Here is a 57,071-nt window from a genome sequence, read left to right on the forward strand (position 1 = left end):
CTCACCCGACCAACCTCACTCAAGCCAGTCGACAGGCCTTGACTCACAAATCCCCATATGAGGGTGGGCAAAGGCGCGCTCTTCGCGCGCCGTGCCCACCATCGATGTCCGAGCTTGGAGAGGCGCGGTGGGCACACTTCGCTTTGCCCACCCTACGAGATATCGTGCCCCGGACGCAGCGCAACGCTCCTTCAGCGGTGCGCTGCAGAGCCCGGGGCCATCTCCACCGACTTGATCGCAGCATTCTGGGTCCCGGCTCGCGCTTTGCGCGTCCGGGACACGAGAAATCACACCGCCCGCACTCTCACCCGCAACCCGTCCCGCGGCTTCGGGATCGGCCACATCTGCCAGTCCGGCTTGTAGCCGGGCTCCAGCGACACCTCGATGTTCTGCAGGAAGTGCCGCGCGAAGCATTTTGCCTGCATGTAGGCGAAGTGCAGGCCGAGGCACATATGGGCGCCGCCGCCGAACGGGACCCAGGCGAAGCGGTGGCGATTGCGCTGCGCCTCCTCGGTGAAGCGCAAGGGATCGAAACGATCCGGCTCCGGCCAGATGTCCTTCATGTGATGGGTATAGAGCGGATTGACGCCGACCGCGGTGCCGGCGGGAATCGTAAAACCCTTGAAGGTGAAGTCGCGCATGGCGCGGCGCGGCATCGAAGGCACCGGCGGCTTGATCCGCAGCGCTTCCTTGAACGCCATCTCGGACAGCGGCATCTTTTCGAGATCGTCGAAGCTGCTCGGCGCGCCCGGCGCGAGCCCGAGCGCGAGGACTTCCGCGCGCAGCCTGTCCTGCCAGTCCGGATTGGCGGCAAGCTCGCCGATGAAGGAGGTCAGCGACGATGTCAGCGTGTCGTGCGCCGCCATCATCAGGAAGCTCATGTGGTCGATGATGTCCTGCTCGGACAGCAGCGCGCCATCCTCATGGGTGGCGCGGCACAGTTGCGAGAACAGGTCATCGCCGCCATGATTGCCGCGGCGAAGCGGGATCTGTTCGCGGAAATAGGCGACGATGCGTTTGCGCCCCCTGACGCCGGCGGCCATCTGGGTGCCGGGCAGGGGACGGCGGATCGGGGCGACCGCGGCGGCGACCATGTCGACGAAGGCGCGGTTGATCTCGTCGACCTCCGGCCCGATATCGGCGCCGAGGAAGGACGCCGCAGCGAGATCCAGCGTGAGCTGCTTCATCGCGGGGTAGAGCTGCATCTCGCCGGGCTTGGCCTTCCACTGCGCGACTCGCGCGGAGATGCCGCGGTCGAGATCAGCGAGATAGGATTTCATCGGCCCGGACTTGAACGCGACCGACAGCGCCTTGCGGTGCAGCCGGTGCTCGTCGAAATCCAGCAGCATCAATCCGCGCGGAAACAACAGGCCGAGCACCTTGTTCCAGCCGTGGGTCGAGGAGAACAGCTTTTGCTGGTCGAACATCACCAGCTCGTTGGCCTCGGGCCCGAGCAGCACGACATTGGTCTCGCCGAACACATGGGTGCGGTAGACCGGGCCGTATTTGGCGCCGTTCGCCTCGATATGGCCCTTGGGATCGGCCAGCACCTGGAAGGTCTTGCCGATGATCGGCCATCCCTCGTCGCCGGGAATGTGCGTCAGCGCGTTGCGTTTGGGCGCGGTGAAGTCGGGCGCCGGTGCGGCAACATTCTGCATCGACATGACGATTGCTCCGGTTGGCAGGCTCCGCGAACATAGCACGATCTGGCCGCGATGAGCTGCGGTCGTCTTGCGCACAAAATCGTCACACTCACCGCCGTCGTCCCGGGGTCGCACCACACGCGCCCCGGGTCGACGGGCTGAGCAGTCCTACCGCTTCGCCGCTTCCTTCTGCAGATCCGGGGCGTTGACGGCGGGGATGGCGACGCGGCCGGGGCCGGTCATCTTCAGCGCCTCGGCGGCCTTTTCGTTCTCCATGATCTTGGCCATCACGGCCTGGCCCGCGCGTTCGAAGATGGCGCGGTTCTCGATCACGAATTTTTGCGACCTGCGCAGGCCGTCGATATAGCCGTTGATCTCGGGCACGACGTAGCGCGCCACCATGTCCCAGCTGCGGCGCGTGGCTTCCGGATTGGCCCAGTCGTGCACGAAGCCGATGATGGCGCCGACGCCGCCGGAGACCTGCATCACGTTCTTGATGGTTTTGACGAGATCGTCGGGCGTGCCGATGGTGGACGCCGCGCCCTCGACGAAGGCGGTCTTGTCCACGGCCTCGTCGGGCGAGGAGAACGCGGTCAGGCCCGGCCGCTGCAGCGTGCCGACATTATATTCGTTGTGCCAGCGCATCAGCCCGGCGCCGGCTTCCTTGCGCGCCTGCTCGCGGGTCTCGGCGATGTGGAAGGTCAGCAGCACGCGCCAGTCGGCACGGTCGACCTTCGTGCCGTGCTTCTTCGCGGCGTCCTCGGCGAACTGCCATTGCTGCTGCAGCGACATCAGCCCCTGCGTCGTCATCGAGCCCAGCGAGATGATGCCGATGCCGTATTTGCCGGCCAGCGTCATGCCGGAGGGCGAGATCTGCGAGGCCACGACGAACGGCATTTCCTCCTGCAGCGGCAGGATCTGCAGCGCGGCGTCGTTCATGGTGAACCAGTCGCTCCTGGCGGTGACGCGCTCACCGTTGAAGAGCCGGCGGATGACGCCGATGGCCTCGTCCTGGCGGTCGCGCTGCGTCATCGGGTCGATGCCGAGCGTGTGTGCGTCGGAAGCGAGCGCGCCCGGACCGGAGCCGAAGATGGCGCGGCCGCCGGTCATGTGGTCGAGCTGCACCATGCGCTGGGCAACGTTGTAGGGATGGTGATAGGGCAGCGACACCACGCCGGTGCCGAGCTTGATCCGCTTGGTGCGCTCGCCGGCCGCAGCCAGGAACATCTCGGGCGAGGCGATCATCTCCCAGCCCGAGGAATGATGCTCGCCGCACCAGAACTCGTCGTAGCCGAGCGCGTCGAGCTGCTCGACCAGGTCGAGATCGCGCCGGAATTGGAGCATCGGATGCTCCCCGATCGGGTGATGCGGGGCAAGGAAGGCTCCGAACTTCAGGCGCGCCATGGCGTTCTCTCCGGCTTTGATTTTCTATTTGTTGAGACGGCGAAGCTACGTGCCGGAGGCCGCGAACGCAATCGCGCGGTGTCCCGCGCGGCGGAATGCAGGCATGCGCTGAGTTGCTCCTCCTCCCTCTCCCCGTTCTTACGGGGAGAGGGTTGGGGTGAGGGGCTGCTTCAGCAAATTCGGTGGCAGTGCGACCCGCGGCAACTCCCCCTCACCCGGAATTCAAACGGCGTTTGAATTCCGGCCTCCCCTCGCAAACGGGGAGAGGCGAAACAGCCGCGCCTCGAACGAAGCACGCGAATCCTACCTCTGAGGTAATCGTGACACCGCGCGAGATCTGAAATCATCGGCACGATAATCCAGGGCCGCGCGCCGATGCATCAGATCGTCACACAACAGATTGATTCGACCCGCCGCTGGTGGGTGCTGGCCATCGTGGTGGCCGCCCAGTTCATGTTCGGCGTCGATGCCTTCATCGTGAACGTCGCCATTCCCACCATTGCGGTCGAGCTGAAGGCATCCCCCGCGCAGATCGAATCCGTGATCGCGATCTACCTGATCGCTTATGCCACGCTTGTCGTCACCGGTGGCCGGCTCGGCGATATCCACGGCACCAAGACTATCTTCCTGGCCGGCGTGCTCGGCTTCACGGCGACCTCGCTGTGGTGCGGGCTCGCGCAGTCCGGGGTGGAGCTGATCATCGCCCGGCTGGCGCAGGGCGCGACCGCGGCGCTGATGGTGCCCCAGGTGCTGGCGACGCTGCATCTGCTCTTTACGGACGAGACGCGCAGCCGAGCCTTCGCGATCTACGGCATCGTGCTCGGACTGGCCGGCGCCGCGGGCTTCCTGCTCGGCGGTCTGCTGGTGACGATCGACCTTGCTGGCACCGGCTGGCGTTCGGTGTTCTTCGTCAACGTGCCCTGCGGCCTCGTCATTACAGCTGCCGCCTGGCGCATCATGCCGTCGGTGCCGCGGCGATCAGGGACGAGGCTCGACATCAAGGGCAGCTTGGTCCTGTTCGCGGGATTGCTCTGCCTGATCGGCCCGCTGCTGTTTGGTCACGATGTCGGCTGGGCACCCTGGCTGTGGGCCGTGATGGCGGTCGGTGGCGTCGTCCTCGTAGCGTTCCTGAAGCTCGAGCACGCAGTCGCTCGTGCCGGCGGCATGCCTTTGATCGACCTCACGCTGCTGGCGGATGCCGCTTTCCTGCGCGGGCTTGGCGCCGCCTTCTTCTTCTTCCTTGCCAATCTTTCCTTCTACCTCGTCATGACGCTGTTCATGCAGCGCGGCCTGAAGATCCCGCCGCTCTCAGCCGGCATGGCCTTCGTCCCGCTTGCGCTCGCTTTCGTCGTGGCCTCGCGCCACAGCGGCGCGCGGGCGCGTCATCGCGGCACCAAGGTGTTGATCGACGGCTGCGCGCTGCAGATCGCAGGCCTCGCCGCGCTCGCGCTTGTTGCAGCCTTTAACGATGCACCATCGCCGCTTCTGCTCGCGTTCGTCATGATCATCTTCGGCTACGGTCAGGGATTGGTGATGGCGCCGCTCTCCGGCGCGGTGCTCTCGACCGTCAAGCCTGTCGCCGCAGGCTCTGCGTCCGGCATCTACGGCACGACGGCGCAGATCGGAAATGCGGCCGGAGTGGCCGCAATCGGCGCGGTGTTCTTCGCGGTCAATGCCCTGCAATCAGCGCGCGCAGGATTTCTGGTCTCGCTTGCGCTGTTTGTGACATTAATCATGATCTGTGCCGCATTTCTGTCGTGGATGCGTCGCGCATCTGCGTGAAGTCGAGGCATTGCGGTTAATTCGTGCGGATTTCGGCGAGATTTCCCGTGATTTTCGTGGATGGACGGCGCACGGTCTTTTTATTTTGCAATGCAGCAACTATCTGGTTTGGCTGAACGTTGAAAGCCGCCCACCAGGAAATTGCCGTGTCGTTAGCCAAAAATGTTGATCTGTTGAGACGTCTGCCGAGGCTGGACGGTCTGCGCTTTGCCGAACTCGGCCGCAGCGCGGATGCGTCCAGTCCATTGCAAGAGGTCACCGGCTTCGGCGACAACCCGGGGGCCCTGCGCATGTTCACGTTCGTGCCGGCGCAGTTGCAGAAGCCGCGCGCGCTGGTTGTCGTGCTGCATGGCTGCGGGCAGACGGCAGCGGGCTACGATCTCGGCGCGGGCTGGTCGACGCTCGCCAAGCACTATGGCTTCGCGCTGCTGATGCCCGAGCAGCAGCGGATCAACAACGGCAACACCTGCTTCAACTGGTTCAACCCGGAAGATACGGCGCGGGACAGTGGCGAGGCGCATTCGATCCGCGAGATGATCGCGCACATGGCCGAGGCGCATCGCATCGATCCCAGGCGCGTCTTCATCACCGGCCTGTCTGCCGGCGGCGGCATGACGTCGGTGATGCTCGCGACCTATCCGGAAGTCTTCGCGGCCGGCGCGGTCATCGCCGGATTGCCTTACGGTATCGCCTCGAATTTGCGCGAGGCACTAGACGGCATGTTTCATTCCCCGGTGCGTCCCGCAAGCGAGCTCGGCGATCTCGTGCGCAATGCCTCGGATTACCGCGGCCCCTGGCCGAAGGTCTCGGTGTGGCATGGCAGCGCCGACCGCACCGTCAATCCCGGCAATGCCAACGAGATCGTCAAGCAGTGGCTCGATCTGCACGATCTGCCGGAGGCGCCGATGGCGGAGACCAATGTCGACGGCTATCCGCGCCAGGCCTGGTGGGGCAAGGACGGCGAGACGCTGGTCGAGTCCTACGCCATCACCGACATGGCGCACGGCACGCCGCTTGGGCTGGCCGACAACGACCAGCGCTATGGCGTCGAAGGCGCATTCCTGATCGAGGCCGGCATTTCCTCGTCCTATCACATCGCAAAGTTCTTCGGCCTCACCGGCTGGATTGCAGATGCCGCAAAGGCGGAGGCCAAGCCTACAAGCAAGTCTACAAGCAAGCCTGTAGCGCAGCCGGCACTGACGCCCGCGCCGCATCTCGCCCGCTCGATCCGCACGGCGGTCGCCGAACAGCCGGCCGAGCCGACGCGCGAGGAGGCTCGCAGCTTCGATCTCGGCCAGATCATCACGCGCGCACTGACCGCCGCGGGATTGATGAAGTAGTTCAGGCCGTCTGACCGATCCACTCGATCGGCGTCACCGTCACCTCGCCGCCAGCGACCTTCCGCGTCATCTCCTGATAGGCTTTGAAGAAGTCGCGCGATTGCAGCGCTTTTTGCGCGGCATCGTCAGCGACGCTGGCGAGATGGAAATAGCTGCCGTCGTCGCGATTCTTCAAGACGCGATAGCCGATCCGGCCCGCCAGCTCGGGATCGCCGTCGATCGCCTTGATGAAGCGGCCGACCTCTTCGTGCCAGGCGTCCGTCGTGCCGTTCCTGAATTCATATCTGATCATGAAGTGCTTCATGTGACGCTCCCTGTTCGTCGTGTGCGTCATCATCTGCGGCTTGCAAGCGATCCTGCAAGTATGGACAAAATTGATAGTATGGACTTTTTCGACGTTGCTCCTATCCTCGCGTGAGGCGTGGCTAACGCGTGGAGGAGACGACATGGCGAAGGCGAACCCGGCGCGCACCTGTCCGGTCGCGGCGTTTCAGAAGATGATCAGCGGCAAGTACAAGCTGCGCATCGTCTGGGACCTCAAGGACGGCCCGCGCCGCTATGGCGAGATCCGCAGCGGCCTTTTGCGCGGCACGGAGGGCAGCGCCGAGATCACCCCGCGCGTGCTCAGCCGCGAATTGAAGGCCCTGACCGCGAGCGGCCTGATCGACCGCAAGGATTTCGGCGAAGTGCCGCCGAAGGTCGAGTATCGCCTGACCCGCAAGGGCAAGAGCTTCGTGCCCGTCGTCGCGGCGATCCGCGACTGGGGGGATCGTCACCTCAGTGAGACGGTGGCGCTTGTGGACGCGGCAGAATAAAAGCTCACATCTCGCCGGTGATGAACGGATTGGTCATCCGTTCCTGGCCGATGCTGGAGCCGGCGCCATGGCCGCAGATGAAGCCGACGTCATCGCCGAGCGGCAGCAGTTTCGTCAGGATCGAGTTGATCAGCGTCGCGTGACTGCCACCGGGCAAATCGGTGCGCCCGACCGAGCCGGCGAACAGGACGTCGCCGACATGGGCGAAGCGCAGCTCCTTGTTGAAGAACACCACGCTGCCGGGCGAGTGGCCCGGGCAGTGAAAAATATCGAACTGCAAGCTGCCGATCGACACGCTATCGCCTTCGGCGAGCCAGCGGTCCGGCGCGAAATTGCGCACGCCGGTCATGCCGAAGCGCGCGCCGCTTTCGACCACATTGTCGAGCAGGAACTTGTCCGCTTCATGCGGCCCCTCGATCGGCACCTTCAGTGCATCGCGCAGATCGGCGGCACCGCCGACATGATCGATATGGCCGTGGGTCAGCCAGATCTTCTCCACGGTGACGCCGGTCTGCTTGATCGCGTCCAGGATCTTCGGCACGTCGCCGCCGGGATCGATCACCACGGCCTTCTTGCTGGGCTCGTCCCAGATGATGGTGCAGTTCTGCTCGAACAGCGTCACGGGAACGATGATCGCGCCGGCCTTGGATTGCGAAGAGTCTTGGGTGTCATTTTGCTCGGTCATGGCGCCACAATGCCGATTTTTGCCATGCCGCCAAGCAAAAGATTCGGCCAAAGACCTGGAGTGGAGCCTGGAACAATCACGCCCGCCGTCACACGGCCGTCCCAATTGGCTCGCCAATTTGAACCGGGGCGCTGCTGTCGCGTTCTTCCGCCCGAGGCGCAGATTTATGGATGGGTTCTCCAGCATGGCTCAGAGCGACAGCAACTGGTGGCGCGACGGCATCTTCTATCAGGTCTACCCGCGCTCCTTTCAGGATTCGAACAATGACGGCGTCGGCGATCTCGCCGGCATTCTGCGGCGGCTGCCTTACGTCAAATCGCTCGGCGTCGATGCGATCTGGCTGTCGCCGATCTTTCCCTCGCCGATGGAAGATTTCGGCTACGACATCTCCGACTATACCGGCATCGAGCCGCTGTTCGGCACGATGGAAGATTTCGATGCGCTGATCGCGGCCGCCCACGACAACGGCCTGAAGCTGATCCTCGACCTCGTGCCGAACCACACCTCGGACCAGCATCCCTGGTTCGTCGAGAGCCGCGCCTCGCGCGACAATCCCAAGCGCGACTGGTACATCTGGCGCGATCCGGCACCCGACGGCGGGGTGCCGAACAACTGGCTGTCCGAGTTCGGCGGCAGCGCGTGGCAGTTCGACGAGACCACGGGGCAGTATTATTACCACGCCTTCCTCGCCCAGCAGCCGGACCTGAACTGGCGCAATCCGGACGTCCGCGCCGCGATCTACGACGTGATGCGGTTCTGGCTCGACAAGGGCGTCGACGGCTTTCGCGTCGACGTGATCTGGCACCTGATCAAGGATGCCGAATTCCGCGACAACCCGCCCAATCCGCATTACGTCGAGGGCCGGCAGCCGAACGAAAGGATCATGACGCAATACTCCACCGACCAGCCGGAGGTGCATGACGTGATCGCCGAGATGCGGCGCGTCACCGATGAATTCGAAGCCCGCGTGCTGATCGGCGAGATCTATCTGCCGCTGCACCGTCTCATGGCCTATTACGGCAACGACCTCACCGGCGCGCAGATGCCGTTCAATTTCGCGCTGCTCTTGACCTTCTGGAGCGCACGCTCGATCGAGAAGATCATCGAGGATTACGAGAAGGCGCTGCCGCGCGGGGCTTGGCCGAACTGGGTGCTCGGCAATCACGACCGCCCGCGGGTCGCAAGCCGCGTCGGGCCGGAGCAGGCCCGCGTCGCCGCCATGCTGCTGCTGACGCTGCGCGGCACGCCGACGCTCTATTACGGCGACGAGATCGGCATGCATCAGGTAGCCATCGCGCCGGAGGATATCCGCGATCCCTTCGAGAAGAACGTGCCCGGCATCGGCGTCGGCCGCGACGGCTGCCGCACGCCGATGCAGTGGGATGCGACCGAATTCGCCGGCTTCTCGGCGGCGCGGCCGTGGCTGCCGCTGCCGCTGCATTATGTGCGCGACAATGTCGTCAATCTCGAAGCCGATGCGCGCTCGATCCTCAGCCTCTACAAACGCCTGATCACCCTGCGGAAGAGCAATCGGCCGTTGGTCGCGGGCGATTATCATCCGATCGCGGCGCAAGGCGATCTCCTGATCTATCGCCGCGAAGCCGAGGGGCAGACGGTGATCGTGGCGCTCAATCTCGGCCCCGATCCGGTCGCGGTGACGACGAGTGCGATACGTTTCGGCAGCAGCATACTGCTGTCGACGTTCCTGGATCGCGAGGACGAGCGCATTGAAGGCGTGCTGGATTTGCGTGGCAATGAGGGGGTAATCGTCGCTCCGCCCTAGCTGTCGGACAAGCGCAGCGCAGATCCGGGACCCATCACCACAGGGAGTTGTTTTGCGAAGACTCGGAGTGATCAGCGCGCCCCACACTTCTCCCTGTGATTATGGGTCCCCGCTTTCGCGGGGACGACAGCGTAGGGTACGGCTGCGGTGGAGTATAGCGATGCGTAGATGCTCTTACCCCGGATGCTTCTTCCCTCTCACCGTAGTCCCGTCGATATCGCTCCGCTTCAGCAGATAATCCAGCCCGCCGACGCGGTACCAGCGATAGCCATACGGCTCCAGCACGATTCGGTGCTGGCCGCGCTTGTCGGCGTGGCTGTGGTCCTCCGCGAGCAGATTGATCAGGTGCGCGCCGGCCTCGTCCGGCAGCCCGACCGAGAACGCGATCTCGCGCGGCTTCTCGTCGAGATTATGCACGAACAGCACCGAATTGTTGCGCCAGTCGTAGCGCATGATGAACACGGCGGGATCGCGCACCGGAATGATCGCGAAGTCGCCCCAGCCGATTTCAGGCACTTCCTTGCGCATGCGGACGATGCGCTCGGTCCAGTTCAGCATCGAGTTGGGATCGCGCCGCTGCTTGGCGACGTTGACGTGCGGGTAACCGTAAGGCCCCTTGTCGATCACCGGGCAGGCCGGCTTGTTGCTCTTGGTGAAGCCACCATGCGGTTCGGTCGACCATTGCATCGGCGTGCGCGCGCAATTGCGTTCCGGCAATGAGAGGTCGTCGCCCATCGCGATCTCGTCGCCATAGCGGATCACGGGCGTTCCCGGCAGCGTGCACATCAAGCTGTAGGCGAGCTCGAGCCGCCGGCGGTCGCCGCCGAGCATCGGCGCGAGGCGCCGCCTGATGCCGCGGTCGTACAGCTGCATATCCTTGTCGGGGCCGAAATTCCTGAACACGGTGTCGCGCTGCGCCTTGGTCAGCCGTCCCAGATCGAGCTCGTCGTGATTGCGCAGGAACAGGCCCCATTGCGCGGTCGCCGGCCGCGGCTTGGTTGCCTTCAACGCTTTCGCCAGCGGCCGCGAATCTGCGGAGGCCAGCGCATAGAACAGGTGCTGGTTGACGTGGAAGTTGAACATCATGTGCATGCGGTCGGCGTCGCGGCCGAAATATTCCATGTCCGTCTTCGGCAGCACGTTGGCTTCGGCGAGGATGATGGCGTCGCCCTGCCGCCATTGCAGGAATTCGCGGAACGCGCGCAGCATGTCGTACTGCTCGACCGGCTTCTTCACCTTCGCACCCTTGGTCGCGATCACGAAGGGCACGGCGTCCATGCGGAAGCCGGAGACGCCGAGCTGGATCCAGAACCCCATGATCTTCAGGATCTCGGCCTGCACATGCGGGTTCGACGTGTTGAGGTCGGGCTGGAAATCGTAGAAGCGGTGGAAGTAATACGCGCCCGCTTCCTTGTCGCGCGTCCATGTCGATTTCTGCACGCCGGGAAACACCATGCCCTTGTTGGCACCGGCCGGCTTCTTGTCGGACCACACATACCAGTCGCGGTATGGCGAGGTCTTGTCGCGCCGCGCCTCCTTGAACCAGTGATGCTGATCCGAGGTGTGGTTGACGACGAGGTCGATGATGATCCGGATGCCGCGCTGCTTGCAGCCATGGGCGAACTCGACGAAATCGCCGAGCGTGCCGTAGCGGGCATCGACGCTGTAATAATCGGCGATGTCGTAGCCGTCGTCGCGGCCCGGTGAGGTCTGGAACGGCATCAGCCAGATCGTGGTGATGCCGAGGCCGTGCAGATAGTCGAGCCGGCGGAGCAGGCCCTTGAAGTCGCCGACGCCGTCGCCGTTGGCGTCCATATAGGAGCCGACGGAGAGGCAGTAGATCACGCCGTTCTTGTACCAGAGATCGTCGATCATTCGCGCAGCCTCGGTGGTTCCGCCGAGGTGCGGCGGCTGCGTGATAAGTGCGTGGGGGAGGGGAGGTTCCGTTCGTTCGCTGTCATCATAGCTCGCGCTCCGCGCGCCCCGGAATGACGAATGGAGAGAGTGTCCGCCCCAAACGGAATCGGCTATCTTCCCTCCATGGACAATCCCGCCCGCAACATCGCCCTGGTGCCGCCGCCCGATCGTCGCCAGTCGGAAACGGCGCTCGCGGTCGCGCGTGGCACCGCGCGGCTGCTGAGTTCGCTCGGCTTTACCTGTATCAGCGAATTGCCGCTGCCCTCGGGCCGGCGCGCCGACCTCGTGGCGCTGAACGAGCGCGGCGAGATCTGGATCGTCGAGATCAAATCGTCGGTGGAGGATCTGCGGGCCGACCAGAAATGGCACGAGTACCGCGCCCATTGCGACCGGCTGTTCTTCGCCTTCACGCAAGATCTGCCGTGCGAGATCTTTCCGGAAGGCACTGGCCTGATCATCGCGGATGCCTATGGCGCGTACCTGCATTGCGAAGCGCCCGAGCACAAGCTGCCGGCGCCGACACGCAAGCAGATGACGGTGCGGTTTGGGATGGCGGCGGCCTTGCGCATCAACCGCCTGGTCGATCCGCAGGGGCACGCGGAATTTTGGGAGTAGGACGGTCTCGTGTCCCGGACGCGCTGCAGCGTTCTTACGCTGCTGCGCAGAGCCGGGACCCAGGAGGCTGCGGCAATCGCTGCAACATGGGCCCCGGCTCTGCAGCGCAACGTCGAAGAGACGCTGCGCTGCGTCCGGGGCACGTGCTGCCGTAGGGTGGGCAAAGCGAAAGCGTGCCCACCAAACTTATCGGTGAAATTCGGAAAGAAACGTGGGCACGGCGCGTCGCGCCTTTGCCCACCCTACGAGACTATCAACGCGGCGCGCGCTTGGCCAAAATGCGCTGCAAGGTTCTGCGGTGCATGTTGAGCCGCCGTGCCGTTTCCGAGACGTTGCGGTTGCACATCTCGTAGATGCGCTGGATGTGCTCCCAGCGGACGCGGTCGGCCGACATCGGGTTGGTCGGCAGCTCGGATTTCTCCGCGCTGGTCGACAGCAGCGCCGCGACGACGTCGTCGGCATCCGCCGGCTTGGAGAGATAATCGATCGCGCCCATCTTCACCGCGGTGACGGCGGTGGCGATGTTGCCGTAGCCGGTCAGCACGATCGCACGCGCATCCGGGCGCTTCTTCTTCAGCGCCGAGACCACGTCGAGGCCGTTGCCGTCGCCGAGCCGCAAATCCACCACGGCGAATGCCGGCGCTGCCTTGCCGATCTGCGCAAGACCATCCGAGACGGTGTCGCATGACGTCACCGCAAAGCCGCGCGTTTCCATGGCGCGCGACAACCGCTCCAGGAACGGCTTGTCGTCCTCCACGATGAGCAGCGAGCGGTCGGTCTGTTCGTTCAGTTCGGCGATGGCGTTCAAGGTTTTGTCCTCTCTCCAACGCGACTACATATGGCCTCGCAATCGGGCGGTGCCAAGGCCGCCGATAGTCGATCGGCCCTGTTGTGCGACGCAAGGTCGCGGCCTATCCTATTGTTTCTTCGAGGCTCTCGATAGCCTCAAAACGCTGTCGCGGCCATGTGATCTGCACCACCGCGCCGTGTTCCGGAAAGATCCGGTTGGTAAACAAGACCTTGGCGCCGGTGCGTTCCAGCAAGGTGCGCGCGATGAACACGCCCAATCCGAGACCGCGTCGCTCGCCGCCGCCGTCATCCGTATTTCGGCGCCGCGAGAGATAAGGCTCGCCGATCCGGTTCAGGATGTCGGGCGGAATGCCGGGGCCGTCGTCGGAGATTAGAAGCTCGATCGTGTCCTTGTTCCACCACGCGTTCACCTCGACGGTGGTATGGGCGAAATCGACCGCGTTCTCGACGATGTTGCCGACGCCGTAGAGGATCGCCGGATTGCGCGAGCCGACCGGCTCGGACACGGCGGCGACCGCGATCCGCACCTTGATCTCGACACCGAAATCGCGGTGTGGGGCGACCACCTCCTCGATCAGCTCCGACAGCTTCATGCGGTCGAACGGCGCACCGGTGGAGGAGAGCTGGGTGATCTTGCTCAATATGTCGCGGCAGCGCTGGGTCTGCTCGCGCAGCGTCTTCAGGTCGGCGGCAAAGCTGGCGTCCTTCACCGTCTTTTCCAGCTCGCGCGAGATCAGGAAGATCGTCGCGAGCGGCGTGCCGAGCTCGTGCGCGGCCGCAGCGGCGAGGCCGTCGAGCTGGGTCAGATGCTGCTCGCGTGTCAGCACCAGCTCGGTCGCGGCCAGCGCATCCGCAAGCTTGCGCGCCTCCTCGGTCACCTGGAACGAATAGAGGCTGGTGACGCCGATCGCGAGCACGATCGAGAGCCAGACGCCGACGAGGTAGATCGGCGGCAGCACCAGGGGATCATCGGAATCCCAGGGCAGCGGCAAATGGAAGAAGAACAACACCGAGGCGCAGGCTACCGCGAGCACGCCGAGGCCGAACGTGAAGCGCGCCGGCAGCGCCGTGGCCGAGATCAGCACCGGCGCCAAGAATAGGAACGAGAACGGGTTCTGCAGTCCGCCGGTGAAGTACAACAGACCGGCTAGTTCCACGATGTTCAGCGCGAGCAGTCCGGCCGCCTGCATCGGCTCCAGGCGCTGCATCGGATTGGCCGCGGTCTGGAGCGCCAGATTGAGTGCCGCCGACAAGGCGATGATGCTGACGCAGGGGACGATCTCGACGTTGAATTCCAACCCCTGCGCCACGATGAAGATCGCGGCGAGCTGGCCCAGCACCGCCAGCCAGCGCAGCCGCAGGATCGTGTCCAGGCGGATATGCCGCTGCGCGTGGCGAAACTCGGAAGCAGCAATTTCAGTCATATCGGCCAATGGGATGCCTTCCAGATCACAAACGCTGGGCTCGCGGAACCACCGGATTACAAGCCTTGCGCTATCCGCTGCAATAGCAGAAGAACGACCAGCATGACCGAGAATGACAAGGCTTCAAGTCGGCCGACTGTCGCGGAGCGCAGCTCGTCCGCGGCGATCGCGGTCGAGCACCTCGTCAAGATCTACAAGCAGACCCGCGCGGTCGACGACATCTCCTTTTCGCTGCCGCGTGGCACCATCACCGGGCTTCTGGGCGGCAACGGCGCCGGCAAGACAACGACCATCGCGATGATCATGGGCCTGGTGCTGCCGACCTCCGGCCGCGTGCAGGTGCTCGGTCACAGGATGCCCGAGGAGAGCGCTTCCGTGCTGGGGCGGATGAATTTCGAGAGCCCCTATGTCGACATGCCGATGCGGCTCACGGTGCGGCAGAATCTCACCGTGTTCGGCAAGCTCTATGCGGTGAAGAACCTCGCCGGCCGCATCGCCGAGCTCGCGGACGATCTCGATCTCACCGAATTCATCGACCGCGCCAACGGCAAGCTGTCCGCCGGGCAGAAGACCCGGGTCGCGCTCGCCAAAGCGCTCATCAACCGGCCCGAGCTGCTGCTGCTGGACGAGCCGACCGCCTCGCTCGATCCGGATACCGCCGACTGGGTGCGGGCGCATCTGGAGCGTTATCGCAAGGACAACAACGCCACCATCCTCCTGGCTTCGCACAACATGCTCGAGGTCGAGCGGCTCTGCGATCGTGTCATCATCATGAAGCGCGGCCGCATCGAGGACGACGACACGCCCGAGGCGATCATGGCGCGCTACAACCGCACCACGCTGGAGGAGGTGTTTCTGGACGTCGCGCGCGGCCGGGTGAACGGTGCGAAGGAGGCGGCAAGGTGAGGAGGCTCTCTCGTCCCGATCGCACCCTGTATAGATTACCGTCATTCCGGGCTCGCGACTATGTCGCGCCCCGGGATGACAGCTACGCGGTGCTGCCATGACCGACCTCACCCTCCACCACGGCATCTCCATCCACCGCATCGGTGCGATGATCCTGCGCTACTGGTACCTCCTGCTGTCGTCCTGGCCGCGGCTGCTCGAACTGCTGTACTGGCCGGCGCTGCAGGTCATCACCTGGGGCTTCATCCAGTATTACATCGCCGAGAATTCCAATTTCTTCGCGCGCGCCGGCGGCACGCTGATCGGCGCCGTCATCCTCTGGGACATCCTGTTCCGCGGGCAGCTCGGCTTCTCCATCTCGTTCCTGGAGGAGATGTGGGCGCGCAACATCGGCAACCTCATGATGAGTCCCTTGAGGCCGATCGAGTTTCTGCTGTCGCTGATGGTCATGAGCCTGATCCGGCTTGCGATCGGGATCATTCCGATGACCTTGCTCGCGCTGTTCATGTTTCACTTCAATGTCTATGCCCTGGGCCTGCCGCTGATCGCATTCTTCTGCAATCTGATCTTCACGAGCTGGTCGGTCGGCATCTTCGTGTCGGGTCTCGTGCTGCGAAACGGGCTCGGCGCCGAGAGCATCGTCTGGACCCTGATGTTCGCGATCCTGCCGCTTGCCTGCGTCTACTATCCCGTCAGCGTGTTGCCGGCCTGGCTGCAATACGTCGCTTGGGCGTTGCCGCCGACCTATGCCTTCGAGGGGATGCGCGCGCTGCTGATCGAAAACACCTTACGCGCCGACCTGATGCTGGAGGCGCTGGCCATCAACGCCGTCTTTCTGGTTGCATCTTTTGCATCATTCCTTGCCCTTTTGCGCAGCGCCAAACGGCACGGCTCGCTGCTGTCGGGCGGTGAATAACGTCACTTTCCCGTGGATTCAGGCTGGTTTAGCCGCTTCGGCTCCGTAGATGTACGGAACCATGCATTGACGCAATATTGCGCATTCGGCAGTATGCTGCGATGCGAAGAGGGATATAGCGATGCCTATTGGTGAGTTCGGCGGCGCACCGCCCCTGGCTGCAGAAGGCAGTCCGGTCCTGACGACGCCGATGTACTGGATGTACGAGATGGCGCACGCCTCTCTCAATCCGGCACGTGCGGTCACTGACGCGACCAAGCTGCTGTTCCAGAATCCTCTCAACCCCTGGGCGCGCACCGAGGTCGGCAAGTCGGTTGCCGCGGCCTGCGAATTGTTCGAGCGCACCACGCGCCGCTACGGCAAGCCGGAATGGGGCCTCGACGACACCGAGGTCAACGGCATCCGCGTCCCCGTCGAGGTCCGCTCGGTCTGGGAAAAGCCGTTCTGCCGGCTGCTCTACTTCGATCGCAAGTTCGCTCGTCCCCTGCGCAGCCCGCAGCCGCGCGTGCTGATCGTGGCGCCGATGTCCGGCCACTACGCGACGCTGCTGCGCGGCACGGTCGAGGCCTTCCTGCCCGCGCATGAGGTCTACATCACTGATTGGGCCGACGCCCGCATGGTGCCGCTCAGCGATGGCCGCTTCGATCTCGACGATTACATCGACTACGTCATTGAGATGCTGCACGTCCTCGGCGGCAACACCCATGTCATGGCGGTGTGCCAGCCCTCCGTGCCCGTCGTCGCCGCCGTCTCGATCATGGAAGCGCGGCGCGATCCCTTCGTGCCGACCTCTATGACGCTGATGGGCGGCCCGATCGACACCCGTCGCAACCCGACGGCGGTGAACAATCTCGCCCAGGAGCGCGGTATCGACTGGTTCCGCAACCACGTCATCACCAAGGTGCCGTTCCCGCACCCCGGCATGATGCGCGACGTCTATCCGGGATTCCTGCAGCTCAACGGCTTCATCAGCATGAATCTCGACCGGCACATGGACGCCCACAAGCAGCTCTTTGCCCATCTGGTGAAGGGCGACGGCGACCTCGTCGACAAGCATCGCGAGTTCTATGACGAATATCTCGCGGTGATGGACCTCTCCGCCGAGTATTACCTGCAGACGGTCGACACCGTTTTCGTGAAACACTCGCTGCCGAAGGGTGAGATGACCCATCGCGGAACACGCGTGGACCCCTCCAAGGTCACGCGCGTGGCGTTGATGACGGTCGAAGGCGAGAACGACGACATCTCGGGTCTCGGTCAGACTGAAGCAACGCACGCATTGTGCAGCTCGATCCCCGATCATCGCCGCGTTCATTACGTCCAGAAGGGCGTCGGACATTACGGCGTGTTCAACGGCTCGCGCTTCAAGTCGGAAATCGTTCCGCGAATCCATGACTTCATGGTCTCAGCTGCGAATCCCAGCTCATTGCAGGCTCTCGCGGCCGAATAACCTTCGTTTTCGGCTTTCCCGTCGAAAATTCAGGCCCCGCCGGAGGCTTCGGCGGGGTCTGGTTCTGTTCAGATTCGCGGTATTTAGGTAGCTTTATAGGAGTGAGTCCTCCCTCACCCCTTGGGGGTGCCGCATGCGTCCAGCGGGGGCGAAAAAAGCCGGTTCCAACCCCAGTCTGTAGGGTCTCCCGGACGTCAGACCGCTGTATATTGGGCAAATGATTTGTTTTTGCGCCGAGCGCTTTCCCTGGCGGCGGTTATGGCAGAATCCGGGCGCCCTCCTGCCCCCCGGACTGACAGACATGGCCACTCGCGCTCTCCTCTATCGGCGGCCCCACGAACCGAAGACCCTCGTCATCACCCACGGATCGCAGTTTTTTGCCATCCGATTGCGCCGGCACCGCCGCGCGCGCCGCTACACGCTGAGAATTCACCCCAGCGATCGCGAAGCCATCCTCACCATGCCGCCCCGCGGCACGCTGGCCGAAGCAAAAGACTTCGCGCAGCGCCACGGTGCGTGGATCGCGGCGCGCCTCGGTCGCTTGCCGAAGGCCGCGCCGTTCCAGTCGGGCACGGTGATACCGCTGCGCGGCACGTCGCATCGCATCGTTCATCGCGCCGGCGCGCGCGGCACGGTGTGGACCGAGACGCGCGATAGCGGCGAACGCATCCTCTGCGTGGCCGGCGGGCTCGAGCATGTCGATCGCCGCGTCAGCGATTTCCTCAAGCGCGAGGCGCGCCGCGACCTGCAGCGTTCGGCGGAGGCTTACGCCTCCGAGCTCGGGGTCAGGGTCAAGCGCCTCTCGATCCGCGATCAGTCCAGCCGCTGGGGTTCCTGCACCTCGGCCGGCTCGCTGTCGTTCTCCTGGCGCCTGATCCTCGCACCGCCCTTCGTGCTCGACTACCTCGCCGCGCACGAGGTCGCTCACCTCGTCGAGATGAACCACTCGGCGCGGTTCTGGCGCGTGTGCGGAAAAGTCTGCCCGTCGATGGAGCGCGCCAAGAAGTGGCTCGATACCTACGGCAACGATCTGCACCGGTATGGGGTCGAGGATTAATCCTCCCCGCCAGCCAGGCAAACGCTGTCGTCGCCCGGCCTGCCGTCTTCGCTAATGCTTCGCCGGCCGAGCACCACTGTGGGCCCGGTGTAGCCTTGCGGAGACGGGACCGGGCGACCCAGTACGCCGCGGCAGCCGTTATGAATCTCGATGTCTCTGGAATACTGGATTCCCCGCCTTCGCGGGGAATGACAGTTGAGAATGAGGCGGCTTCAGGCTGCGCTCACGCGCTGACATCCGCACTCGTCCCCGCTTGCGCGTGTGAGGCCAGATACGACGATTGCCGCTGCGCGCTGGCCTTCTGGCCCTCCGCCAGCATCGCCTGGAAGGCTGCGTCGAGTTGCTCGCGGCTGTAGCTCGTGGAGCTGCTTTCACGCGGTGTCCATTGCGATTGCGTGATCGCGGTGGGAGCCTTTTCGACGGTGCCGCCGAGCAGCCTCGCGTAATTGTCGGCCCGCCACTGCGCCAGAGCCGGTCCACTCAGGCCGGGAGGATCCTCGAGCTTGCCGATCTTCGCGGCCGCCGCGTTGGTCATCGTCGAGGAGCCGCCATTATAGAGCGTGGCCACCACCTTGCCGCCGACTTTCACCTGCGCGTATGTGTTTTCAGGCGCATCGTCCGAAACGGCCGGTTGAGTTGCGCTCGCACCGTGGGTCATCAGCCAGTTTGTCGCCATCAGGTCGCGCAGAACCGGATCATCCGCCACCGATATCGGCTTCGCTCCTTGCAGCGGCTTCACCTGGGAGACGTCAACGCGGAAGCCGTTGGTCGCCGCGTCTGTCGCCTCTGACACGATCGGCTGGAGACCGGATGCCGCATTTGAAGCGGACGTCGACGCGGGCCGCAGATGCGGCAGCGCCACGCTGGATAGATTTGAAATCATGGAACGCTCCCAGACACTCGCTCAACTTATGAGAGCAAATCCCGGGCCGCTGACGGGAGCTTGAAGGGATTGGAGTTTTTGCTTTCGGCGAGCTGCGGTCCGCGGAGAATCTTGCCGCGATAGGCAGGACTTGCCGAAGCGGTGGAGCTGATTTCCGGGCGCGTGCTTCAGGCGTCTGTGCTGCCCACGCAAGCCGTTGATTTCGTTATCTTCAGCTACTGTGCATGGGGTTGTTTTCGCAGTTTTTGTTTTGAGGTCATGGAGACCTCAGCCCGAGCCTATCGGTTCCCACCGAACAGCCGGTCCATCAGCCAGCCGTCGAGCCCCGCCGCCGCTTCCGGCCGGGCATTGGCGCGTGTCGGCGGTGGGCGATAGCCGCCGTTGCTGGCGGGGGCCGGCCCGGGCGCTGCCACCGTCGGCGGCGATACCTGCGAAGCCGCCTGCGCGAGGTTCGACAGGCCCCAGCCGCCTTGTGTGCTCGGCAACGCCGCGACCGGAACGCCTTCGTGCGCCGTCTTCATGAAGCGCGACCACACTTCGACCGGCAAACCGCCGCCGGTTGCCTTCTTGGTCGGCGAATTGTCGTCATTGCCGAGCCAGACGCCGGTGACGAGGCTCGCGGTGTAGCCGATGAACCAGGCGTCGCGGTAATCTTGGCTGGTGCCGGTCTTGCCGGCCGCCGGCCAGCCGGGGATCTCGGCCTTCTTGGCGGTGCCTGATATCAGCGTCTCCCGCATCATCGCGTTCATCATGCCGACATAGCGGGGGTCGATGACCTGATTGCGCTCCTCAGGCTGGCGCATGTAGAGCAGCTTGCCGCCCAGCGTCTTGATCCGCGTGACGACATGCGGTGCCACCGCGAGACCGCCATTGGCGAAGGGCGCATAGGCGCCGACCAGCTCGACCACCGAGACTTCGGAGGTGCCGAGCGCGATCGAGGCGTTGGGCTCGAGCTTGGAGGAGATGCCGAGCCGGTGCGCGGTACGCACCACGTTCTTCGGCCCGACCTCGAGGCCGAGACGGATCGCGACCGTGTTGAGCGACATCGCCAGCGCCTGCGTCAGCGTCACCGCGCCGAAATATTCATGGGTGTAGTTCTCGGGTCGCCAGCCCTTGACCTCGATCGGCGCGTCCTGGCGCATCGTATCAGGCGTCAGCCCCTGCTCGAGCGCGGTCAGATAGACGAACGGCTTGAACGAGGAGCCCGGCTGGCGTTTCGCCGTCACCGCGCGGTTGTACTGGCTCTCGGAATAGTTCCGCCCGCCGACCAGGGCGCGCACCGCGCCGTCGGGCGTCATCGCCACCAGCGCGCCCTGGCTGACATTGAACTTCACGCTCTTGGCCGCGAGCTCGTCGATGATGGCGGCTTCCGCCACGCTCTGCAGTTTCGGATCAATCGTGGTCTCGACCTTGATGCTCTCGTCGATCTGGCCGACCAGATCGTCCAGCACCTCGCCGATCCAGTCGGCAACGTAATTGACGGTGCCGGCGCCGACCGGTTTCACATTGTAGGAGGGATGGCCGATCGAGGCCTGCGCCTGCGCGTCCGTGATGAACTTTGCATCCGCCATCGCCGCAAGCACGATTTGCGCGCGCGCCTCGGCGCCTTCGGGGTTGCGGTTCGGCGCAAGGCGCGAGGGCGATTTGACGAGACCGGCCAGCATCGCGGCCTCGGCGACCGTGACGTTCTTCGCCGACTTGCCGAAATATTTCTGCGCCGCGGCTTCGACGCCATAGGCGCCCGAGCCAAAATAGACGCGGTTGAGATAGAGCTCCAGGATCTCGCTCTTGGTGTGCTTGCGCTCAAGCCAGATCGCGAGCTCCACCTCCTGCAGCTTGCGCTGCATGGTGCGTTCCTGGGTCAGGAACAGGTTCTTGGCGAGCTGCTGCGTCAGCGTCGAGCCGCCCTGCGAGACGCCGCGATGCATGACGTTGGTGACGAGGGCGCGCAGGATGCCGATCGGGTCGATGCCGAAATGCGAATAGAAGCGCCGGTCCTCGATGGCGATGAACGCCTTCGGCAGATACGGCGGCAAATCCTTCAGCGAGACATTGGCGCCGGCCATCTCGCCGCGCTGCGCCAGCATGCTGCCGTCGATGCCGACGATCTGGATCGTCGGCGGCCGCTTGGGAATCTCCAGCGACTGGATCGGCGGCAGATGGGCGCCGACATAGATGACGACGCCGATCACGGCGATCGCGCCCCACAGGCCGAGCACCGCGCCCCAATAGACCAGGCGGCCGATGCTGGCGCCAATACGTGACTTCGACCGGCGCTTGGCACCGCTGCGGCTGGCTGGCGCCTTGCGCTCGCGCGGCGGCTCGTCACCGGACTCCTCGCTCTTGCGCTTGGCGGATGATTTCGTTGTTTTCTTCGGCTTGTCGTCGCCGCCGGGGATGCGGTCCGCCGCGGTCAGGCGCAGATCGGCGAGCGCCGCGGGCAAGCCGAACAGCGGCTCCTTCCGCCCACCCTTTTTCTTTCCCCACGCCATACGCAAAAACGCCCGGTCAGCCCGCCCCGCCGCACGCTAGCGGTCGCTGTTTAAGGCCCGGTTACCCAGACCTTAACGCGCGATTAGGAGGTGCGGCATTCGCCCGCCGCAGTTCCGCTGATTGCGCGCCGGAGCTAGGATCGCCGGCACAAAACACGAGGAAACACGCAGAGGAAACCCACATGGGCCATATCGATCCGACCAAGGAGATCTTTGCGCAATTCCGGGAGAACGACCGTCCCGGGCCGATCCACATGCTCAATCTGGTGCGTCTGCGCAAGGAGGCGGCCTATCCGGACGGCCGCAAGGCAAGCGGCGCCGAAGCCTACGCGGCCTATGGCCGCGAGAGCGGCCCGGTGTTCGAACGCCTCGGCGGCCGCATCGTCTGGCAGGGCAAGTTCGAGCTGATGCTGATCGGTCCGCAGGAGGAGCGCTGGGACCATTGCTTCATCGCCGAATATCCTGATGTCGGAGCCTTCGTGGAGATGATCCGCGATCCCGTCTACCGCGAGGCGGTCAAGCATCGCCAGGCAGCGGTCGAGGACTCGCGGCTGATCCGGCACGCCGTGCTGCCGATCGGGAAGAATTTTGGAGAGATACCGGAGTAGCTCGTAGGGTGGGTTAGCGTGGCGGCTGCGCAAAGCGCAGTCCGCCGGGCGTAACCCACCGCTTTGGTCTCCGCGGCTGCAGAAGTGGTGGGTAACGCCTGCGGCTAACCCACCCTACGAGACTTCACTAACCCGCCGGACCCGCATCCTCCAGGATCGGGCCGAACAGCTCCCAGCGCTCGCCGTTGAACTTCATCATCTGAAGCTGCTTGTTGACGCGGTAGTCGGTCGCCGAGGTGTTGGCCTTGATGCCGGGTAGCGCGATGTCGCCGATGAAGTCCTTCAGCGACGCGGCCTGCTTCATGACGTTCTCGCGCGTCAGGTTGTCGCCGCACTGCTTCAGCACGTGCACCAGCAGCTGGGCGGTGCCGTAGCCATAGGTGTTGAAGCTCGAATCCTTGTCGCCGTCAGGATAGTACTTCGCCATGAAGTCGAAATATTTCTTCATGCCGGCATCGTCCTTCCAGGCCGGATCGAGCGGATCCTTGCCGTAGTTGACGCTGATCACGCCCTTGGACGCCTCGAGGCCCGCCGGCTTCATCACCGCGCCGACCGAGGTGGCGTTGATGTCGACGATCTGCACCGGATGCCAGCCCATCTCCGCGATCTTCTTGATCGCCTGCGCGGCCTGCTTCGGCGTGGTCGCGCTGAAGAACAGATCGGCGCCGGCATCCTTGATCTTGAGAATCTGCGAGTCGATGGTCGGATCGGAGACTTCGTAGGACGCTTCCGTCACGATCATCTTGCCAGCCTTGTCGCCGAGGCCGGCCTTGATGCCGTTCAGATAGTCCTTGCCGAGATCGTCGTTCTGATAAAGCACGCCGATCTTGGCGTTGGGATGCTCCTTCAGGACGTACTGGCCGTAGATGCGGCCCTCGACGAAATAGTTCGGGTTGTAGCCCATGGTCCAAGGGAAGTTCTTCGGATCGGTGAACTTCGAGGCGCCGGTGGCGGCGAACAGCTGCGGCACCTTCTTGGAGTTGAGATATTTCTGCACGGCTGCGTTCGACGGCGTGCCGACGATCTGGAAGGTCAGCAGCACCTCGTCGCTCTCGACGAGCTTGCGCACCTGCTCCACCGCCTTTGGCGGCGAATAGGCGTCGTCATACTGGATCAGGTTGATCTTGCGGCCGTTGATGCCGCCCTGGTCGTTGATCATCTTGAAATAGGCGGCCTGCGTCTTGCCGATCGTGGCATAGGCCGATGCCGGCCCCGAGAACGGCACGGTTTGTCCGACCTTGATCTCGGTGTCGCTGGCGCCCGGATCATATTTCTTCTGGGCATTGGCCGCTGAAATCGACAGCGCCAGAGCAAGCGCCGTGGCCAGATGCAGCTTTCCATTCCTCATTCGCAATTCCCTCAGTCTGTTTTTGCCGATGATCTGCCGGCCGCACGGTGCGTCCGATGCCATCGCTGAGGGCGAGTGTGGAGGAACGATTGTTGCGACGCAAGGTGGGCGTTCGTAGGGTGGGTTAGCCTTGCGGGCTGCGCGAAGTGCAGTCCGCTGGGCGTAACCCACCCTACGAGATCGGAACTAGCCCGACGGTCCCGTGTCTTCGATGATCGGCCCGAACAGTTCCCAGCGTTCGCCGTTGAACTTCATCATCTGCATCTGCTTGTTGACGCGGAAGTCGTTTGGCCCGGTGTTGATCTTGATGCCGGGCAGCGCGAAGCTCGGCGTGAAGTCCTTGATGTTGGCGACCTGCTTCATGATGTTCTCACGCGTCAGGTCGTCGCCGCATTGCTTCAGGACCTGCACCAGCAGCTCCGCCACCGAATAGGCGTAGGTGTTGACGGTGTTGAGCTTGTCGCCTTCCGGGAAATACTTGTCCATGAAGGCGAAGAAGGCCTTCACGCCGGGATCGTCCTTCCACTGGGGATCGCTGGGCTCCTTGCCATATTGGGTCGAGATGATGCCCTTGGAGATGTCGAGGCCGGCCGGCTTCAGCGTCGCCGAGATCGGGCTCGCATTGATGTCGAGGATGTGCACCGGCGTCCAGCCGAGGTCGGCGAGCTTCTTGATCGCCTGTGCTGCGAATTTCGGCGTCGAGGCATCGAAGAACACGTCGACGCCCATCGACTTCAGCTTGACCACCTGGGAATCGACCGTCGGGTCGGTGACCTCGTAGGAGACCTCGCCGACGATCATGCTGGCAGCCTTGTCGCCGAGGCCGCTCTTGAGGCCCGCGAGATAGTCGCGGCCCATGTCGTCGTTCTGGTAGAGCACGCCGATCTTGGCGTTCGGATGCTCCTTGAGAATGTACTTGGCGTAGATGCGCCCCTCGGACACGTAGTTGGGATTGTAGGCGATGGTCCAGGGATAGTTCTGGGGATCGTTGAAGCGGGCCGCGCCGGTCGAGGCCAGCAACTGCGGCACCTTCTTGCCGTTGAGATATTTTTGCACGGCGGCATTGGCCGCGGTGCCAATGAGCTGGAAGGTGAACAGCACCTCGTCGCCCTCGACGAGCTTGCGCACCTGCTCCACCGTCTTCGGCGGCGAATAGGCGTCGTCATACTGGATCAGATTGATCTTGCGGCCGTTGATGCCGCCCTGATCGTTGATCATCTTGAAGTAGGCGGCCTGGGTCTTGCCGATATTGGCGTAGACGGAGTAGGCGCCGGAGAACGGCACGGTCTGGCCGATCTTGATCTCGGTGTCGGTCGCCCCGGTGTCGTACTTCTTTTGGGCGAAGGCTTCGCTTACGAAGGCTTGGTTCGCGGAGAACGCGAAGGCGAGCGCTGCCGTGGCAGCTAAGAAGGCTCTGCGATTGGTCATGTTGGTTGTTCCTCCTGACGGAATTTTCGGCCGATGGTCTTTTCCCGTCGATTGCAACGGTCGCCATCGCTGCCGAAGATTGTGGAGGAAGCTTCGCCGCCGCGCAAGGATCGCGGCGCTGCGCCCTAGCGTCTCAGGCCGATGAGTCCTGGCTCCGACGTCTCAGGCCAGGAACAACGCGACCAGCGCGACGGCCGCCGGCAGCGCCTGCACCATCAGGATGCGGCTGCTGACGGTCGCGGCGCCATAGGCGCCGGCCACGATCACGCAAAGCAGGAAGAACACCTTGATCTGGAATGCGAAGGCCGGGCTGCCGTGGACGAGACCCCAGATCAGGCCCGCGGCGAGGAAGCCGTTATAGAGGCCCTGGTTGGCGGCCAGCACCTTCGTGATCTCGGCCTTCTCCGGCGTGTTGCGAAACACCTTCAGGCCCTGCGGCTTGTCCCAGAGGAACATCTCCAGGATCAAGAAGAAGACGTGCAGTGCGGCGACCAGCGCCACCAGGATATTGGCGATCAGGATCAAGTTGAGCTCCCCCCAGCGTCAGCTTTCGGGTGGACGATAGCACGGCCGGCATGGCAAGTGCGATGGGTGTGTTTCGATGCAATGGTGCCGCGATGCCCGCTCGACCAACCAAGACGCCTGAACGCTTCGGCCTCGATCGCCTGGTGACGCCGATCGGCGTCGCGCTGCTCGTTACCGATGCGGAGGGCGCCTTGCGGGCGCTCGACTGGGAGGATTACGAGCATCGCATGCGCGAATTGTTGCGCCTGCATTATGGCGCAGTGGATATGAGCGATCAGCCCGCGCCGACGGCGACGCGGACGGCGCTATCGGGTTATTTCGACGGCGATCTCGGTCAGCTCTCGGCCATCGCATGGCGCATCGCCGGCACGCCGTTCCAGCAGAAGGTCTGGAACGCGCTGGCTCACATCCCCGCCGGCACCACGATGAGCTACGGCGCGCTGGCAGCAAAGATCGACATGCCAAAAGCCATTCGCGCCGTCGGTCATGCCAACGGCTCCAATCCGATCAGCGTGGTGCTGCCCTGTCACCGCCTGATCGGCGCTGACGGTTCGCTGGTGAAGTACGGCGGCGGGCTCGAGCGCAAACGCTGGCTGCTGCGGCATGAGGGGGTGCAGGTTCGAGAGTCCATTTGAGAATGTGTTGAGCGAACCGCGCCCATGACCGCACCTACCTCATGGACGCTGCCCTGCTGCAACCGAATCCGTCAGACTTTCGACGTCATCACCTTCTGAACTATTGTCCAGGTCCCGTTCACCTTCAAGCACGACAGCAGGTCCGTGAAGGAGCGGGGCGGAATGCGCAATTTGACTTTTAAAAGCGCGAGCTCGCTTTCAACGTCTATTGATAGGATCTGATCTTCTCGCTCGAAGCCCTGTTGCTTCGGAGCTTTCGTGTTGCGGACCACTGCCAGCCAGGACGCAATCGGCGTCACGCCCAATTTGCCGTCCTCGGCCACCTTCGTCACGGAACTCGACGGGTGAAATATGGATGCAAACTTTTCAGCATCCATTTCATAGGCAGCGTCGAAATAGGTCTGCGCAAGCGAGCGCAAGGCGGGGACGTCCGTATCCATTGTCATCCTCAAAGCTTTTGCACCGGACTCATTCATGCGGTCCGGCCAGCTGCCGAGCGTCGACCTGCCCCACACGCAGAAGCAGTGCAGGTCGTCTCCCGTGCTTGCGCAAAAACCTACGGCAAGGTGACTTATGAGACTAGGCGTCTTGAATGGCATGGGCTCATGAGTGATATTCATGATGATGACAGACGAAATGAACGACCTCGCCGCGTTTGCAATCGTGGCCCGTGAACGAAGCTTTACACGCGCTGCGATAAAGCTGGGTGTGTCGCAGTCTGCCTTGAGCCACACGATCCGGAGGCTTGAGCAACGGCTCGAGCTGAAGCTGCTCGCTCGAACGACCAAGAGCGTTGCACCGACCGCTGCGGGAGCAGCTCTCTTGGAAGATCTGTCTCCGGCACTTGAGCAAATTCGTCATGCCCTCGACAAAGCCCAAAGCATTCGGCGCCGGCCCGAAGGTCGCCTTCGAATTGTCATGTCGCGATCGGCTGCGGTGATGGTACTGTTACCGCGGCTCAGAGCTTTCGCTGAGGCCTACCCCGACATCGTTCTGGACGTCGTCACCGTCACTGGCCCAGTGGACCTCGTTGCAGGCGAGTTCGATGCCGGTATTCAGCTTGGCGAGTACATTCAAAAGGACATGATCGCGGTTCGCGTCACGCCCGAACTGCGATTGGCGGTCATAGGGTCGCCGCGCTATTTCGCTTCACGGCGCATCCCCGAAAAGCCGAGGGATCTGAGCGATCATCGGTGCATTACCCTGCGCCTCGCAGGTGGTCCATATCGGTGGGAGTTTGAGCAAGGCCGAAAGTCGGTCACGATCAACGTGAATGGCCCGCTCATCATTGACGACACTCACCTGGTGATTCAGGCGGCGCTCGCCGGAGTTGGTATCGGCCTAGCCTATGAAGAGCAGGTCGCCGAACATATTGCGAAGCGCCGTCTTATTCGGGTGCTGGAGGATTGGACGCCCCCAATTCCCGGCTTCTTCATGTATTATCCCAGTCGTCAGCATCAACCAGCCGCGCTGTCTGCGCTCGTGAACGCGCTACGGCACTCTGAACAAAAGTCGGCGCGACGATAGTTAGGGGTCAGGGCCCATTAGCCGCGAGCGCGGAGTGACGAACGAAAGTCACGCCGCCGGCTGGACCGCCTTGTCGCCGGCCATCACATGGGTCAGCGCGCTCTTGATCGCGGCCTGGCGGGTCGGCGCGCTGATCTGCGCGCCCAGGAGGTCGGTGACGTAGAACACGTCGCGCGCGCGCTCGCCGAAGGTCGCGACATGGGCGGACGCAATGTTGAGGTTGAGCTTCGAGATCGCGGTGGTCAGCTCGTAGAGCAGGCCGGGCCGGTCGAGGCCGGAGACCTCGATCACGGTGTAGCGGTCGGACCATTGGTTGTTGATGGTCACTTCCGGCTCGATCACGAAGGGCTTTGCCTTGCTGCGCACGGTGCGGCGCGCCACCACTTCGGGCAGGCGCAGCTTGCCCTCCAGCACGTCCTCGATCATCTCGCCGATGCGGGTGGCGCGCCGCCCCTCGTCCTCGTCGCGGTCGTATTCCCTGGAGATCGAGATGGTGTCGAGCGCGCGGCCGTCGGTCGTGGTGTAGATCTGGGCGTCGACGATGTTGGCGCCGGCCGAGGCGCAGGCGCCGGCGATGATCGACAGCAGCCAGGGATGGTCGGCCGCGAAGATCGTCAGCTCGGTGACGCCGCGCACCTCGTCGAAGCCGACATTGATCGCGAGCTTGTGGCCGGCCTGTTCGCTGGAGCGGACGAAGCGGGCGTGGCGGATTTTTCGCGGCAGCTCGACCTTGAGCCAGTAGGCCGGATAGTGCCGGCCGATATAGGCATCGAGCTCCTCCGCCGGCCATTCGGCGAAGGCATTTCGGAATTCGGCGTAAGCGGCGGTGAGGCGCTTGCCGCGGTCGACCTCCGAGAAGCCGCCGGTCAGCACCGGCTCGGTCTCGTAATACAGCGAGCGCAAGAGTTGCGCCTTCCAGCCGTTCCACACCCCGGGACCGACGCCACGGATGTCGGCGGTGGTCAGGATCGTCAGCAGCTTCATCTGCTCGACCGACTGCACCACGGCGGCGAAATTCTCGATGGTCTTGCGATCCGAGAGGTCGCGCGACTGCGCGACCGTAGACATCGTCAGATGCTCCTCAATCAGCCAGGCGATGAGCTCGGTGTCGGCCGGGCTGAACCCTAGCCGCGGGCACAGCCGCCGCGCTACCTTGGCGCCGGCGATCGAGTGGTCCTCCGGCCGGCCCTTGGCGACGTCGTGCAGCAGTGTTGCGATGTAGATCACCGACCGGTGCTCGGGCCGGGATTTGCGCATCAGGTCGCTGGCGAGGGTGAACTCCTCGATGCCGCCGCGCTCGATGTCCTGGAGGAAGCCGATGCAGCGGATCAGGTGCTCGTCGACGGTGTAGTGATGATACATGTTGAACTGCATCATCGAGACGATCTTGCCGAAGGCACGGATGAACTGGCCGAGCACGCCGGTCTCGTTCATCCGCCGCAGCACGATCTCGGCGTTGTCGGAGGTCAGGATCTCCATGAACAGCCGGTTGGCCTCGGGATTCTCGCGCATCTGCGCGTTGATCAGGCCGAGCGACCGCGTCACGTCGCGCATCGCATCCGGATGGAAGGCGAGGTTGTTCTTCTGCGCGAGACGGAAGATGCGGATCAGATTGACCGGGTCGTGCTTGAACACGTCGGGTGCGGCAACGTTGATGCGGTTGTTGTCGACGATGAAGTCGTCGCTGTCTGGGACGCGCCGCTTCGCCGCGGTCGGCCGCAGCCGCGCCATCATCCGACTCAAGACCGGCGCGGGCTTGGCCTGCTGGTCCTCGAGCTTGGCGCAGAGGATGGCGGTGAGGTTGCCGACTTCCTTGGCGACCAGGAAGTAATGCTTCATGAAGCGCTCGACATCCTGCATGCCGGGATGCGAGGTGTAGCCGAGCCGCACCGCGATCTCGCGCTGGAGGTCGAACGAGAGACGCTCTTCGGCGCGGCCGGAGTAGAAGTGCAGATTGCAACGCACCGACCAGAGGAAATCGGCGCAGCGGCGGAAGCTGCGGTATTCCTGCGCATCGAACACGCCGCGCTCGACCAGCTCGCCGGTGTCGCGGACGCGGTAGACGTATTTGGCGATCCAGAACAGCGTGTGCAGGTCGCGCAAGGCGCCCTTGCCGTCCTTGACGTTGGGCTCGACCAGATAGCGCGACTGGCCGCCGCGGCGGTGCCGCTCTTCGCGCTCGGCGAGCTTGGCTGTGACGAATTCCGACGCGGTGCCCTGCACGACCTCCTTGTCGAAGCGTGCGACCAGCTCCTCATAGAGCGGCTTGTCGCCGGTGAGGAAGCGCGTCTCCAGGATCGCGGTGCGGATGGTCATGTCGCCGCGCGCCTGCCGGATCGACTCGTCCACTGATCGCGTGGCGTGGCCGACCTTCAGCCCCATGTCCCAGAGGCAATAGAGGATCGCTTCGGCGACCTGCTCGCCCCAGGCGGTCTGCTTGTAGGGCAGGATGAACAACAGGTCGATGTCGGATTCGGGCGCCATCAGGCCGCGGCCGTAGCCGCCGGTCGCGACCACCGCCATGCGCTCGGCACCGCTCGGGATCGGCGAGCGGTAGAGATGGCGGGTCGCCGCCGAATACAGGATGCGGATGATCTCGTCCTGCACGTGACAGAGCCGCTCGGCGCAGCGACGGCCGTGGCGGTCCTTCAGGAGGATTTCCTGTGCCGCGGCGCGTGCCGCGATCAACTCGGCCTTGAGCAATTGCGCCATGGCCGTGCGGAACGCGTCCTCGCGTCCCTGGTGCTTTTCGGCGAGCGCATCGACCGCGGCGGTGATCCGCGCAGTGTCGAAACGATCGTCCACCTCGGCCTTGTGCTCAGTCGCGACGCTGTCCATGTCTCACCGGATATAAGAGGTGACAGGCGCTGTCACCCGCCATTCTCTGGCAATAGTCGTTCCATGCTGGAAAGGCCCGGCTTTGGGCAAATCTGTTCTCGGCCGGCGCGCTTTCGAAGGGCGGATTTTCTCGTTGACCTCTAGATATAACTCATTGAAAAACAATGAAGTTTTGGAGGAGGCTGGGCATGACCGGACTTACACGACGCATTCTGTTGGCGGGAGCGGTTGCGCTCGCCGCGACCCCCGCGGCCAAGGCGGCTGATCCGCTCAAGGAAATCCGCATCGACTGGGCGACTTACAATCCGGTGTCGATGGTTCTGAAGCAGAAGGGGCTCCTGGAGAAGGAGTTCGCCAAGGACGGCATCACCGTCACCTGGGTGCAGTCGGCCGGCTCCAACAAGGCGCTCGAGTTCCTCAATGCCGGCTCGATCGATTTCGGCTCGACCGCGGGTTCGGCGGCGCTGGTCGCCCGCATCAACGGCAACCCGATCAAGTCGATCTATGTCTATTCGCGCCCTGAGTGGACGGCGCTGGTGACATCGAAGGATTCCAAGATTGCCGGCGTGGCCGACCTCAAGGGCAAGCGCGTCGCGGTGACGCGCGGCACCGATCCGCACATCTTCCTGGTGCGCGCGCTGCTCGGGGCGGGCCTCACCGAAAAGGACGTCACCCCGGTGCTGCTCCAGCACGCCGACGGCAAGATCGCGCTGATCCGCGGCGACGTCGATGCCTGGGCCGGCCTCGATCCGATGATGGCGCAGGCCGAGGTCGAGGAGGGCGCAAAGCTGTTCTACCGCAAGGCCGACGCCAACACCTGGGGCATCCTCAATGTGCGCGAGCAGTTTTTGAAGGACCATCCCGACGCTGCCCGCCGCGTCCTCGCGGTGTATGAGGAGGCGCGCAAATATTCGCTGGCCAATTACGACGAGCTGAAGAAGACCTTCATCGCGGTCACAAAACTCCCCGAGGCCGTCGTCGACAAGCAACTCAAGGAGCGCACCGAGCTCACCCACAGCCGCATCGGCGCGCCGCAGCGCGAGTCGATCCTCGCCGCGGGACTTGCCCTGCAACAGGCGGGCGTCGTCGATGCCAAGGTCGACGTGAAGGCGACGCTCGACGCGTTAATCGATGACCAGGTCCCGCTGCCGACGAATTGATCTCTCTCTTACCCTCCCCTGGAGGGGGAGGGTCGATCGCGCGCAGCGCGAGCGGGGTGGGGTGATCTCTCCGCTCGGGCACCGTCTGTCGCGGAGAGACTGTCACCCCGCCCCGTCTCATATTTCGCTGCGCTCAATATGAGCCGACCCTCCCCCTCCAGGGGAGGGTAAGAGGCTCCTTGCAATCCCCAATCAGACGCGCTTGCTAATGGCCATGATCTCCGACGCGCCAGCCTTGCAACAATCTTCGGAACCCGCCGAAAGCGTAGCCGCGCCCTCGCGCATGGCGCGCTATGCGCGGCCGATGCTGGGACTGCTGCTGCCGCTCGCGCTCGCGCTCGGCTGGGAGCTCGTGGTGTGGCTTGGTTGGTCCAACGGCCGGCTGGTGCCGCCGCCGTCGCGCGTCTTTGCTACCATCGCCGAACTTGCCCGCTCCGGCGAGCTGGTCCGCCACGTCATAGCGACGCTGTGGCGCGTCGGGCTCGGCTTCGCCTTCGGCGTGGTCGCGGGCACGTTGTTGGGGGCCGTCTCCGGCTATTGGTCGCTGGCGCGCCGGCTGCTCGATCCGACCGTGCAGGCGCTGCGCGCGATTCCCTCGCTCGCCTGGGTGCCCCTGTTCATCCTCTGGCTCGGCATCTTCGAGACCTCGAAGGTCGCGCTGATCGCAGTCGGGGTGTTCTTTCCGGTCTATCTCGGCGTGATGGGCGCGATCCTCTCGGTGGATCGCAAGATCGTCGAGGTCGGCCGCACCTTTCGCCTCTCCGGCTTCGCCATGATCCGCCGCATTCTGCTGCCGGCGGTGCTGCCGGCCTATGTGGTTTCCCTGCGCGTCGGTCTCGGCCTCGGCTGGATGTTCGTGGTCGCAGCCGAGCTGATCGGCGCCTCCGAAGGCCTCGGCTATCTCCTGCTCGACGGCCAGCAGCTCGGTAAGCCCGCGCAGATCCTCGCCGCCATCGTGATCTTCGCCATCCTCGGCAAGCTCACCGATTGGCTGATCGAGGTAGCCGCCGCACCTTTCCTGCGCTGGCAGGACGCCTTCGGGCGCGCGAAGGGAGCTTGAGGCGATGCTGGCGCTCGACCGGGTCAGCAAGACCTATCCCAACGGCGTGCAGGCGCTTTCGCGCTTCTCCGCCGAAATCAGGCTGGGCGAGATCATCGCCATCATCGGCGGCTCCGGCTGTGGCAAGTCCACGCTGCTGCGTGCCATCGCCGGCCTCGATCGCGCCAGCGCGGGCACGGTGACGCTCGACCATGAGGCGATCGTCTCGCCGCACGCCAAGATCGGCATCATCTTCCAGGAGCCGCGGCTGCTGCCCTGGCTCAGCGTCGCCGACAATATCGGTTTTGGACTCGCCGATCTGCCCGCGGCCGAGCGCCGCGAGAAGGTCGCGCGTGCGCTCGAACGCGTCGGGCTGGCGGAAAAGGCGCAGGCCTGGCCGCGCGAACTCTCCGGCGGACAGGCGCAGCGGGTTGCGATCGCACGCGCGCTGGTGCCGCAGCCGGAGGTGCTGCTGCTGGACGAGCCGTTCTCCGCGCTCGATGCCTTCACCCGCAGGGATCTCCAGGATCATTTGCTCGACCTCTGGGCCGATACGCGGCCGACGCTCATCCTCGTCACACACGACGTCGACGAGGCCGTGGTGCTGGCCGACCGCGTGCTGGTGATGCGGCCGCGGCCGGGCCGGTTGTTCGACCAGATCGAGATCAATCTCGGACGGCCGCGCGACCGCAATTCGCCGCTGTTCGAGAATTTCAAGCGAAGTGTGCTGACGTCACTCGACCGTTCGCTTGACCGCAACGTGCCCGACCGTGACGCAACCCAGGGTCCCGGTCAGGCCATGTGGTGGTGACAATTTCGCTCTGAACCGGTACATCGAGGGGCAATTTTCCGGGAGAGAACGAAAATGGACGCTGCAGAGCTGCGCCAGATGCAGGCTCCGATCAAGGAGCGCTACAAGACCGATCCCAAGACCGCACTGATCACGCTGAAGGCCAAGGGCTCCACCGACAGCGATGGCATCGCCTGCAAAGTCGAGACCGGCCGCGCCATCGCGCTTGCCGGCCTGCATCCGGCGACCGGCGGTTCCGGCCTCGAGCTCTGCTCCGGGGACATGTTGCTTGAGGCGCTCGTCGCCTGTGCCGGGGTCACGTTGAAGTCGGTCGCGACTGCGATCGAGGTGCCGCTCAAGACCGGCAACGTCTATGCCGAGGGCGATCTCGATTTCCGCGGCACGCTCGGCGTCGACAAGGAGACCCCGGTCGGCTTCGCCGAGATCCGTCTGCGCTTCGAGGTTGACACATCAGCGCCGCAGGACAAGCTCGATCTGCTGCTCAAGCTGACCGAGCGCTATTGCGTGGTCTATCAGACCATCAAGAACGGCCCGAAGGTGTCAGTGTCGATGCAGCGGATGTGAGTCTCTCACCCTCCCCTGGAGGGGGAGGGTCGATCGCGCATAGCGCGAGCGGGGTGGGGTGATCTCTCCACTCGGGCACCGTCGCCGTTGAGAGACTGTCACCCCATCCCGTCTCATATTTCGCTGCGCTCAATATGAGCCGACCCTCCCCCTCCAGGGGAGGGTAAGAAGCCAAAAATGTCCCCCGATCTCTACTTCCTCGTCTTCCTTGTCCTGCGCATGGCGATCGCGGCGGCGTTCGTCGTGACGGCCTCAATCATCACCGAGCGCTCGGGTCCGGTGATCGGCGCGCTGGTCGCGACCCTGCCGATCTCGGCCGGCCCCTCCTACGTCTTCCTCGCGCTCGACCACGATGCCGCCTTCATCGCGCAGGGGACGCTGGCGAGCCTCCCGATCAATGCGGCGACGATCTTCATGTGCCTCATTTATGTCGTGCTGGCGCAGCGGCACAGTTTCGCGGTGAGTTGTGGAAGCGCGGTCGCCGTCTGGATCGTACTTGCCTCGATCATCCGCCAGTTCGACTGGTCGCTCACCGCGGGGCTGGCCGCCAATCTGATCGCATTCGGCATCTGCATTCCGCTCCTGGCGGGCTATCGCCATGTGAAGATGCCGCTTGTCACGCGCAGCTGGTACGACGTGCCGATGCGGGCTGCACTGGTCGCGACCCTGGTCGCCATCGTGGTCTCGACTTCGGGCTGGGTCGGCCCCCGCATCAGCGGCATCATCGCGCTGTATCCCGTGGTGTTCTCCAGCATCATGGTGATCCTGCATCCGCGCATCGGCGGCCCGCCGACCGCGGCCGTGCTCGCCAACTCCGCCTGGGGACTGCTCGGATTCGGCACGGCGATTGCCGTCTTGCACGTTGCAGTCGTGTCATTCGGCTCGGCCGTCGGTCTGTGTCTTGCGCTCGGCACCTGCATCGCCTGGAATCTGACGCTGTGGGGAATCGGCCGACGTGCGATGCACAAGGCGCGGTTAGAGCCGTGAGACCACTGACACGCGCGACATCGCGTCGCGAAAGGACATGTCGGAGACCGCATCTCATGCCGACAGGCAACGCAGCATCGTCCCAAGCCATTGAATGAGAAATGTCGCAGGGGCGCGGATGGCGGCTCTTGACGCCCGCCGGATCGTTCCCAGCCCTGCTGGTTTCCGACATTTCTATTAGAACTTTGTTCGAGCTTTTCCCGTACGAAGTATCGCGTATTTCGAGATGGAGATTGTTTGATGTTCGGTCGCAAGTCCCACAGCGGTGCACAAGGACGGCTCGACGCCATAGGCCGTTCGCAGGCTATGATCGAATTCAATCTCGATGGCTCGATCATCACGGCCAACCAGAATTTTCTCGACGCCCTCGGCTATCGGCTTGACGAGATTCAGGGCAAGCATCACTCCATGTTCGTGCCGGCCGACCAGCGCGATACCGCCGAGTACAAGGCGTTCTGGGCTGCATTGAACCGTGGCGAGTATCAGGCGCGCGAGTTCAAGCGGATCGCGAAGGGTGGCCGCGAGGTCTGGATCGAAGCATCCTACAATCCGGTGCTCGACGGCAACGGCAAGACGGTGATGGTCGCCAAGATCGCGACCGACATCACGGCGAAGAAGATCCGGAGCATGACGGATGCGTCGAAGATCGCCGCGATCAGCCGTGCCCAGGCCGTCATCGAATTCAAGCTCGACGGCACCATCGTCACCGCCAACGAGAATTTCTGCAAGACGCTCGGCTATTCGCTGGCCGAGATCGAGGGCAAGCATCACAGCCTGTTCATGCCGCAGGCCGACCGCGACGGCGCGGCCTATCGCGGGTTCTGGGCTGCGCTCAACCGCGGTGAATACCAGGCCGGCGAGTTCAAGCGCATCGGCAAGGCCGGCCGAGAAGTGTGGATCCTCGCCTCCTACAACCCGCTGCTCGACGAGAACGGCAAACCTTACGGCGTCGTCAAGTTCGCAACCGACGTCACCGCGGAGAAGCTGAAGAACGCCGATCTCGCCGGTCAGATATCGGCGATCGACAAGGCCCAGGCCGTGATCGAATTCAACATGGACGGCACGATCATCGCCGCCAACGCCAACTTCCTCGGCGCGCTCGGCTACTCGATGGCCGAGATCAAGGGCAAGCACCACAGCATGTTCGTCGAGCCCGCGGAGCGCGACGGCGCGGCTTATCGCGAGTTCTGGGCCGCGCTCAACCGCGGTCAGTACCAGGCAGCCGAATACAAGCGCATCGGCAAGGGCGGCAAGGAGGTCTACATCCAGGCCTCCTACAACCCGATCCTCGATCTCAACGGCAAGCCGTTCAAGGTCGTGAAATATGCCACCGACACCACGCGGCAGGTGCTGGTCCGCATGGGCAACGAGCGCGTGCGCGGCATGATGGAATCGGTCGCCGCCGGTTCGGAGGAGCTGAACGCTTCGGTGCGGGAGATCTCCGAGGCGATGACCAAGTCCCGCGAGACCGCGATGAGCGCGGTGGAGCAGGTCGCCTCAGCCGACGCTCAGGCCCAGCGCCTCACCGAGGCGGCGCAGTCGATGAGCGGCATCGTCGAGATGATCAACAGCATCACCGGCCAGATCAACCTCCTGGCGCTGAACGCCACGATCGAATCCGCACGCGCCGGCGAAGCCGGCCGCGGCTTTGCGGTGGTCGCCTCCGAAGTGAAGAGCCTCGCCAATCAGGCCAAGCAGGCCACCGACAAGATCGGCCAGGAGATCGGCAGCCTCAACGGCATCTCCGGCGACGTCGTCAGCGCGCTCGGCTCGATCAAGCAGGCGATCAACAATGTCAGCGAATACGTGACATCGACCGCCGCTGCCGTCGAGGAGCAGAGCACGGTGACGAACGAGATGTCGACCAGCATGCAGCGCGCGGCGGCGGAGGCGGCGGCGATCGCGGCAAGGGCGTAGCCAGGCGCACAGTCATTCCGGGGCGCCTCGAAGAGGCGAACTACGGTGCGCAGTTGCGCACCTGAGAATCTCGAGATTCCGGGTCTGTCCTTCGGACCATCCCGGAATGACGGTCTGATCTATGCCTTCGGCAGCTTGGCCTTCAACGCATACAACGCATCCAGCGCCTCGCGTGGCGACATCTCGTCCGGATGCAGCGCTCTCACCGCTTCCATCAATAGGTCCGCCTCGCTCGGCGGCGCGGCTTCCGCCGCTGCGCGTGAGGGCACCGCGAACAGCGGCAGATCGTCCACCAGCGCCCGTGCGGTCTGGCCGCGGTCCTGCGCCTCCAGCTTGGAGAGCACCGACTTCGCGCGCGTGATCACGGCCGGCGGCAGGCCGGCGAGCTTGGCGACCTGGATGCCGTAGGAACGATCGGCCGAGCCCGGCAGCACCTCGTGCAGGAATACGACATTGCCCTGCCACTCCTTCACCCGCACCGTGGCGTTGAACATCCGCGGCAGCTTGGCCGAGAGCGCGGTCAGTTCGTGATAATGCGTGGCGAACAGCGTGCGGCAGCGATTGCTTTCGTGCAGATGCTCGATCGCAGCCCAGGCGATCGAGAGACCGTCGAAGGTCGCGGTGCCGCGGCCGATCTCGTCGAGGATCACGAGTGAGCGCTCGCCGGCCTGGTTCAGGATCGCCGCCGTCTCGACCATTTCGACCATGAAGGTGGAGCGACCGCGGGCGAGATCGTCGGCGGCGCCAACGCGCGAGAACAGCCGGTCGATGATGCCGATCCGCGCGCGCGTGGCCGGCACGAAGCTGCCGATCTGGGCAAGCAGGGCAATCAGCGCGTTCTGACGCAGGAAGGTCGATTTACCGGCCATGTTGGGACCGGTGAGCAGCCAGAGCTGGCCGGACTTTTGCGCCGGGCTTGGTGAGAGGTCGCAGGCATTGGCGATGAACGGCTCGCCATTGCGCTTCAGGGCCTGCTCCACCACGGGATGGCGGCCGGCCTCGATTGCGAAGCCGAGCGAGTCGTCCACGTCCGGCCGCACATAGTTATCGTCGACTGCGAGCTTGGCCAGTGAGGTCGCGACGTCGAGCAGCGCAAAGGCATGGGCGGCGGCGCGCAGATCGTCGCTGATCGCCATGGCCTTGGCTGACAGCCGCTCGAAAATCTCGAGCTCGAGCCCGAGGGCGCGGTCGCCGGCATTGGCGATCTTGGCTTCGATCTCCCCCAGCTCGGAGGTGGTGAAGCGCACCTGCCCCGCCAGCGTCTGGCGATGGATGAAGGTGGCATTCAGCGGCGCCGACATCAGCTTGTCGCCGTGCTGGGCGGTGACCTCGACGAAATAGCCGAGCACGTTGTTGTGCCGGATCTTCAGGCCTTTCACGGACGTCGTGTCGGCGTAGCGCGCCTGCATCGAGGCGACGACGAGACGCGAGGCATCGCGCAGGTTTCGGGCTTCATCGAGCGCGGGCTCATAGCCCTGTCGAACGAACCCGCCGTCGCGCTTGATCAGCGGCAGCTGTTCGTCGAGCGCGCTGGCGAATTCGGTCGCGAGCTCGCGCGAGGGTCTCTGCAACGCCGCCATCACCACCGCGATCTCCTGCGGCGGCTGATCGAGCTCGCCAAGCCGCGCCAGCACCTGGTCGGCGGCGATGATGCCGTCGCGCAGACCTGCGAGGTCGCGCGGGCCGCCGCGGCCGACCGAGAGACGCGCCAGCGCGCGCGACATGTCGGGAGCGCCGCGCAGGATGCTGCGGATGTCTTCGCGCGCGGCGGAATCGGCGACGAAGGTACTGACCGCATCGAGCCGGCGCGCGATCCCCGGTGCATCCGTCAGCGGCGCGGCCAGACGTTGAGCCAGCAGACGCGAGCCCGCCGAGGTCACCGTGCAGTCGATCGCATCGAGCAGCGAGCCGCGACGTTCGCCTGCGAGCGTCCGGGTCAGCTCGAGATTGGCGCGTGTGGCCGGATCGATCGCCATGGTCGCGCCCGAGGCTTCGCGCGCGGGCGGCGACAGCGGCGGATGCTTGCCGACCTGGGTGCGGTCGACATAGGTGACGGCTGCCGCTGCTGCGGTGGCCTCCAGCCGCGTCAGTTGCGCCAGCCCGTCCATGGTCGCGACGGCAAAATAATCGCACAGTCGCTTCTCGGCAGTGGCGCCGTCGAAGACGTCGCGCGTCAGCGGGGTCACCGCCGGCAGCTCGCGCAGGGTCTGTCCGAGCTCGTTGTCGTTATAGAGCGCGTCGGTGACGATGGCCTCGTTCGGGTTGATGCGCGCCAGCGTCGCGGCGAGCTCGCCGCCCGAACATTCCATCACGGTGAATTCGGCGGTCGAGATGTCGATCCAGGCGAGGCCGAAGCGGTCGCCGCCGGCAGACGAACGCGCCCGCGCGATCGCGAGCAGATAATTGTTGGCGCGCGCATCGAGCAGCGTGTCCTCGGTCAGCGTGCCCGGCGTCACAAGCCGCACCACGCCGCGGCGGACCACGCTCTTGTTGCCGCGCGCCTTCGCGGCAGCGGGATCTTCGGTCTGCTCGCAGACCGCAACCCGATGCCCAGCCGAGATCAGGCGGTGCAGATAGTCCTCGGAGCGCTCGACCGGCACGCCGCACATCGGGATGTCGGCGCCTTGATGCTTGCCGCGCTTGGTCAAGACGATGCCGAGCGTCCTGGAGGCGATCTCGGCGTCCTCGAAGAACAATTCGTAGAAATCGCCCATCCGGTAGAACAGCAGCAGGCCCTGATGCGCCGCCTTGATCTCCAGGTACTGTTCCATCATCGGCGTGACGCGCGCGATCGCTTCCGCCGGCGAGGCGGGCGCTTCGTCGGGAGGCGGTACTTGTATCGGCTGTTGCATGGTCATGGGCGGCGCAACCTACAAAATTTCGCCTCCTGCTCCTATCGCTTTGGCCGGGAAGGGGAGGTTTTCCACGTTGTCCGCATTGCGGCATGCGTGGTCGGCGTGTGGCCCCCTCGGAACACGCGTGTATCGGTCGATTGACCTGTTGAAGGCGCCCTCCTAAAACTCCGCCGTCATTGAAGAATTCCGGCCGAACCGCGGCATTCAGGGAGAACAACGATGCGTGACGTCTTTATCTGCGATGCCGTGCGGACCCCGATCGGCCGTTTCGGCGGCTCGCTCGCCAAGGTGCGTGCCGACGATCTTGCCGCAGCCCCGATCAAGGCACTGATGGCCAAGCACCCCAATCTCGATTGGGCGCAGGTGGATGAAGTCTTCTTCGGCTGTGCCAACCAGGCCGGCGAAGACAACCGCAACGTCGCACGCATGGCGCTCCTGCTCGCAGGTCTGCCGGACTCGGTTCCCGGCCAGACCCTCAACCGGCTCTGCGCCTCCGGCCTGGATGCGGTCGGTGCGGCCGGCCGCGCCATCCGCTCCGGCGAGATCGAGCTCGCCATTGCCGGCGGCGTCGAATCCATGACGCGTGCGCCGTTCGTGATGGGCAAGGCGCAGGAGGCCTTCTCGCGTTCGGCCGAAATCTTCGACACCACGATCGGCTGGCGCTTTATCAACCCGCTGCTGAAGGCGCAGTACGGCGTCGACGCCATGCCGGAGACCGGCGAGAACGTTGCCGAGGAATTCCAGGTCTCGCGCGCTGACCAGGACGCTTTCGCCATCCGCTCGCAGCAGCGCGCGGGTGCGGCGATCGCGGCCGGCTATTTTGCGGAAGAAATCATTGCGATCACCATTCCCGGCGGCAAGGCGGGTCCGATCACTGTCGACAAGGACGAGCATCCGCGACCCGAAACCACGCTCGAAGGTTTGGCAAAACTGAAGCCGATCGTGCGCAATCCCGGCACGGTGACCGCCGGCAACGCCTCCGGCGTCAATGACGGCGCCGCCGCAATGATCCTGGCTTCGGAAGCTGCGGTGAAGAAGCATGGCCTGACGCCGCGCGGGCGCATCCTCGGCCTTGCCTCGGCCGGCGTGCCGCCGCGCATCATGGGCATCGGTCCGGTGCCCGCGACCCGCAAGCTGATGGAGCGTCTCGGCAAGAAGATCAGCGATTTCGACCTGATCGAGCTCAACGAAGCCTTCGCCTCGCAGGGCATCGCCTGCATGCGCCAGCTCGGCGTTACCGATGATGCCGACTTCGTCAATCCGCATGGCGGCGCCATCGCGCTCGGCCATCCGCTCGGCATGAGCGGCGCGCGCCTCGTGCTCACCGCCGTCCACGGCATGGAGAAGCGCGGCGGCAAGCTCGCGCTCGCCACCATGTGCGTCGGCGTCGGCCAGGGCGTCGCGGTCGCGATCGAGAAGCTGAACTGACGGTCCACGCAGTGGACCGTCATCCCGGAGCCGCTCGTTAGAGCGGAATCCGGGATCTCGAGGTTCCGGGTTCAGCCCTGTCGGGCTGCCCCGGAATGACGGGCGATCGGGAGGCGGGCATGATCATCGAGCGCGAGCAGGACGTCACGGCCGCGGCACTGGCGGTGATGGAGCGGACTTCCGATCCGCGCATGCGCCAGATCATGATCTCCCTGGTCAAGCATTTGCACGGCTTCGTGCGCGACGTCCGCCTGACCGAGAAGGAATTCCGGGACGCCACGGCGATCGTGGCCGAACTCGGCAAGCTGACCACCGACACGCACAACGAAGTGGTGCTGATGGCGGGCTCGCTCGGCGTCTCGCCGCTGGTGTGCCTGCTCAACAACGGCGATCAGGGCAATACCGAAACTGATCAGTCGCTGCTCGGGCCGTTCTGGCGGTTGAACTCGCCGCGGGTCGAGAATGGCGGATCGATCGTCCGCTCCGAGACCCCGGGCGCGCCGCTGTTCGTGAACGGCCGCGTCGTGGACAAGGACGGTCGTCCGGTCGTCGGCGCCGAGGTCGATGTCTGGCACGCCTCTCCGGTCGGCCTCTACGAGAACCAGGATCCTGACCAGGCCGACATGAACCTGCGTGGCAAGTTCACGACCGACCAGGATGGGCGCTTCTCCTTCCGTTCGGTGATGATGGTCGGCTATCCCATTCCGACGGGCGGCGTGGTCGGCCGCCTGCTGGAGGCGCAGAGCCGCCATCCCTATCGCCCCGCGCATCTGCATGCCCTGATCCTCAAGCCGGGCTTCAAGGTCCTGATCTCGCAGGTCTACGATCCGAACGATCCCCATATCGACAGCGACGTGCAGTTCGGCGTGACGCAGGCGCTGATCGGCAAGTTCCTGCGCCATGACGCGCCACATCCGACCGAACGCGATGTTGCGACGCCCTGGTATTCGCTCGACCATGTCTACCGGCTCGAAGTCGGGGAAGCCGTACTGCCGCGTCCGCCGATCAAATAGGGCTCAAACCCGCTTCCCCCAATTAGTTATATCCTATAATGATTGGCGGAAGCGTTGTCCGGCCGGACCACAATGGCCGGGGAGGAGTTCGCCCATGACATTCATCTATCCCACTGACAGCAACAAGGCGCATCCGCTGCCGCTGTCGCCCGAGTACAAGAGCTCGATCAAGCGCGCGCCGAACAAGCCGTTGATCCCGATGCGGCACACCCTGTCGGAGCTGACCGGTCCAGTCTACGGCCACGAAACCGTGCGGGAGGGCGATGCCGACCTCACCACCCAGCATACCGGCGAGCCGATCGGCGAACGCATCATCGTGCACGGCCATGTGCGCGACGAGGATGGCCGCGGCGTGCCGAACTCGCTGGTCGAGATCTGGCAGGCCAATGCCTGCGGCCGCTACGTCCATGTCCGTGACCAGCATCCTGCGCCGCTCGATCCGAATTTCACAGGGGCCGGCCGTACCGTGAGCGATGCCGCCGGCTACTATCGTTTCGTCACCGTCAAGCCGGGTGCCTACCCCTGGGGCAATCACCACAATGCCTGGCGTCCCGCGCATATCCATCTGTCGGTGTTCGGCCATTCCTTCGTCACGCGCCTCGTGACGCAGATGTATTTTCCGAACGATCCGCTGTTCCCGTTCGATCCGATCTTCAACTCGGTGCCGGACGAGAAGGCGCGGGCGCGGATGGTCTCCTCGTTCGATCTCGAGAACACCCAGCCCGAATGGGCGCTGTGCTACCGCTTTGACGTCGTGCTGCGCGGCAAGAACGCCACCCCCATGGAGAATCACTAAAGTGCAGGACAACGGTATCACCCCATCGCAGACCGTCGGTCCGTTCTTCAAATACGGCCTGACGCCGAACGGCGAATACGCCTGGAACGACGCGTTCACCAACTCGACGCTCACGCCAGACGTCACCGGCGAGCGCATCCGCATCGAGGGCCGCGTGTTCGACGGTGACGGCGTTGCCGTGCCGGATTGCATGCTGGAGATATGGCAGGCGGACGCGCAGGGTCGCTTTGCCGACCCGCAGGACAAGCGTGCGCTGCCGAATGCGAGCTTCCGCGGCTTTGCCCGTTGCGGCACCGACAAGGACGGCAATTACGCGTTCGAGACCATCAAGCCGGGCATGGTGCCGGATCCCGACGGCAAGCCGCAGGCGCCGCACATCCTCCTTGCGGTGTTTGGCCGCGGCATGCTCAGGCATCTCTACACCCGGATCTATTTCAGCGACGAGGCCGGCAACGCCGCTGACCCCGTGCTGGCGCTGGTGCCCACCGAGCGCCGCGCCACGCTGACCGCGGTGCGCGAAGCCGGCAAGCCGGCCTACCGGCTCGACCTGCGGCTCCAGGGCGACAACGAGACAGTGTTCTTCGACGTGTGAGGCAATGCGTGCCGGGGAGGCTTGGTCGCCGGCACGCATGTCTCATCTGGCGCATCGAAGCCGAGGCTGCCTCCGGCCGAAACGATTCTCCCGCACGTGTGTGCGTCAGCCTCGCTGACTCAAATACCGACGACTTGACGTCAAATTCCCGTAGTTGGACGGGGTTCGCGCGATACAATTTCGGCGCGAATCAATCCCGTATTTACCGTATTCGTCTAGGGTGGCTGCAGTTTTGACACCGCCCTGGATTGTTTTCATGAAATTTCGTCTGTCGTTGTCATCTGCGATCATTGCGTTCGGCATCGTTCTCGCCATCGGTTTTGCCGCCGTGGTTTCGACCAGCCTCTACGCCTTGAAAGAGCTCAAGGTCGGCGGTCCGCTCTACTCCGACATCAAGCTCGGCAACGACCTCATCGCGGACATTCTGCCGCCGCCGGAATATGTCATCGAGGCCTATCTCGAGGCGACGCTGGCCATGCGCGAGCCGGACCAGCTGGCGGCCCACGGCGAACGTCTGGTCCAGCTCCGCAAGGATTACGACGAGCGCAAGGCGTTCTGGGTCACCTCCAGCCTCTCGGCCGACCTGAAGACGGCGCTGGTGTCGAAATCCGATGCCGAGGTGCAGAAATTCTGGAAGGCGTCCGACCAGCTCCTGCCGGCCCTCAACGCCAAGGACGCCGCTGCGTCCGAGCGCATCTATGCGCAGGTGAAGGACGCCTACACCGCGCATCGCGCCGTGATCGACAGCATCGTCGAGAACGCCAACAAGCAGAATGCAGCCATGGAAAAGCTGGCCGCGGACCGCGACAGCTCGATGCTTTACATCCTCCTCGGCGTCTCCGCCGCTGTCCTGGCTTTCGTTGCTGCGGGCCTGCTCGGTGTCGCCCTCGGCGTGGTGCGGCCGATCGTGCGCATGACGGGCACGATGCAGAAGCTCGCGACCGGCGATCTCGCCGCCGACATTCCTTTCGCTGACCGTAAGGACGAGGTCGGCTCGATGGCGGGGGCGCTTGTGGTGTTCAAGCAGGCAGCGGTCGAGAATTCCCGCCTGCGCGAGGAGCAGTTGCGGCAGGAGCAGGCGGCGGCGCTCGCCAAGCGCTCCGCCCTGCACCAGATGGCCGAGACCGTCGAGCGCGAGACCGGCCGATCGGTCGACACCGCCGGCGCAGCGACGCAAGGCGTCGAGCGGGCGGCGTCCAGCCTGTCGGAGATCGCGAGGTCGCTCTCCGCACAGTCGCAGGCGGTCGCGGCGGCCTCCACCCAGGCCCTGGGCAGTTCGCAGACCGTCTCGGCCGCGGCCGAAGAGCTGAGCGCTTCGATCCGCGAGATCGCAAGCCAGGTCGTGCGGACCAGCACCGTCACGAAATCGGCTGTCGCCGGCCGCGAGCAGGCGCGTTCGACCATCCAGGCACTGGCCGGATCGGTGAAGAAGATCGCCGAGGTCTCCGACCTCATCGGCGGCATCGCCGGCCAGACCAACCTCCTGGCGCTCAACGCCACGATCGAGGCCGCCCGTGCCGGCGAGGCCGGCCGCGGCTTCGCCGTGGTCGCCGCCGAAGTGAAGTCCCTGTCCGATCAGACCGCCAAATCCACCGAGGAGATCACGCGGCTGATCACCGAGATTCAGGCCTCGACGCAGGCCGCGGTCGATGCCGTCGAGACGATGGGAGGGCACATCGTCGAGATCGACGGCGTGGCGACTTCGGTTGCCGCCGCGATGGAGGAGCAGGACGCCGCGACGCGGGAGATCACGCGGTCGATTTCCGAATCGGCTTCAGCGGCGAAGGAGGTCTCGGCCAAGATCGGCAATGTCAGCCGCGACGCCGCTTCCGTGAACGAGCGCGCCGCCGAGGTCAGGCAGGCGATCGCCGGCATGGCGGCCAATCTCGAACAGCTCCGGTCGGTCGTGGTCCGGACCGTGCGCGACTCGACCGAGGCGGCTTGAGCGCGGCGTCGGTTCGACCGCTGGTGCGTGGGGGCATGATCGTGCAGTATGGCGGGGGACAGGGGCATCGTGAATTTCATGACACCTCCACAACTGCCTGATGTCGTTGAGCCCGCCCGACTGACGGCGGCGCTGCGCAGGGGCGGCGTGCTCGACGCCGGCGCGGTTCGCGAGGTGAAGGTGCTGCATCAGCGCGACACCGTCGTGTCACACATCGTCCGCCTCAGCCTGCGCTATGTCGGTGAATCCGGCGGCGCGCCGCAGACACTGATCCTGAAGACGCCGCATGCCGATTTTGCCAAGACGCTCGCGCATGGCGGACGGCACGAAGTGGCCTTCTATGCGAAACTTGCACCGAATATGCCGCCGGGGCTGGTGCCGCGTTGCTTTGACGGACAGTTCGATGAGGAAAATGTCAGTTGGCATCTGCTGCTCGAAGATCTCACCGATAGCCATGATGTCCCGGCCCAGTGGCCCCTGCCGCCGTCTCGCGAACAGGCGCTGGCGATCGTCACGACGCTCGCGAGCTGGCACGCGGCATGGTGGGACCACCCAAGTCTCGGCGACACCGTCGGCAGTTGGATGAGCGCCGATGATACGTCAAGGTTGATGGAGACCTTTGCCGGCCATTATGATCGTTTTGCCGATCTTCTCGGCGACCGCCTGAGCGAAGAACGACGCATCCTCTATCGTCGGTTCATTGAGCAGTCGGATCGTTTGCTTGAGCGCTATCATTCCCATCGGCATCTCTCTATTGCCCACGGCGATGCCCATACTTGGAATTTCCTGCTGCCGCGCGCGGACATCGCCGACACCGTGCGCATTTTCGACTTCGACCAGTGGCGCATCAACGTGCCGACCCACGATCTCGCCTACATGATGGCGACGCAATGGTATCCGGAGCGCAGGCAGACGCTCGAGCGCCTGCTGCTCAACCGCTATCATGAGACCCTGATCTCGCACGGCGTCAGCGGCTACACGCGGGGCGCACTCGACCAGGACTATCGCCGCTCGGTGCTCTGGCACATCACCAAGCCGGTCTGGCAATGGAGCATCAACCTTCCGCCGCTGATCTGGTGGAACAATCTGGAGCGGGTGTTTGCGGCTGTGGATGATCTGGGCTGCGAGGAGTTGTTGTAGGGGCGCGCCGCATATTCTGTGTTGTCCCTGCGAACGCAGGGACCCATAACCACAGGGAGAGGTTATGGCGCGAGACTGGTAACTCCGAGTCTTCACCAAACCACTGCCGGTGATTATGGATTCCAGATCTGCGCTTCGCTTGTCCGGGACGACAGCGGAGATTGGTGGTCGACCGCGTCCTACTCCATCACCGCATGCTCCGGTCCCGCCGCCTCCTTGCGCAGCGTGGCCTTGGTCGAACCGATCAGCAAAGCGAGCGGGATGGTGCAGAGGACGAAGAGCATCACCATCTGGTAGTCGTGCGCGAATGCGATGATCTGCGCCTGCACGCTGACCATCCTGTCGGCCATGGCGCGGCCGGCGTCGGTAGACAGGTTGATCAGGCCCCTGACGTCGGGCATCTGCAGTGCATGGTTGAACGGGTTGATGTGCTCGGACAGGATCGCATAGGTCCGCCGCGTCCCCTGCGTCAATTGGGCGATGACGACGGAAATGCCGACCGAGCTCGCGACGTTGCGCATCAGGGTCAGCATCGCGGTGCCGTCGGTACGGAGATCGTTCGACAGCGTCAGGAACGCCACGGTCGACAGCGGCACGAAGACGAGGCCGAAGCCAAAACCCTGGATGACGCTGACGGTGACGATCTCCGGCACCTGGGTCAGATCGGTCCAGCCGGTCATCTGGAACAGCGAGCCCGCGGTCAGTGTCAGGCCGGCGATGATCAGCGTGCGCGCCTCGAAATAGCGCATCATGCGGCCGACCAGCATCATCGCGAAGAAGGTGCCGAAGCCGCGGCTCGCCAGCAAGAGGCCGGCGGTGATGATGGGATAGCCGATCACGTTCTGCATATAGGGTGAGGCCAGCGCCATGGTCGAGAACAGCACGAGCCCCATCACGATCATGAACACGCAACCGGTGACGAAGTTGCGATCCCGAAACAGCGCGAAGCGGATGAACGGGGTCGAGGTCGTGAAGGAGTGCGCGAGGAAGAAGTAGAAGGCGACGGCCGAGACGATGAACTCCGCGAGGATCTCATTGGATTCCAGCCAGCCCAATTGCTCGCCGCGGTCGAGCGCGAGCTGAAGCGAGCCGATCGCAACCGCCAGCGCGGCGAAGCCGAACCAGTCGAATTTGAGACTGAGATTCTTGTCCGTCTCGTCCATGAAGACGATCAGCCCGAGCACGGTGATGAAGCCGAACGGCAGGTTGACGAAGAACACCCAGTGCCAGGAATAGGTCTCGGTCAGCCAGGCCCCCAGCGAGGGCCCCATGATCGGGCCCATCATCACGCCCATGCCCCAGATCGACATCGCCTTGGCGCGTTCCTGGAGCGTGTAATAATCGAGCATCACCGATTGCGACAACGGCACCAGGGCGGCGCCGAACACGCCTTGCAGCAGGCGGAACAGCACCATCTGGTTGATGTCCTGGGCGAGGCCGCACAGCACCGAGGCCATGGTGAAGCCGGCCGAGCAGATGATGAAGATGCGCTTGCGACCGAAGCGGTTGGCGATCCAGCCCACCGGCGCCGTCATGATCGCGGCGGCGACGATGTAGGAAGTCAGCACCCAGTTGATCTGGTCCTGCGAGGCCGACAACGTGCCCTGCATGTAGGGCAGGGCAACGTTGGCGATAGTGGTGTCCAGCGCCTGCATGATGGTCGCGGTCATGGCGCAGATCGTCACCATGTTCCGGCGCAGGCCGGGGACCATCAGGCTGGCATTGGGACCGGACATCGGATCAGTCCTTGCGTTCAGTCTTTATCCTGGCTCGCTGTCGCCGACAGGCCAAGCAGGCCGGCGAGCGAGCGCTGATGGCCGGTGTCGATGGTGGCGTAGACGCTCATGCCGGCCTTCAGCTTCCGCACATATTTGTCGGTCTCGTCGAAATAGATGCGGATCGGCACGCGCTGCACCACCTTGACGAAATTGCCGGTGGCATTCTGCGGCGGCAGGATCGCGAATTGCGCACCGGTACCGGGGGAGAGCGAGCCGATCTTGCCCTTGAAGACGTGGTTCGGGAACGCGTCGACCTCGAGCGTGACGGGCTGTCCTTCGGTGACGTGGGTGAGGTCGCTCTCCTTCGGATTGGCGTCGACCCAGGGGTGGGCGACGTCGATGATGGAAAACACCGGCGTGCCGGCGGCGACATAGCGGCCGAGCTGGATCTGCTCGACCTGCGTCGCCACGCCGTCCATCGGCGCGCGCAGCACGGTGTGGTCGAGGTTGCGCTGGGCATCGTCCAGCTTGGCCTTGGCCTGTGCGTAAGGCGGGAATTGTTCCAGCGGCAATTCGGGGTCGCCGAGCAGCTGCGTCCTGGCGTTGGAGAGCTGTTGCTTGATGTATTGCGCCTGCGCGCCGGCGGTGACCAGCGCATTCGAGGCATTGTCGAGATCGAGCTGCGAGCCGTAGTTGTTCTTCACCAGCGCCTGCTTGCGCTCGACATCGCGCTGCTTCAGATCGATGCCTTGCTGGGCGAGGCCCAGCATGTCGCCATAGATCTTGATGTTGGCGACGAGGTTGTCGTAGGTCGTGCGGGCCTGCGCGAGCTGCGCCTTGGCTTCGACCACCGCGTGGCGAAACGGAGCGGGGTCGATCTCGAACAGCTCGTCGCCCTGCTTGACGGACTGGCCTTCCTTCACGACGACCTTCTGGATCTTGCCGGAGATGTCGGGCGTCACCAGCACCTTCTGCGCGCCGACATAGGCGTCGTCGGTGCCGACATAGCGGCCGCCATGCAGGTAGAAAGTGATGCCGCTGATGGCGGCGATGACAGGCAGCACGACCAGGAGCAGGAAGCGGCGGTAACGCCGCAGGCCCGCGACCAGGCGGCGGCGCGGATCGGTGCCGGCTTTCTTGGTGGGCTTGCCGCTGTCGGTCTTCTGCTCGGGCTGGAACTTGAGGACTTGGTCAGCCATAGCGCTGCTCCTTACGTGCCTGTTCCGCGCCGCTGGTCTGGATCGCGGTACGCACGTTTTCCTTGATGGTTTCGAGCTGGGCCAGGAGGCGATGGGCGTCCGCCGGCGTGATGCCGTCGAGCGCGTTGGCGGTGAGCTCGGACTTCAGCCCGCTCATCCGGCCCAGCAATTGCCGGCCGGCCTTCCTCAGATACAGGCGCTTGACGCGGCGGTCCGAAGCGTCGCTGCGGCGCTCGATCCAGTCATTGTCGCAGAGCTTGTCGATCAGGCGGGTCAGCGTGATCGGCTGCATCTCGAGCAGCTCCGCGAGTTCCGACTGCTTCATGCCTTCGCTGCGCTCGACCTTGGCCAGCACTGCCCATTGCGCCCGGGTGATGCCGAACCGCGATGCCTCCTTGTCGGCATAGACGCGCAGGAGGCGGTAGAGCTCACCGAGCGTGAACAGGAAGTTCTGGTCGACAGACCCGCGGGTCATAAGCTTGGTCTCCAATAAGCTCGGGATATAATAAGCAAGCTTATGATTATTCCATGGCGGATTATCAGGATGCTGTCCCGCAGAGCGAGCATGGCTGGCAGCCGTTCGCAGGGTCGTGCTTTGGGTTCCCGGGCGCAAATGCTAGAACGTGGCCGCATGACCCTCGCAAAGCCGGCATTTCCCGCGCCCGACCACGATCACGGCCGCTGCACCGCGGACGCGCTGGCGCATGCCGAGGAGGTCTGCAAGCAGCGCGCACAGAAATTCACGCCGATACGCCGTCAGGTGCTGGGGGCCCTGCTCTCCAGCCATCGCCCGCTTGGCGCCTATGAAGTGATCGACGAGCTTGCCAAATCGATGTCGCGGCCGGCCCCGATCACGGTCTACCGCGCGCTCGATTTCCTGATGGCCAACGGCCTCGTGCACCGCATCGAAAGCCGCAATGCCTACCTTGCCTGTGCCGCCCACGACCACGACGCGACCTCGGCGGTGGCGTTCCTGATCTGCGAGCGCTGCGGCCTGGTCGGAGAGATCCCGTCGGCATCATTCGCCGGGGATCTCAATGCTGCGGCGCGCAGCTCGGGCTTTGCGCCTAAATTGTCCGTGGTGGAGATCACGGGCGTCTGCACCCATTGTCAGAAAGCTGCATAGAGCAACAACGGCGCAAAGCCGGTATTCGGGAAGAGATGTCCTCGCCACAAGCCAACTATTCCGCCGCACGTCCCCTCAGTGCCGGCGCCATCGCCCTGATGCTCATGCTGTGCCTGACCTGGGGGTTCAACCAGATCGCGGTGAAGCTGGTGCTGCCGGACATTCCGCCGATGCTGCAGGCCACGATCCGGTCGGCGGGCGCGCTGCCGGTGCTGTTCCTCATCGGCACGCTTCGCGGGGTCAAATTCTTCGAGAATGACGGCACGTGGAAGCCGGGCCTGATCGCCGGGCTGATGTTCGGCATCGAATTCGTGCTGATCTTCCAGGGGCTGCGCCTCACCTCGGCCTCGCGCGCGGTGGTGTTCCTCTACACTGCGCCGTTCTTCGTTGCGCTCGGCTCCTACCAAGTGCTCGGCGAGCGGCTCGGCGCCCCGCAATGGCTGGGTCTTGCCATCAGCTTTGCCGGCGTCGCCCTCGCGATTGGCGTGCCGCAGCCCAATGTCGATTCGCATGTCCTGCTCGGCGACCTCATGATCGTCGGTGGCGCCGCGCTGTGGGCGGCGACGACGCTGGTTGCCAAGGGCACAAGGTTGCGGTTCGCCGCGCCCGAGAAGGCGCTGGGTTATCAGGTGGCGATCTCGATCCCGATCCTGGGGCTGGCGGCCTGGCTGTTCGGCGAGACCATCACGCATACGCCGGCGCCGCTGTCGCTCGGCCTGATGGCCTTCCAGGCGATCTGGGTGGTTGGAACCACGTTCACGCTTTGGTTCGCGCTGGTGAAGGCCTATTCGGCCAGCAAATTGTCGGCTTTTACCTTCATCACCCCTTTGTTTGGCGTCGTCGGTAGCTATTTCATCATGCACGACACCCTAAGCTTGGCGTTCGGGGCAGCAGCCGTCCTTGTAATTGCTGGGCTTTTTCTCGTTAACCGTCCGAGCCAAGTCGCTGCGGCGCCGCGCGATGCATTGCTGAACGTCACCAAAACCTGATATTTGGACCCCATGAACAAGCCCGAAACCACCATCGATTCCGACATCGCGGGGCCTGCGCCGCGCCATCACACCACCCAGGTCAAGGTCGGCGACGTCGCCGTCGGCGGCGGTGCGCCGATCGTCGTGCAGTCGATGACCAACACCGACACCGCCGACATCGACGGTACCATCGCCCAGGTCGCAGCGCTCGCGCGCGCCGGCTCCGAAATGGTCCGCATCACCGTGGACCGCGAGGAAGCTGCGGCCGCCGTGCCGCACATTCGCGACGGCCTCGCCAAGCGCGGTATCACCACGCCGCTGATCGGCGACTTCCATTATATCGGCCACAAGCTGCTCGCGGCCTATCCGGCCTGCGCCGAGGCGCTCGCCAAGTACCGCATCAATCCCGGCAATGTCGGCTTCAAGGACAAGCGCGACACCCAGTTCGCCGACATCATCGAGATCGCCAACAAGAACAACAAGCCGGTCCGCATCGGCGCCAATTGGGGCTCGCTCGACCAGGAACTGCTGACCAAGCTGATGGACGAGAACACCGCCTCGTCCGACCCGCGCGATGCGCGCGCGGTGATGCGCGAAGCCATGGTGCAGTCGGCGCTGCTGTCGGCGGCGCGCGCCGAAGAACTCGGCATGCCCAAGAACCGCATCATCCTCTCCGCAAAGGTCTCGGCGGTGCAGGATCTGATCGCCGTCTACGAGGTTCTCGCCAGCCGTTCCGACTACGCCATCCATCTTGGCCTCACCGAGGCCGGCATGGGCACCAAGGGCATCGTTGCCTCCTCCGCCGCGCTCGGCATCCTGCTGCAGCAGGGCATCGGCGACACCATCCGCATCTCGCTGACGCCGGAGCCCGGCGGCGATCGCACCCGCGAGGTGCAGGTCGGCCAGGAGTTGCTGCAGACCATGGGCTTCCGCACCTTCGTGCCGCTGGTCGCGGCATGCCCCGGCTGCGGCCGCACCACCTCGACCACGTTCCAGGAACTGGCGCGCTCGATCCAGGATTTCATCCGCGACGAGATGCCGACCTGGAAGACGAAATATCCCGGCGTCGAAGAGCTCAACGTCGCGGTGATGGGCTGCATCGTCAACGGCCCCGGCGAATCCAAGCACGCCAATATCGGCATCTCGCTGCCGGGCACCGGCGAAGCGCCGGCCGCGCCCGTGTTCGTCGACGGCAAGAAGTTCCGCACGCTGCGCGGCCCGACCATCTCCGCCGACTTCAAGGCGCTGGTGATCGACTACATCGAGCAGCGTTACGGCCAGGGCGCCAAGGTGCCGGTGACCGCGGCGGAGTAGGCGTCGCTCGAAGAATTCGAAATTACGGGGCGGGTTGGCGCAAGCGACCCGCCCCGTTTCTTTGTGTGCTGACCGTTCCCGGATTGCGCTTCGCTCCATCCGGGCTACCATGCTTCCAATCAAGAATGATCGGGAGCAACACCCATGAGCTCTTTGTCCGGCAAGCAAGGTCCGCGCTATCGCCACACGGCCGATGACGGCGCGCCCTACGAGACTATCGCGGTCGAAAAGCTCACGCCCATCATCGGCGCGGAAATATCGGGCGTCGACATCGGCAGGCTCGTCTCCGACGACGCGCGCTCAAATCGGCAGATGGACGAGATCCACCGCGCGCTCGCCGAAAACCTCGTCATCTTCTTCCGCGACCAGCAGATCACGCCGCAGCAGCACCTCGCCTTCGGCCGCAAGTTCGGCGAGCTGCATTTCCATCCCGCCGCGCCGCATGAGGACGAAGACCCGGCGCTGATGAAGATCTACGCCGACAAGAGCTCGCCGCGCGCCAACGGCGAGGGCTGGCACTCCGACGTGTCCTGCGATCTCGAACCGCCGATGGGCTCGATCCTCTACATCAAGCAATGTCCGCCGCGCGGCGGCGACACGCTGTTCGCCAACATGTACGCCGCCTATGAGGCGCTGTCCGATCGCATGAAGGCCTATCTCGGTGGCCTCACCGCGCTGCATGACGGCGAGCCGATCTATCGCGGGCTCTATGCGAACTATGGCGTTGCCGACCGTCCGTCCTATCCGAGCGCCGAGCATCCCGTTGTGCGGACGCATCCCGTCACGGCCAAGAAGGCGCTCTACGTCAACCGCGGCTTCACCCGGCACATCAACGGCATCCCGCGCGACGAGAGCGATGCGATGCTCGCCTATCTCTACCAGCACGCCGAGAACCCGCTGTTCCAGTGCCGCTTCCGCTGGACGGAGAATGCCATCGCGTTCTGGGACAATCGCTGCACCCAGCACCGCGCGATGTGGGACTACTGGCCGCATACGCGCTCGGGGACGCGCGTGACGGTGAAGGGGGAGAGGCCGGTTTAAATAGCGTAGGGCGGATTAGCGAAGCGTAATCCGCCAATTCTACCGCGGCGAGACAAGTGGTGGGTTACGCTGCGCTAACCCACCCTACGAAGCTGTTCTTGCGTTGACGTCTTCCCGCTCCCGCGCCAATCTTCTAAAAAAACAAATAGGGGAGATCTTCCATGCTCCGCGCCGAGGACAACATATTCCTGACCGAGTCGGGTGCAGGCACGGGCATGGGCGAATTGTTGCGCCGCTTCTGGATTCCCGTCTTGCTGTCCGAGGAGCTTCCCGAGCCCGATGGCGAGCCGAAGAAGATCGTCGTCCTCGGCGAGGAACTGCTTGCCTTCCGCGACACGCGCGGCGTCGTCGGTGTCATCGACCAATATTGCCCGCATCGCGGCGCAAATCTCTGGCTCGGGCGCAACGAAGAGTGCGGCATCCGCTGCGTCTATCACGGCTGGAAATTCGACACCGACGGCCGCTGCCTGGACATGCCGACCTCCTACCCCGACCTCAACGCCAAGGACCTGATCCGCATCAAATCCTATCCGGTGCGCGAATGGGGCGAGATGATCTGGGCGTATATGGGGCCGGCGGATGCGATGCCCGCGCTGCCCGATCTCGAAATGGCGCTACTGCCGGCCTCGCACCGCTACGTCAGCAAGAAATGGCAGGACTGTAACTGGGTGCAGGCGCTGGAAGGCTCGATCGACACCGCGCATTTCACCTTTGCCCATCTCTCCTTCGACAAGGAGGAGAACGAGATCCTGGACATCAAGAAGCATTTTGTGAATCCGATCGCGCGGATGTCGAGCGATCAGATGCGCTGGATCGCGGAAGACCCGCGCCCGGTGATCAAGATCAGCCCGCACGAGGCCGGACTGACCATCGCCGGCGGCCGGCTCACGGGCGGCGACAACATCTACTGGCGCATCGCGCAATTCCTGATGCCGTTCCACGCCTACGCGCCGAGCGCGATGCCGGGCGAGAACATTTTTGGCCAGACCTTCGTGCCTGTCACCGACGTCAATTGCTGGATCTACACCTATGCCTGGAATCCGGAGCGGCCCCTGACGCAAGCAGAGCGCGACGCCTACGACCGCGGCAACGGCGTGATCGCGGAGGTCGACGACAATTACGTGCCGCTGCGCCATAAGGGGAACGACTATCTGATCGATCGCAAGCTGCAGAAGACCAGGAGCTACACCGGCATCAAGGGTGTCTCCGAGCAGGACGCCGCCGTGCAGGACAGCCAAGGGCCGATCGCGGACCGCACCCGCGAGCATCTCGGGCCGACCGATCTCGGCATCATGCATTTTCGCAAAGTGGTGATGGAGCTGGCGCGTTCGCTGCAGCAGGGCGAGGCCCCGCCGCAGGCGGCGCATCAGGATCGCTATGCAGTGCGCTCGGGCGCCTGCGTCACCAGCAAGTCGAAGGATCTGCCCGCGGTCATGCTCGAACGATTCGGCGATGTCGCGGGCTTCGTCGGGCGGCCACGCATCGCGGCAGCGGAGTAGGAATTGTCGTCAGGGCGGGACATCGTCGCAATTCTCCTGGTGTCGCTGGTCGCGCTATTGCTTCCGCCGATCGATGCGGGGCAGGCCGCCCCGGCCCGAAAGGTCGCGAAAGCGAGGCCCAGGCCTTCTCCCGCGCCGGCCAAATGCGAGATGCCGAAATTCCGGATCATCGTGGATGTCGGGCATACGCCGGACTCCTACGGCGCATTGAGCGCGCGCAACGATCCGGAGTTCGGCTTCAACTTCCGTCTCGCAAGACTCATCACGGCGAAGCTCAAGTCCGAAGGCTTTGCCGCAACACGCCTGCTCGTCACGGACGGCAAGGCTCGGCCCAGCCTGTTCAAACGTGTCGGCAGCGCCAATGACGCGCACGCCGATCTCTTCCTGTCGGTCCACCACGATTCGGTGCCGGACAAGCTGCTCGACACCTGGGAATTCGACGGCGCGAAGAGCTATTTCAGCGATCGATTTTCGGGCCACTCGCTGTTCGTCTCCGAGCGCAATCTGCACTTCACCACCAGCCTGAAATTGGCGCGGATGATCGGCAGGCAGTTGAAGGAGCAGGGGCTGCGCTACGCCAGCCAATACACCTTGCCGGTGATGGGCCGCTACCGGCGCCAATTGCTCGACAAGGATGTCGGCGTCTACCGCTATGACGGGCTTGTCGTGCTGTCGCGAACGAGAAGCGCTGCCGTGCTGCTCGAAGCCGGCTCCATCATCAACCGCGACGAGGAGATGGAGATGAACTCACCCGAACGGCATGAGACGATTGCGGCGGCCGTGGCGTTGGCCATAGGGGAGTTTTGCGCGAGGCGGTAGTTGCTCCCGCCGTCATTGCGAGCGCGGCGACTTGTCCGCCGAAGCCCGGCGAAGGCGGAAGCAATCAGGATTCCGCGGCGGCGGGCTGGATTGCTTCGTCGCAAGCGATCATCGCAATGACGGGCTGCCTACAGCGGCCCGGCCCGATACTCCCTGTTCGCCAAACTCGCCTCCTCAAGATCCAGGTCCCGCTCGATCCGGCGTCTCGTCTCGTCGGTGATCTGGCCGTCGCGCAGGAGGTCGTGGATGAATTTTCGCTCGGCCTCGATCAGGCTGCGGGTCAGCGCGGTGCCGGCGGCGGAAACG

Annotated in this window: 49 protein-coding genes (1 of these 49 running past the window's edge); 30 read left to right on the top strand and 19 right to left on the bottom strand. The window is 64.3% G+C overall.

Annotated elements, in window-relative coordinates; translation table 11 throughout:
- Positions 1-287: 287 nt before the first annotated feature.
- Positions 288-1,664 (bottom strand): cytochrome P450, encoded by a 1,377-nt coding sequence (locus RAD04_RS26650; protein WP_461626162.1) that lies wholly within the window; start codon positions 1,662-1,664, stop codon positions 288-290.
- 147 nt (positions 1,665-1,811) lie between these two features.
- Positions 1,812-3,047 (bottom strand): LLM class flavin-dependent oxidoreductase, encoded by a 1,236-nt coding sequence (locus RAD04_RS26655; RefSeq protein WP_461626163.1) that lies wholly within the window; start codon positions 3,045-3,047, stop codon positions 1,812-1,814.
- Positions 3,048-3,422: 375 nt separating this feature from the next.
- Here RAD04_RS26655 and RAD04_RS26660 point away from each other — a divergent pair, with 375 nt between their 5' ends.
- Together RAD04_RS26660 and RAD04_RS26665 are read left to right on the top strand one after the other, a co-directional pair.
- Entirely contained in the window at positions 3,423-4,829 is a 1,407-nt protein-coding gene (locus RAD04_RS26660) for an MFS transporter (RefSeq protein WP_461626164.1), read from the top strand.
- Positions 4,830-4,975: 146 nt separating this feature from the next.
- Entirely contained in the window at positions 4,976-6,169 is a 1,194-nt protein-coding gene (locus RAD04_RS26665; protein ID WP_461626165.1) for an extracellular catalytic domain type 1 short-chain-length polyhydroxyalkanoate depolymerase, read from the top strand.
- Between the two features lies 1 nt (position 6,170).
- On the opposite strand, the gene RAD04_RS26670 is transcribed toward RAD04_RS26665, so the two are convergent.
- Positions 6,171-6,473 carry a hypothetical protein gene (locus RAD04_RS26670; RefSeq protein WP_461626166.1) on the bottom strand — a complete coding sequence of 101 codons (303 nt, stop codon included), beginning with the start codon at positions 6,471-6,473 and terminating at the stop codon, positions 6,171-6,173.
- A gap of 142 nt (positions 6,474-6,615) precedes the next feature.
- On the opposite strand from RAD04_RS26670, the gene RAD04_RS26675 reads away from it, so the two are divergent.
- Positions 6,616-6,984, top strand: coding sequence for a winged helix-turn-helix transcriptional regulator (locus RAD04_RS26675; protein WP_461626167.1), 369 nt, complete (start codon positions 6,616-6,618; stop codon positions 6,982-6,984).
- Between the two features lie 4 nt (positions 6,985-6,988).
- On the opposite strand, the gene RAD04_RS26680 is transcribed toward RAD04_RS26675, so the two are convergent.
- The gene (locus RAD04_RS26680; protein ID WP_461626168.1) at positions 6,989-7,669 is read right to left on the bottom strand and encodes an MBL fold metallo-hydrolase; all 681 of its coding nucleotides are present in this window, start codon (positions 7,667-7,669) and stop codon (positions 6,989-6,991) included.
- Positions 7,670-7,853: 184 nt separating this feature from the next.
- Here RAD04_RS26680 and RAD04_RS26685 point away from each other — a divergent pair, with 184 nt between their 5' ends.
- A complete protein-coding gene (locus RAD04_RS26685; RefSeq protein ID WP_461626169.1) occupies positions 7,854-9,452 on the top strand; it encodes an alpha-amylase family glycosyl hydrolase in 1,599 nt (532 codons plus the stop codon).
- Between the two features lie 174 nt (positions 9,453-9,626).
- Here the strand turns inward: RAD04_RS26685 and RAD04_RS26690 are convergent, their stop codons facing one another.
- Positions 9,627-11,327 (bottom strand): alpha-amylase family protein, encoded by a 1,701-nt coding sequence (locus RAD04_RS26690; RefSeq protein ID WP_461626170.1) that lies wholly within the window; start codon positions 11,325-11,327, stop codon positions 9,627-9,629.
- A gap of 165 nt (positions 11,328-11,492) precedes the next feature.
- Between RAD04_RS26690 and RAD04_RS26695 the strand changes: the two genes are divergently transcribed.
- Positions 11,493-11,984 (top strand): MmcB family DNA repair protein, encoded by a 492-nt coding sequence (locus tag RAD04_RS26695; RefSeq protein ID WP_461626329.1) that lies wholly within the window; start codon positions 11,493-11,495, stop codon positions 11,982-11,984.
- 253 nt (positions 11,985-12,237) lie between these two features.
- Here RAD04_RS26695 and RAD04_RS26700 read toward each other — a convergent pair whose 3' ends face one another.
- Complete coding sequence (locus RAD04_RS26700) at positions 12,238-12,792, bottom strand: ActR/PrrA/RegA family redox response regulator transcription factor (protein ID WP_008141807.1); 555 nt, start codon at positions 12,790-12,792, stop codon at positions 12,238-12,240.
- 103 nt (positions 12,793-12,895) lie between these two features.
- Positions 12,896-14,218 carry an ActS/PrrB/RegB family redox-sensitive histidine kinase gene (locus RAD04_RS26705; protein WP_461626330.1) on the bottom strand — a complete coding sequence of 441 codons (1,323 nt, stop codon included), beginning with the start codon at positions 14,216-14,218 and terminating at the stop codon, positions 12,896-12,898.
- 102 nt (positions 14,219-14,320) lie between these two features.
- Here RAD04_RS26705 and RAD04_RS26710 point away from each other — a divergent pair, with 102 nt between their 5' ends.
- The 4 genes from RAD04_RS26710 (at position 14,321) to RAD04_RS26725 (ending at position 18,547) form a co-directional block, all read left to right on the top strand.
- Positions 14,321-15,124 carry an ABC transporter ATP-binding protein gene (locus RAD04_RS26710; protein ID WP_461626171.1) on the top strand — a complete coding sequence of 268 codons (804 nt, stop codon included), beginning with the start codon at positions 14,321-14,323 and terminating at the stop codon, positions 15,122-15,124.
- Positions 15,125-15,221: 97 nt separating this feature from the next.
- Complete coding sequence (locus tag RAD04_RS26715) at positions 15,222-16,040, top strand: ABC transporter permease (protein ID WP_461626172.1); 819 nt, start codon at positions 15,222-15,224, stop codon at positions 16,038-16,040.
- 121 nt (positions 16,041-16,161) lie between these two features.
- On the top strand, positions 16,162-17,490 hold the full coding sequence (locus RAD04_RS26720) for a polyhydroxyalkanoate depolymerase (protein ID WP_091964546.1): 1,329 nt from the start codon (positions 16,162-16,164) through the stop codon (positions 17,488-17,490).
- Positions 17,491-17,707: 217 nt separating this feature from the next.
- On the top strand, positions 17,708-18,547 hold the full coding sequence (locus RAD04_RS26725) for a M48 family metallopeptidase (RefSeq protein WP_461626173.1): 840 nt from the start codon (positions 17,708-17,710) through the stop codon (positions 18,545-18,547).
- Positions 18,548-18,770: 223 nt separating this feature from the next.
- Here the strand turns inward: RAD04_RS26725 and RAD04_RS26730 are convergent, their stop codons facing one another.
- Positions 18,771-19,430 carry a hypothetical protein gene (locus tag RAD04_RS26730; protein WP_461626174.1) on the bottom strand — a complete coding sequence of 220 codons (660 nt, stop codon included), beginning with the start codon at positions 19,428-19,430 and terminating at the stop codon, positions 18,771-18,773.
- Between the two features lie 278 nt (positions 19,431-19,708).
- Entirely contained in the window at positions 19,709-21,922 is a 2,214-nt protein-coding gene (locus RAD04_RS26735) for a transglycosylase domain-containing protein (RefSeq protein WP_461626175.1), read from the bottom strand.
- A 182-nt stretch (positions 21,923-22,104) separates the two neighbouring features.
- Between RAD04_RS26735 and RAD04_RS26740 the strand changes: the two genes are divergently transcribed.
- Entirely contained in the window at positions 22,105-22,530 is a 426-nt protein-coding gene (locus RAD04_RS26740; protein WP_461616256.1) for a DUF1330 domain-containing protein, read from the top strand.
- 127 nt (positions 22,531-22,657) lie between these two features.
- Here RAD04_RS26740 and RAD04_RS26745 read toward each other — a convergent pair whose 3' ends face one another.
- The 3 genes from RAD04_RS26745 to RAD04_RS26755 all read right to left on the bottom strand — a co-directional run bounded on the left by RAD04_RS26745 (position 22,658) and on the right by RAD04_RS26755 (position 25,825).
- The gene (locus tag RAD04_RS26745; RefSeq protein ID WP_165637666.1) at positions 22,658-23,878 is read right to left on the bottom strand and encodes an ABC transporter substrate-binding protein; all 1,221 of its coding nucleotides are present in this window, start codon (positions 23,876-23,878) and stop codon (positions 22,658-22,660) included.
- Between the two features lie 186 nt (positions 23,879-24,064).
- Positions 24,065-25,306 (bottom strand): ABC transporter substrate-binding protein, encoded by a 1,242-nt coding sequence (locus tag RAD04_RS26750; protein ID WP_461626176.1) that lies wholly within the window; start codon positions 25,304-25,306, stop codon positions 24,065-24,067.
- Between the two features lie 162 nt (positions 25,307-25,468).
- Positions 25,469-25,825: a DUF1304 domain-containing protein gene (locus RAD04_RS26755; protein ID WP_461626331.1), complete on the bottom strand. Its 357-nt coding sequence runs from the start codon at positions 25,823-25,825 to the stop codon at positions 25,469-25,471.
- Positions 25,826-25,923: 98 nt separating this feature from the next.
- On the opposite strand from RAD04_RS26755, the gene RAD04_RS26760 reads away from it, so the two are divergent.
- Positions 25,924-26,466, top strand: coding sequence for a methylated-DNA--[protein]-cysteine S-methyltransferase (locus tag RAD04_RS26760; protein ID WP_461626177.1), 543 nt, complete (start codon positions 25,924-25,926; stop codon positions 26,464-26,466).
- Between the two features lie 71 nt (positions 26,467-26,537).
- Here the strand turns inward: RAD04_RS26760 and RAD04_RS26765 are convergent, their stop codons facing one another.
- Entirely contained in the window at positions 26,538-26,906 is a 369-nt protein-coding gene (locus tag RAD04_RS26765; RefSeq protein ID WP_461626178.1) for a nuclear transport factor 2 family protein, read from the bottom strand.
- 181 nt (positions 26,907-27,087) lie between these two features.
- On the opposite strand from RAD04_RS26765, the gene RAD04_RS26770 reads away from it, so the two are divergent.
- Positions 27,088-27,993, top strand: a complete 906-nt coding sequence (locus RAD04_RS26770; RefSeq protein WP_461626332.1) for a LysR family transcriptional regulator — start codon at positions 27,088-27,090, stop codon at positions 27,991-27,993.
- 48 nt (positions 27,994-28,041) lie between these two features.
- Here RAD04_RS26770 and RAD04_RS26775 read toward each other — a convergent pair whose 3' ends face one another.
- Positions 28,042-30,831 (bottom strand): [protein-PII] uridylyltransferase, encoded by a 2,790-nt coding sequence (locus RAD04_RS26775; RefSeq protein ID WP_461626179.1) that lies wholly within the window; start codon positions 30,829-30,831, stop codon positions 28,042-28,044.
- A gap of 188 nt (positions 30,832-31,019) precedes the next feature.
- Between RAD04_RS26775 and RAD04_RS26780 the strand changes: the two genes are divergently transcribed.
- The 6 genes from RAD04_RS26780 to RAD04_RS26805 all read left to right on the top strand — a co-directional run bounded on the left by RAD04_RS26780 (position 31,020) and on the right by RAD04_RS26805 (position 37,309).
- Positions 31,020-31,991 carry an aliphatic sulfonate ABC transporter substrate-binding protein gene (locus RAD04_RS26780; protein WP_461626180.1) on the top strand — a complete coding sequence of 324 codons (972 nt, stop codon included), beginning with the start codon at positions 31,020-31,022 and terminating at the stop codon, positions 31,989-31,991.
- A gap of 214 nt (positions 31,992-32,205) precedes the next feature.
- Positions 32,206-33,051: an ABC transporter permease gene (locus RAD04_RS26785; RefSeq protein WP_461626333.1), complete on the top strand. Its 846-nt coding sequence runs from the start codon at positions 32,206-32,208 to the stop codon at positions 33,049-33,051.
- A 4-nt stretch (positions 33,052-33,055) separates the two neighbouring features.
- Positions 33,056-33,841, top strand: coding sequence for an ABC transporter ATP-binding protein (locus RAD04_RS26790; RefSeq protein WP_461616250.1), 786 nt, complete (start codon positions 33,056-33,058; stop codon positions 33,839-33,841).
- Between the two features lie 54 nt (positions 33,842-33,895).
- The gene (locus RAD04_RS26795; RefSeq protein ID WP_461626181.1) at positions 33,896-34,405 is read left to right on the top strand and encodes an OsmC family protein; all 510 of its coding nucleotides are present in this window, start codon (positions 33,896-33,898) and stop codon (positions 34,403-34,405) included.
- A 177-nt stretch (positions 34,406-34,582) separates the two neighbouring features.
- On the top strand, positions 34,583-35,392 hold the full coding sequence (locus RAD04_RS26800) for a hypothetical protein (RefSeq protein WP_461626182.1): 810 nt from the start codon (positions 34,583-34,585) through the stop codon (positions 35,390-35,392).
- A 240-nt stretch (positions 35,393-35,632) separates the two neighbouring features.
- Positions 35,633-37,309 (top strand): methyl-accepting chemotaxis protein, encoded by a 1,677-nt coding sequence (locus tag RAD04_RS26805; protein WP_461626183.1) that lies wholly within the window; start codon positions 35,633-35,635, stop codon positions 37,307-37,309.
- 119 nt (positions 37,310-37,428) lie between these two features.
- On the opposite strand, the gene mutS is transcribed toward RAD04_RS26805, so the two are convergent.
- On the bottom strand, positions 37,429-40,167 hold the full coding sequence (gene mutS, locus RAD04_RS26810) for a DNA mismatch repair protein MutS (RefSeq protein WP_461626184.1): 2,739 nt from the start codon (positions 40,165-40,167) through the stop codon (positions 37,429-37,431).
- A 216-nt stretch (positions 40,168-40,383) separates the two neighbouring features.
- Between mutS and pcaF the strand changes: the two genes are divergently transcribed.
- From pcaF to RAD04_RS26840, 6 genes are all read left to right on the top strand, one after another.
- Positions 40,384-41,592, top strand: coding sequence for a 3-oxoadipyl-CoA thiolase (gene pcaF / locus RAD04_RS26815; protein ID WP_461626185.1), 1,209 nt, complete (start codon positions 40,384-40,386; stop codon positions 41,590-41,592).
- Positions 41,593-41,711: 119 nt separating this feature from the next.
- Positions 41,712-42,605, top strand: a complete 894-nt coding sequence (locus RAD04_RS26820; RefSeq protein ID WP_461626186.1) for a dioxygenase family protein — start codon at positions 41,712-41,714, stop codon at positions 42,603-42,605.
- A gap of 94 nt (positions 42,606-42,699) precedes the next feature.
- Entirely contained in the window at positions 42,700-43,401 is a 702-nt protein-coding gene (gene pcaH / locus RAD04_RS26825; RefSeq protein ID WP_461626187.1) for a protocatechuate 3,4-dioxygenase subunit beta, read from the top strand.
- A gap of 1 nt (position 43,402) precedes the next feature.
- A complete protein-coding gene (pcaG, locus tag RAD04_RS26830; RefSeq protein ID WP_461626188.1) occupies positions 43,403-43,993 on the top strand; it encodes a protocatechuate 3,4-dioxygenase subunit alpha in 591 nt (196 codons plus the stop codon).
- A 256-nt stretch (positions 43,994-44,249) separates the two neighbouring features.
- Positions 44,250-45,938, top strand: a complete 1,689-nt coding sequence (locus tag RAD04_RS26835; RefSeq protein ID WP_461626189.1) for a methyl-accepting chemotaxis protein — start codon at positions 44,250-44,252, stop codon at positions 45,936-45,938.
- 48 nt (positions 45,939-45,986) lie between these two features.
- A complete protein-coding gene (locus RAD04_RS26840) occupies positions 45,987-47,078 on the top strand; it encodes a phosphotransferase (protein WP_461626190.1) in 1,092 nt (363 codons plus the stop codon).
- A gap of 179 nt (positions 47,079-47,257) precedes the next feature.
- On the opposite strand, the gene RAD04_RS26845 is transcribed toward RAD04_RS26840, so the two are convergent.
- From RAD04_RS26845 to RAD04_RS26855, 3 genes are read right to left on the bottom strand one after another with little or no spacing between them, the layout of a single operon-like run.
- Positions 47,258-48,814 carry an MDR family MFS transporter gene (locus tag RAD04_RS26845; protein WP_461626191.1) on the bottom strand — a complete coding sequence of 519 codons (1,557 nt, stop codon included), beginning with the start codon at positions 48,812-48,814 and terminating at the stop codon, positions 47,258-47,260.
- A 17-nt stretch (positions 48,815-48,831) separates the two neighbouring features.
- Positions 48,832-49,995: an HlyD family secretion protein gene (locus RAD04_RS26850; protein ID WP_461626192.1), complete on the bottom strand. Its 1,164-nt coding sequence runs from the start codon at positions 49,993-49,995 to the stop codon at positions 48,832-48,834.
- The gene (locus RAD04_RS26855; protein ID WP_091964483.1) at positions 49,988-50,470 is read right to left on the bottom strand and encodes a MarR family winged helix-turn-helix transcriptional regulator; all 483 of its coding nucleotides are present in this window, start codon (positions 50,468-50,470) and stop codon (positions 49,988-49,990) included. Before RAD04_RS26855 ends, RAD04_RS26850 begins: the two co-directional genes overlap by 8 nt.
- A 156-nt stretch (positions 50,471-50,626) precedes the next feature.
- Between RAD04_RS26855 and RAD04_RS26860 the strand changes: the two genes are divergently transcribed.
- From RAD04_RS26860 to RAD04_RS26885, 6 genes are all read left to right on the top strand, one after another.
- Positions 50,627-51,121, top strand: a complete 495-nt coding sequence (locus RAD04_RS26860; RefSeq protein ID WP_018316739.1) for a Fur family transcriptional regulator — start codon at positions 50,627-50,629, stop codon at positions 51,119-51,121.
- A 35-nt stretch (positions 51,122-51,156) separates the two neighbouring features.
- Positions 51,157-52,110, top strand: a complete 954-nt coding sequence (locus tag RAD04_RS26865; protein ID WP_461626193.1) for a DMT family transporter — start codon at positions 51,157-51,159, stop codon at positions 52,108-52,110.
- A 12-nt stretch (positions 52,111-52,122) separates the two neighbouring features.
- The gene (ispG, locus tag RAD04_RS26870; protein WP_461626194.1) at positions 52,123-53,406 is read left to right on the top strand and encodes a flavodoxin-dependent (E)-4-hydroxy-3-methylbut-2-enyl-diphosphate synthase; all 1,284 of its coding nucleotides are present in this window, start codon (positions 52,123-52,125) and stop codon (positions 53,404-53,406) included.
- Positions 53,407-53,550: 144 nt separating this feature from the next.
- The gene (locus RAD04_RS26875; protein WP_461626195.1) at positions 53,551-54,447 is read left to right on the top strand and encodes a TauD/TfdA dioxygenase family protein; all 897 of its coding nucleotides are present in this window, start codon (positions 53,551-53,553) and stop codon (positions 54,445-54,447) included.
- A 161-nt stretch (positions 54,448-54,608) separates the two neighbouring features.
- Complete coding sequence (locus RAD04_RS26880; protein WP_461626196.1) at positions 54,609-55,946, top strand: Rieske 2Fe-2S domain-containing protein; 1,338 nt, start codon at positions 54,609-54,611, stop codon at positions 55,944-55,946.
- A 3-nt stretch (positions 55,947-55,949) separates the two neighbouring features.
- The gene (locus RAD04_RS26885) at positions 55,950-56,765 is read left to right on the top strand and encodes an N-acetylmuramoyl-L-alanine amidase (protein ID WP_461626197.1); all 816 of its coding nucleotides are present in this window, start codon (positions 55,950-55,952) and stop codon (positions 56,763-56,765) included.
- Between the two features lie 128 nt (positions 56,766-56,893).
- Here the strand turns inward: RAD04_RS26885 and RAD04_RS26890 are convergent, their stop codons facing one another.
- A protein-coding gene (locus tag RAD04_RS26890) for a Na+/H+ antiporter (RefSeq protein ID WP_461616233.1) crosses the window boundary here: on the bottom strand, positions 56,894-57,071 show its 3' portion. The gene runs 1,430 nt beyond the window's last position; 178 of the gene's 1,608 nt are visible here — the last part of the coding sequence; its start codon lies beyond the right edge, outside the window; the stop codon is at positions 56,894-56,896.

This window comes from Bradyrhizobium sp. 25ACV, from assembly GCF_054863005.1.

What these genes read in the sequence shown, in the direction of transcription:
- RAD04_RS26650 (WP_461626162.1), bottom strand. Translation starts at nt 1,664, where the DNA reads ATGTCGATGCAGAATGTTGCCGCACCGGCGCCCGACTTCACCGCGCCC.
- RAD04_RS26655 (WP_461626163.1), bottom strand. Translation starts at nt 3,047, where the DNA reads ATGGCGCGCCTGAAGTTCGGAGCCTTCCTTGCCCCGCATCACCCGATC.
- RAD04_RS26660 (WP_461626164.1), top strand. Translation starts at nt 3,423, where the DNA reads ATGCATCAGATCGTCACACAACAGATTGATTCGACCCGCCGCTGGTGG.
- RAD04_RS26670 (WP_461626166.1), bottom strand. Translation starts at nt 6,473, where the DNA reads ATGAAGCACTTCATGATCAGATATGAATTCAGGAACGGCACGACGGAC.
- RAD04_RS26675 (WP_461626167.1), top strand. Translation starts at nt 6,616, where the DNA reads ATGGCGAAGGCGAACCCGGCGCGCACCTGTCCGGTCGCGGCGTTTCAG.
- RAD04_RS26680 (WP_461626168.1), bottom strand. Translation starts at nt 7,669, where the DNA reads ATGACCGAGCAAAATGACACCCAAGACTCTTCGCAATCCAAGGCCGGC.
- RAD04_RS26685 (WP_461626169.1), top strand. Translation starts at nt 7,854, where the DNA reads ATGGCTCAGAGCGACAGCAACTGGTGGCGCGACGGCATCTTCTATCAG.
- RAD04_RS26690 (WP_461626170.1), bottom strand. Translation starts at nt 11,327, where the DNA reads ATGATCGACGATCTCTGGTACAAGAACGGCGTGATCTACTGCCTCTCC.
- RAD04_RS26695 (WP_461626329.1), top strand. Translation starts at nt 11,493, where the DNA reads ATGGACAATCCCGCCCGCAACATCGCCCTGGTGCCGCCGCCCGATCGT.
- RAD04_RS26705 (WP_461626330.1), bottom strand. Translation starts at nt 14,218, where the DNA reads ATGACTGAAATTGCTGCTTCCGAGTTTCGCCACGCGCAGCGGCATATC.
- RAD04_RS26710 (WP_461626171.1), top strand. Translation starts at nt 14,321, where the DNA reads ATGACCGAGAATGACAAGGCTTCAAGTCGGCCGACTGTCGCGGAGCGC.
- RAD04_RS26715 (WP_461626172.1), top strand. Translation starts at nt 15,222, where the DNA reads ATGACCGACCTCACCCTCCACCACGGCATCTCCATCCACCGCATCGGT.
- RAD04_RS26720 (WP_091964546.1), top strand. Translation starts at nt 16,162, where the DNA reads ATGCCTATTGGTGAGTTCGGCGGCGCACCGCCCCTGGCTGCAGAAGGC.
- RAD04_RS26725 (WP_461626173.1), top strand. Translation starts at nt 17,708, where the DNA reads ATGATTTGTTTTTGCGCCGAGCGCTTTCCCTGGCGGCGGTTATGGCAG.
- RAD04_RS26730 (WP_461626174.1), bottom strand. Translation starts at nt 19,430, where the DNA reads ATGATTTCAAATCTATCCAGCGTGGCGCTGCCGCATCTGCGGCCCGCG.
- RAD04_RS26735 (WP_461626175.1), bottom strand. Translation starts at nt 21,922, where the DNA reads ATGGCGTGGGGAAAGAAAAAGGGTGGGCGGAAGGAGCCGCTGTTCGGC.
- RAD04_RS26740 (WP_461616256.1), top strand. Translation starts at nt 22,105, where the DNA reads ATGGGCCATATCGATCCGACCAAGGAGATCTTTGCGCAATTCCGGGAG.
- RAD04_RS26745 (WP_165637666.1), bottom strand. Translation starts at nt 23,878, where the DNA reads ATGAGGAATGGAAAGCTGCATCTGGCCACGGCGCTTGCTCTGGCGCTG.
- RAD04_RS26750 (WP_461626176.1), bottom strand. Translation starts at nt 25,306, where the DNA reads ATGACCAATCGCAGAGCCTTCTTAGCTGCCACGGCAGCGCTCGCCTTC.
- RAD04_RS26760 (WP_461626177.1), top strand. Translation starts at nt 25,924, where the DNA reads ATGCCCGCTCGACCAACCAAGACGCCTGAACGCTTCGGCCTCGATCGC.
- RAD04_RS26765 (WP_461626178.1), bottom strand. Translation starts at nt 26,906, where the DNA reads ATGGATACGGACGTCCCCGCCTTGCGCTCGCTTGCGCAGACCTATTTC.
- RAD04_RS26770 (WP_461626332.1), top strand. Translation starts at nt 27,088, where the DNA reads ATGATGACAGACGAAATGAACGACCTCGCCGCGTTTGCAATCGTGGCC.
- RAD04_RS26775 (WP_461626179.1), bottom strand. Translation starts at nt 30,831, where the DNA reads ATGGACAGCGTCGCGACTGAGCACAAGGCCGAGGTGGACGATCGTTTC.
- RAD04_RS26780 (WP_461626180.1), top strand. Translation starts at nt 31,020, where the DNA reads ATGACCGGACTTACACGACGCATTCTGTTGGCGGGAGCGGTTGCGCTC.
- RAD04_RS26785 (WP_461626333.1), top strand. Translation starts at nt 32,206, where the DNA reads ATGATCTCCGACGCGCCAGCCTTGCAACAATCTTCGGAACCCGCCGAA.
- RAD04_RS26790 (WP_461616250.1), top strand. Translation starts at nt 33,056, where the DNA reads ATGCTGGCGCTCGACCGGGTCAGCAAGACCTATCCCAACGGCGTGCAG.
- RAD04_RS26795 (WP_461626181.1), top strand. Translation starts at nt 33,896, where the DNA reads ATGGACGCTGCAGAGCTGCGCCAGATGCAGGCTCCGATCAAGGAGCGC.
- RAD04_RS26800 (WP_461626182.1), top strand. Translation starts at nt 34,583, where the DNA reads ATGTCCCCCGATCTCTACTTCCTCGTCTTCCTTGTCCTGCGCATGGCG.
- RAD04_RS26805 (WP_461626183.1), top strand. Translation starts at nt 35,633, where the DNA reads ATGTTCGGTCGCAAGTCCCACAGCGGTGCACAAGGACGGCTCGACGCC.
- mutS (WP_461626184.1), bottom strand. Translation starts at nt 40,167, where the DNA reads ATGACCATGCAACAGCCGATACAAGTACCGCCTCCCGACGAAGCGCCC.
- pcaF (WP_461626185.1), top strand. Translation starts at nt 40,384, where the DNA reads ATGCGTGACGTCTTTATCTGCGATGCCGTGCGGACCCCGATCGGCCGT.
- RAD04_RS26820 (WP_461626186.1), top strand. Translation starts at nt 41,712, where the DNA reads ATGATCATCGAGCGCGAGCAGGACGTCACGGCCGCGGCACTGGCGGTG.
- pcaH (WP_461626187.1), top strand. Translation starts at nt 42,700, where the DNA reads ATGACATTCATCTATCCCACTGACAGCAACAAGGCGCATCCGCTGCCG.
- RAD04_RS26835 (WP_461626189.1), top strand. Translation starts at nt 44,250, where the DNA reads ATGAAATTTCGTCTGTCGTTGTCATCTGCGATCATTGCGTTCGGCATC.
- RAD04_RS26840 (WP_461626190.1), top strand. Translation starts at nt 45,987, where the DNA reads ATGGCGGGGGACAGGGGCATCGTGAATTTCATGACACCTCCACAACTG.
- RAD04_RS26845 (WP_461626191.1), bottom strand. Translation starts at nt 48,814, where the DNA reads ATGTCCGGTCCCAATGCCAGCCTGATGGTCCCCGGCCTGCGCCGGAAC.
- RAD04_RS26850 (WP_461626192.1), bottom strand. Translation starts at nt 49,995, where the DNA reads ATGGCTGACCAAGTCCTCAAGTTCCAGCCCGAGCAGAAGACCGACAGC.
- RAD04_RS26855 (WP_091964483.1), bottom strand. Translation starts at nt 50,470, where the DNA reads ATGACCCGCGGGTCTGTCGACCAGAACTTCCTGTTCACGCTCGGTGAG.
- RAD04_RS26860 (WP_018316739.1), top strand. Translation starts at nt 50,627, where the DNA reads ATGACCCTCGCAAAGCCGGCATTTCCCGCGCCCGACCACGATCACGGC.
- RAD04_RS26865 (WP_461626193.1), top strand. Translation starts at nt 51,157, where the DNA reads ATGTCCTCGCCACAAGCCAACTATTCCGCCGCACGTCCCCTCAGTGCC.
- ispG (WP_461626194.1), top strand. Translation starts at nt 52,123, where the DNA reads ATGAACAAGCCCGAAACCACCATCGATTCCGACATCGCGGGGCCTGCG.
- RAD04_RS26875 (WP_461626195.1), top strand. Translation starts at nt 53,551, where the DNA reads ATGAGCTCTTTGTCCGGCAAGCAAGGTCCGCGCTATCGCCACACGGCC.
- RAD04_RS26880 (WP_461626196.1), top strand. Translation starts at nt 54,609, where the DNA reads ATGCTCCGCGCCGAGGACAACATATTCCTGACCGAGTCGGGTGCAGGC.